This is a genomic window from Algibacter pacificus (assembly GCF_008033385.1).
GTDB lineage: Bacteria > Bacteroidota > Bacteroidia > Flavobacteriales > Flavobacteriaceae > Algibacter > Algibacter pacificus.
On record NZ_VOGY01000003.1, the window covers coordinates 403700 to 449197 of the forward strand.

Here is a 45498-nt window from a genome sequence, read left to right on the forward strand (position 1 = left end):
GAATTATAAAAGTTTGGATTGAAGATGAAAATAATCGTTTCATTCATGTTAACCCCGATCTTATTAAACTTTGTTATGAAATGGATTATTCAACACGTCCAATTAATTTTTTAATAAAAAATAAACCTGAATTATGGAAGGCCTTTGCTTGTGAATGGGAACCGCATTTTAAATCTAAAGAAGATTTTAAAAAGTTTTGTGATTACTTCAATGACGAAAGAGATATGCAAGGGTATAATAATAATACTAAAAATATTTATGATCATTTAGTAAATGCAGTTAGGCGAAATCTTTACGGCAAAAAATAATAACTATGCAATGAGTTTCACACCTCCTATGTTATAAGTTTCACACCTCCTATGCAGTAGGTTTCACCAATTATATATATAATAAATAAGAAATATTATAAGTGAGTGTATAAAAGGGGTAATCGTGCTTTTTTACAATGAATTAAAGGGGTATGGGGTAAAATCTATAAGTGTATTTGAGCCTTTACATCGTCTGATAGTCAGTATTTTACTGAATGGAAATATTAGGTAGGGGGGGGTAATTGAATATTAATAACAGTAGTAGATGTTTAATAAATCAAATAAATTTCATTTATCAAGGATTGAATAATGAACTACTCTTTAAGAGGGCTAGGATATAAAATGTAAAACTAAAGAGATTTCAGTTATGCAGGAAGGAACAATGTTAATTAGTTAATAACAATAATAGAATATGTAAATATGTGGGGAATATGTGGGGAAAATAAAAACCCCTTATTTGCTTAAACGTTGCAAATAGGGGGTTTATTTGAATTATTTGTACTCAAGGCGGGAATCGAACCCGCACTCCGAAGAATCGGATTTTGAATCCGACGTGTCTACCAATTCCACCACTTGAGCGTTTGGAGGTGCAAAAATATATATTTTTTCGATATATAACCCAAAAAAAAGGGAACAATATACATTTTAGGTGAAAAAAAACCATAAATTTGCAGCCTGTTTATAACAAGAGGTATTTTACCACTATCAAAAACAACACATTATCATGCCAATAGTAGTAACAGAAGCTAAAATTTTTGCGTGTACCCAAAGTAAAGCTTTAGGTGAAAAAATAGCGAAAGCATATGGAGCCGAGTTAGGTAAAGTCATTACCTCTACCTACAGTGATGGAGAGTTTCAACCTTCTTACGAGGAGTCTATACGCGGGGCGCGTATCTTTATTATTGGTTCAACAAATCCGGGTCCCCAAAATTTAATGGAAATGTTGTTAATGATTGATGCTGCAAAACGGGCGTCGGCACGACATATAACAGCGGTATTACCTTATTTTGGATGGGCCAGACAAGATAGAAAAGACAAGCCAAGAGTGCCAATTGCAGCAAAACTGGTAGCAAAAATGCTAGAGGCGGCAGGAGCAACACGTATTATTACTATGGATTTGCATGCCGATCAAATACAAGGTTTTTTCGAAAAACCAGTAGATCATTTGTTTGCATCAACCATATTTTTACCATACTTACGTAGTTTAAATTTACCAAATTTAACCATTGCTTCTCCAGATATGGGAGGTTCTAAACGTGCTTATGCTTATTCTAAAGCCTTAAAAAGCGATGTAGTTATTTGTTATAAACAACGAGCAAAAGCCAATGTTATATCGCACATGGAACTTATTGGGGATGTAACAGGTAAAAACGTGGTTTTGGTCGATGATATGGTCGATACCGCAGGAACATTAACTAAAGCTGCCGATTTAATGATGGAGCGTGGCGCATTAAGTGTTAGAGCTATTTGTACACATCCTATTTTATCTGGTGATGCTTATAAAAAATTAGAAAATTCGAAATTAGAAGAACTTATCGTAACCGATTCTATTCCTGTGAATACAGAAAGTAAAAAAATTCGTGTATTAAGTTGTGCAGATTTATTTGCTCAAGTAATGGATAAAGTGCATAATAATAGTTCTATAAGTTCAAATTTTGTAATGTAACTTTTCCCCAAAGGGAAATATAACCAAGAATATTAATTTAATATATAATCAAAAATGAAATCAATTACAATCAACGGATCTCAAAGAGAAAGCGTGGGCAAAAAAGCATCAAAAGCCTTACGTAATGCTGGTCAGGTTCCTTGCGTATTATACGGAGGAGACAAACCAGTACATTTTGCAGCAGCAGAATTAGCCTTCTCAAAATTAGTATACACACCTAATGCGCATACAGTTGTGATTAATTTAGAAGGTGGCGAAACTTTTAACGCAGTATTGCAAGATATTCAGTTTCACCCAGTAACAGACAGAATTTTACACGTAGATTTCTATCAATTATTTGATGATAAAGAAATCGCTTTAGATATTCCTGTGAACTTAGTAGGAAATTCAAGAGGTGTTAAAAATGGTGGTATTTTACGTAGAAATAATCGTAAATTACGTGTTAAAGCACTTCCTGCAAATCTTCCTGATTTTATCGAAATCGATATTACGCCATTAAAAATTGGTGATAAGGTTGCTGTTAGCGAATTAGCAAACGATAAATATACGTTCTTACATACTGATAATACAGTTGTATGTCAAATTAAAACATCTAGAACAGCGGTTGCTACAGATGATGACGACGAAGAAGAAGGTGCAGAAGCTCCAGCAGCAGAAGCTCAAGAATAAAACCTATTTTTTTCAAAATACTAAAAAGCATCCTGTTAATCTAGGATGCTTTTTTGGGTTTATAAAGTTTAGGACTCATAATCTATTTTTTTGAAAATATAAATATAAAGGGTGTGTTGGAATAGTTTTTGTTTAAATTTATAGAAAGTATAAATTATGAAAATAGCAAAAGTTATTGCGCTAGTGTTTTTATTTGCATCATGTGCGCCTATTTATGTTAATTACGATTACGAAAAAGGAACCGATTTCACTAAGTATAAAAGTTATAATTATTATGCCGATATGAAAACGGGGTTAAGTGAACTTGATACCAAACGTTTATTAAATATTCTAGATGTCCAACTTCAAGAAAAAGGATTTATACTATCGGAAACTCCCGATTTTTTTATTGATATAAAAAGCAGTGAATTTAAAGGCGCACAACGGCAAACTGTTGGAGTAGGTGTTGGAGGAACTGGAAGGCATGTTGGGGGCGGAATTTCTATAGGTTTACCTATTGGGCAGGCTCAAGTCACCCGAAAAATAACTTTCGATTTTGTAGACGAAAACATAAAACAACTCTTTTGGCAAGCTGTAAGCGAATCTAGTTTTAATCCAAATTCCACTCCCGAAAAACGTGAAAATGGTTTAAATACTATTGTTACTAAAGTTTTAAAACAATATCCGCCAAAAAAGTAATTTACCCTTTCACTTAGTTTTTACACGCAATAGGTGTCTAGTTGGCATAGCCATTTGAAAGTTTAAAATAAATAAATTTATGAAAACCTATATCGCGTTATTAAGAGGTATAAATGTTGGTGGAAAACATAAAGTTTTAATGGCCGAACTTCGCGATTTACTATCCGAAATGGGACTAAAAAATATAAAAACCTATATCCAAAGTGGGAATATAATTTTTAATGCTGAAGACGAAGAAGCTTTCAAATTAGAAGGAAAAATCAGGAGCGCTATTAGGTTACATTTTGGGTTCGATGTTCCAGTACTTGTAAAAACCCATCAAGAATTACAACAAATTTTTAATGCCTGTCCCTTTTCCGAAGAAAAAAAACAAAAGAGTTATTTTTCGTTATTATATGCCATCCCCAATGAAACTTTAATGGAGGATATTTCTAAAATAGATTATCAAAATGAAGTTGTAGCAATCACCCAAAATTGTGTTTATCTCTATTATGCTGTAGGCTACGGAAAAACCAAATTCAACAATAATTTTTTTGAGCGTAAATTAAAAGTAACCGCAACGGCAAGAAATTATAAAACCATGTTGAAGTTGTTAGAATTAGCTTCGGAATATAATTAAAAATGGGAATTTCAGAAATGATAGTCAATTCTATAATTCGATATAAATAGCATATATATTTCTTATTTTTGCCGAAACATGCTTTCTTTAAGCTGAAAATTAAATCATGACCGAAACCGATTTTATCCCAAAACCATATTCAAAACAAATTGAAAACGGAGCCTTTACTTGGAGTTCGCCAAGTAACATTGCCTTAGTGAAATATTGGGGGAAAAAAGAAGATCAAATACCCGAAAACCCATCTATTAGTTTTACACTCGATTATTGTAAAACCACTACAACACTAAGTTTTTCAAAAAAAGAAAATAATGACGGTTTTGCATTCGATGTGTTTTTAGACCATGAGAAAAAAGATGATTTTAAACCAAAAATAGAAACATTTTTTAAGCGTATCGAAAGTTATATGCCGTTTTTAAAAGATTTTTATTTTAAAATTGAAACATCAAATTCGTTTCCGCATAGTTCTGGTATTGCATCTTCGGCATCGGGAATGAGCGCATTGGCCCTGTGTTTAATGAGTGTTGAAAAGGAACTTGTTGAGACGATTTCCGAAGCATTTTTTATTCAAAAAGCATCATTTTTAGCACGTTTAGGTTCCGGAAGTGCTTGCAGAAGTTTGGAAGGTGATTTGGTTGTTTGGGGAAGTCATGATGACATTCCGGGTAGTTCCAATCTTTTCGGTGTTAAGTACCCATTTGAAGTGCATGAAAATTTTAAAAATTATCAGGATACTATTTTGTTGGTAGACAAGGGTGAAAAACAAGTGAGTAGTACGGTGGGGCATAATTTAATGCACGGTCATCCCTTTGCAAAACAACGTTTTGAACAAGCCAACAAAAACTTGTCCAATATGATAAGTATTTTAAAAACGGGAGATTTAAAGGCTTTTATTGGTTTAGTGGAAAGTGAAGCTCTAACGCTGCACGCCATGATGATGACGAGTATGCCGTATTTTATTTTAATGAAACCAAACACGTTAGAAATTATAAATAAAATTTGGTCTTTTAGAGCATCTACAGGATCTAAACTATGTTTTACTTTGGATGCGGGAGCCAATGTTCATGTTTTATATCCTGAAAATGAGGCTAATTCCGTGCTTGAATTTATTAAAAGTGAATTAGTTATTTATTGCCAAAAAGGAGAATATATTAACGATAAAATTGGCTTTGGTGCGCAATTAATTAAAGAATGCTAAATGGTTATTGGTAAATAAGTTGTATCTTATTGAAGGTTTTTATTCTAATAATTACTGCTAAAAATAAAAGTATTATTTTTGCCAGATAGTTTATGAATTATTTTACGACCAAACATCTATATTGTGTAGTCTAAAATAGCCCTAAATGTTGAAATTAGTAATACTTTCCTAGAATCGTAATTATTAATTTTTACTTTTAATTTTTAACTGAAGTATATGAAAGGACCATTATTTTATTCAAAAATATTACTTTTTGGCGAGTATGGAATTATTAAAGACTCCAAAGGATTATCTATACCTTATAGTTTTTATAATGGAGCGTTAAAAAGAGACGAAAATCCTTCGGAAACAGCTATAGATTCCAACGAAAGTTTAAAACGTTATGTGGGTTATTTGGAGGATATTAATCCGGAATTGGTTGTTTTTGATGTAGCTTCACTAAAAAAAGATGTTGAAGCTGGTATGTATTTCGATTCGTCTATTCCGCAAGGTTACGGCGTAGGAAGTAGCGGTGCTTTAGTGGCTGCTATTTATGACAAATATGCCCAAGATAAAATTACAGTTTTAGAAAATTTAACGCGTGAAAAGCTGTTAAAGTTGAAATCGATTTTTTCTGAAATGGAATCCTTTTTCCACGGAAAATCTTCGGGCTTAGATCCTTTAAATAGTTATTTAAGTATTCCAATCCTTATTAATTCTAAAGATAATATTGAAGCCACAGGTATTCCGGCACAGCAAAATGACGGTAAAGGCGCTGTGTTTTTAATTGATAGCGGTATTATTGGTGAAACCGCTCCAATGGTGACCTTATTTATGGAAAACATGAAGCAAGAAGGGTTTAGAAGTATGCTTAAAAATCAGTTTATAAAACATACCGATGCTTGTGTGGATGATTTTCTTAAAGGTGATATTAAATCCTTGTTCAAAAACACAAAGAGCTTGTCTAAAGTAGTTTTAAGTCATTTTAAACCTATGATTCCTCAACAGTTTCACGAGCTTTGGAAACGTGGGATTGATACAAATGATTACTATTTAAAGCTTTGTGGCTCTGGTGGTGGTGGTTATATTTTAGGGTTTACCGAAGATTTAAGTAAAGCCAAACAAGCCCTTTCAGACTATAAATTAGAGGTGGTTTATAATTTTTAACTTTCCAATTTTGTAATATCTTTTTCTGAACTTTTCCGAGATTTTTTAAAGCACAATTTTATGCTATCCAGAAAACAAAAGCACATTTTACTTAAGTTTTTTAGCATGTTTTCGGTGGTGCGTGGTTACAATATTCTTATTGTGGTTATGGCGCAATATTTAGCGGCCATTTTTATTTTGGCGCATGATAAGCCAGTAAAGGAAGTGGTTCTCGATTTAAATTTACTCATGCTTGTTTTAGCATCGGCAGCTACTATTGCTGGAGGCTATATTATCAATAACTTTTACGATTCGGAAAAAGATTTAATCAATAGACCCATAAAATCGAAACTGGATAAACTCATTAGTCAAAACACAAAGTTGTCCTTTTATTTTGTTCTTAATTTTATGGCAGCGGTTATGGCGAGTTATGTGTCGTTTAAAGCGGTGGTGTTCTTTTCTGTTTATATTTTCGGGATCTGGTTTTATTCACATAAGTTGAAAAAACTGCCGTTTATTGGTAATTTAACGTCGGCTGTTTTAACCATTACGCCATTTTTTGCCATTTTCATGTATTACAAAAATTTCGAACACGTGGTTTTTGTACATGCTATCTTCTTGTTTTTAATAGTGTCTATGCGTGAGCTCACAAAAGATTTAGAAAACATAAAAGGCGATTTAATTCAAAATTATAAAACTATTCCTATTGTTTATGGCGAAAAAGCATCAAAAGTTATGCTAACCATTTTAGCTATTTTAACGTGGTTGCCTATAAGTTTGTTGCTAGCACGTTACGATATTGGCTACATGTATTTGTATTTTTATTTATGTATTCCATTGTTATTGATGTTTTTGCTTATTTTATGGATGTCGAAAACCAAAACCCATTATTTAATTCTTCATAATATTCTTAAGTTTATTATTGTTGTAGGCGCATTCAGCATTGTACTCATTAAAGTGAGTGTGGTTTTAAATAGAATATAGGCCTATTGCTTTTGTGCATTTTTATTTGGATTGAAAAACGGAGTATAAATTTGAATATTTCGCAAAGTTTCATCAATAAAACATTGTTATTAAGTGTTTTCGGCAGGTCTTAGTAAAACAAATCGTAAAACTTAAATCGTCAATCATAATTTTAGATATATCTTTGCAGAAAATTATTAGTTATGAGTAGAAGTCAAGGAACAAGCGGAAAAGGGAAACCATCGGGAAGAGGTCAGCAAAGTAGCGCTAAAAAAGGTGTTGCTAGAGGTGGCGAAGGCGGGAAAAGCAAAAGTTTTTCCAGAGGAAATGCGCCTATTAAAAAAGCAAATCCTGCACCTAAAAAAGCGAGTAACCCTGATGAAATTAGATTGAATAAATACATTGCTAATTCAGGAATTTGTTCACGTCGTGAGGCCGATGAGCATATTGCTATTGGTTTGGTAACCGTTAACGGTAAAGTGATTACTGAAATGGGATATAAAGTGAAGATTTCAGATGAAGTGCGTTATGATGGTGCCCGTATAAACCCAGAGAAAAAGGCCTATGTTTTATTAAATAAACCAAAAGGATTTGCAACTACCACCAGCGAAGGTAAAGGGCGAACTGTAATGGATTTGGTTGCCAATGCCACAAGTTCTCGTATAAAGCCTATTGGTCGATTAGGAAGAAATTCTAAAGGGTTAATTTTGTTTACGAATGATGAAGCCGTAGCTGCAAAATTCACGAATTCTAAACATGGTGTACCACGTTTATTTCATATTGAATTAGATAAAAATCTTAAACTCGAAGATTTAAAAAAGATACAAGCTGGGTTTAAAATTGATGGAAAACTTATCGAAGTTGAAGAAATTAGTTATATCGATAATGCGTCTAAAAAAGAAATTGGACTTAAAATTAAAAATACAGGGAACACGATTATCCGTAGTATTTTTGATTATGTCAAATACGAGATTGTAAGTTTAGATTGTGTGGCCATTGGGCACTTAACCAAAAAAGATATTCCACGTGGAAGTTGGAAACACCTAACAGAGCAAGAATTGAATACACTAAAAATGCTTTAATTCAATCGGAAGTATTTTTAATATAAATGAGAATAATGCCTTTAAGTGATAAACTTAGAGGCATTATTTTTTGTAGTGGATTTCTTTATACATGACTCATATTTTTATTGAATATTATTTAAAAACCAAAAGTTAAAATTTTTCGCATATTGACTTTAGTTGAGTAGTTTTGTTTGATGGTCGATATGTGATAAAATGGGTTTTTCGACTTTATAAATTTTAAATAATATGAACAGAACTATTTTATTAGCCGCTGCTATTTTAGGAGGTACAAGTATCATTTTAGGCGCTTTTGGTGCTCATGGATTAAAAGCTTTAATTTCGGCAGAATCTGTGCAAACTTTTGAAACTGGTGTGCGTTATCAAATGTATCACGCCTTATTGCTTTTGTTTGTGGGAAGTACAAATTATATTTCCGATGCATCGAAAACTAAAATATTCTATTTGGTGGTTGTTGGAATCCTCTTTTTCTCGGGTTCAATTTATGGTCTAGCTACTAATGTTTTAACCAGTTTCGATTTTAAAACCATTGGGATCATTACACCAATAGGCGGACTGTTATTAATTATGGCTTGGGTGTTTATGTTTATTGATTTCTTAAAAAAACAGGGTTAATTGTCAATTTAATTTATGTAAAATTCGATTTATTTGTTTTAAATTTACCCGATAATTAATTTAACATCAAAATATGGGTAATTACACACAATTTACGAAAACGTTTGAGTTAGAAACTTATGGTATAAAAAATGCCAAAGTTCATTATCAATTATCACCAGAAGAATTGCATAATATTGCTATTGAAAAAGGGCAAGCTGTTGAGGCTTCTTCGGGAGCATTAGCTGTTAATACTGGAGAATTTACAGGACGATCACCAAAAGACCGATTTATTGTTAAAGATGACATTACAAAAGATAAAATTTGGTGGGGAACGGTAAATATTCCGTTTGATGCCGATAAATTTGATAAATTATATAATAAAGTTGTCGATTACCTTTCGGGGAAAGAAATTTTTGTTCGTGATAGTTATGCTTGCGCCGATGAAAATTATAAACTGAATATTAGAATTATAAACGAATTTCCATGGAGTAATCAGTTTGCTTATAATATGTTTTTACGCCCAACCGAAGTGGAGTTGGAGAATTTTACTCCAGAGTGGACTATTGTAAATGCTCCTAGTTTTATGGCTGTTCCGGATGAAGATGGAACACGACAACACAATTTCGCCATTTTAAACTTTACTAAGAAAATAGCTTTAATTGGAGGAACAGGATATACCGGAGAAATTAAAAAGGGTATTTTTTCTGCCTTAAACTTTATTTTACCCGTGTTTAAAAAGACATTGCCAATGCACTGTAGTGCTAATGTTGGTAAAGATGGTGATACGGCTATTTTCTTTGGGCTTTCGGGAACTGGGAAAACAACGCTTTCTACAGATCCGAACAGGAGTTTAATTGGTGATGATGAGCATGGCTGGACGGCAGAGAATTCGGTGTTTAACTTTGAAGGCGGTTGCTATGCTAAAGTCATTAATTTAGATAAAGAGCACGAGCCAGAAATATTCGCTGCGATTAAAAAAGGAGCCATTCTCGAAAATGTGATTTTGGATGAAAACGGCCAAGTTAATTTCGCCGACACATCCATCACTCAAAATACACGAGTAAGTTATCCAATCGATCATATTGAAAATATTAAAACTCCGTCAATAGGGAATAACCCTAAAAATATTTTCTTTTTAACCGCCGATGCTTTTGGGGTATTACCTCCAATTTCGAAGTTAACACCAAGCCAAGCAGCTTATCATTTTATTTCTGGATATACTGCAAAAGTAGCAGGAACTGAAGCTGGTATTGTGGAGCCTACGCCATCCTTTTCGGCTTGTTTTGGAGCGCCTTTTATGCCTTTGCATCCTTCAAAATATGCAGAAATGCTTAGCAAGAAAATGATTGATGCTGGTGTTAATGTTTGGTTAGTAAATACAGGCTGGACTGGTGGTCCTTACGGTGTTGGAACACGAATGAAATTAAAATATACACGCGCCATGATTAATGCGGTGCTAAATGGTGATTTAGGATTGTATACTTATGATACGTATCATATTCATTCCGTATTTGGAGTAGCACAACCGCGAGAATGTCCAGGAGTGCCAAGTGCTGTTTTAAGTCCTAGAACCACTTGGAATGACGATGAAGCCTACTACAAAACTGCTTTTAAACTTACAAATGCTTTCCGTGAAAACTTTAAACAATTTGAAGCGCATTGTAGCGAAGAAATTAGACGTGGTGGCCCTCAACGTTATAGTTTTTAGTGATAACTCCATATCAAAAATAATACTTTGATACTGGAAGTTACCGTGATAGTTAAAAAACTCTGATAAAGACATCTTTATCAGAGTTTTTCATTCTTATAAATTTTATATCTTTTTATCGTGTACTTTAACATGTTTACCGCCATTCCAAAGCGTTAAAATATCGGTAGCTACTTGTGCACCACTTCCTGAAGCTATGGCAAATTGGCTACGCCATCCGGCTAAAGTGCCTGCAACATAAAGATTTTCTTCAATTAAATGGTCGGTGTTTTTTAACCAAATGCGGTCTTTTTCTGTTGCTGCTCTTGGGTGAGCTTCCACAAAAGGCTCTAATCCTTTAATGTTTAATAAATTGGTGTAACCTACGGCAACGACTACAATTTTTGAAGTGTAAGTGGTTTTGTTTGTAATGATATTATAAAATCCGTTTTGTTTTTCAATCTCTAAAACCTTTTCGCAATCTATTTGCTCAACACTCGGGTATAGTGAGGATAGCTGGTTTTTGCCATCTTCTAAAATAGATTCGCCCGTAGTTCCGGGTGCCAAGCCTAAAACGTTATTAAACAAAGCCGTTTGCAAATGCGATGTTTTTTGGTGGATAATAATAGCAATGCGTTTATCTTGTGCAAATGTTTTGTTTTGGGCAGAACCTAAAACTAAGGCACAAGACAATCCTGTTGCGCCACCACCAATAATTAGAGCATCGTACATTTTATTTTTGGTTGTTTACTTTTTGTTCAATTTTTTTAGAAATTCTTAAAATTGACATCATTAAAATAACACAAAGTAATGATACAATAGTGATTATTGCAATCATACTTTGGCCTTCAAAAGGATGGTCAAAATTAATTTCAGTGACATTAAAAATAATAAGAGCTAAGGCAATGATGCTAAAAACAATGGTTAAAATTTTCATATTATAATATGTTATATTATTTCAAATAGCGCTTTAATATTATGCGCAAATAGTTTTACTGCAATGGCTAATAAAATAACACCAAATATTTTTCGTATAATATTGATGCCGTTTTGACCAATAATACTTTCAATTTTTGCAGATGTTTTTAAAACGATAAAAATAATAATAACATTCATTAAAACCGCAACAATAATGTTTTCTGTTCTAAATTCTGCTCGTAGTGATAATAAAGTGGTTAAACTACCTGGTCCGGCAATAAGTGGGAAGGCTAGTGGGAACACAGCGGTAGTCATCGATGCTTCTTCCTCTTGCTTGTAAAGGGTGATACCGAGTATCATTTCTAAAGCAATAAAAAACAGGATAAATGCACCTGCTACGGCAAAGGAATTAACATCGATACCAATAAGGGTTAAAATACTTTTTCCTAAAAACAGAAAAACAATTAATATTACGCCTGCATAGATGGAAGCTTTTTCACTTTGAATATGTCCTACCTTTTTGCGTAAATCAATAATAATCGGGATATTGCCAATAATATCGATTACGGCGAATAATACCATGAAGGCTGTAAAGATTTCTTTTAAATTAAATTGCATGCTTTTATTTTTTATAATTTAGTATATCGTATTATTTGTTGCGTTTTTCTTAATTAATTGTTTGCAAAACTAGTAAATCTTAAATTTCCGGCAAAAGTAGATTATTAAATTTATTAAATTCAATTTAAGATTAACTATTTTTGCATTTTTCTAACTTATAATATAATATGTTCCAATTAGGTAAAACCATTATTTCTGAAGATATAATAAAAAAAGATTTTTTGTGTAACCTTTCGGCGTGCAAAGGCGCTTGTTGTATCGATGGTGATGCTGGTGCTCCATTAGAGGAGGACGAAACTAAAATTATGGAGGCTATTTACCCGAAGGTAAAACCATTTTTACGTCAAGAAGGGATAGACGCTATTGAAGCCCAAGGTACATCTATTACTTCAGATTTAGGAGATTTAGAAACACCATTAATTAATGGTGCCGATTGTGCGTATGTTATTTTCGATGAAAAAAACGTAGCGCTTTGTGCTATTGAAGAAGCTTATAATCAGGGCGAAATCGATTGGAAAAAACCAGTATCTTGCCATTTGTATCCTATTCGAATTCAAGATTACTCGGAGTTTTCAGCTGTAAATTACGATAAATGGGACATTTGTGATGATGCTTGTACCCTTGGTGAAGAATTAGGAGTACCCGTTTATAAATTTGTAAAAGAAGCCCTTATTAGAAAATATGGGGAAGATTGGTATGCTGAATTAGAAAAAGTTGCCGAGACCATGGAAAAGTAATCGTTGTTTTTTTAAGATGAAAAAATAGCGCTGCCATAATCTATAAGAATTCCAATAAAAAGACCTAAATAAATAATAGCAACAACAAACTTTATAAATGTTGATGTTAAAAAACCAATAAACGAACCAAAGGCGGCTTTAGTGGCTGTTTTGGTATCGTTTTTATTGATAAGTTCTCCAATTAAGGCACCAACAAAAGGGCCTATAATAATACCACCAGGGATGGGAGCAAATAACCCAACAATAAGTCCCACGGTTGTGCCAATCACACCGTATTTTGTGCCTCCAAAACGTTTTGTGCCAATAGCCGGAATAATATAATCGAGTACCCAAATGGCAATGGCAATCACTAAAGTGATTATTAAAAAAGAGGTGTTCATAGGGACGGCTTCTGTAAAATAGGCAATTAAAAGTCCAAACCAACTGGTTATCGGCCCTGGTAAAACAGGTAAAAAACTACCAACAATACCCAAAAGCATAAATAGCGCTGCAATAATTATTAAAATAATATCCATAAAATGTGTGATGTTTTATAATTATAAGACGAAATATCATGCCAAATGTTACAAGTATTCTTGCCCGATGAATATTCAAAAGTATTCATTTCGTTTATTAAGTACCTTATTTTGAACAAAGACGGTTTAAAAACCAAAAAAATCGTATTTTTCAGTTTTAGTTTTAATATATGAAGCAAATTTGTTTTTTTTTATTCTTTTTGATGCTCTGCTCTTGCGAGTATTTTAATGTGAAAAAAACATCTTCCGAAGCCATTTTAAAAGAAGAACTACAAACTTTTAATTGGAATGATGTTGATGATTATCCTAGTTTTACGGCCTGCGATAGCATTGAAACAAAACAAAATAGAAAAGCCTGTTTTGAGCGTGTTTTAACCAGACATATTGGGGTGTTTTTAAAACGCGAAAAAATTATAGTTACTCAGGATATTAACGACACCATAATTTTAAAATTTCAGGTTTCGGAAACAGGTGATTTAAAACTACAAAATGTCGATATGGATTCTGTAACCCGTTATCAAATTCCAGAAATAGAAAACTTAATTTATAAAAGTTTAGATAGTTTACCCGAAATTTTTCCAGCAACAAAACGTGGTCAGCAGGTGAAAACGGAATTTGTGTTGCCTATTATTATTCAATAGGGCTTTTATTATAATATTTGGCTTCATTAAAAACAATTCTTAAATTGTATAATAATACATTAAATTACCTTAAATTAGGGGCTTTTTTCGCATTTTTGTATATTAAAATCAAAAAAACAAATGAATTCAATATCTACAGAATATATTAGTGGTCTATCTCAATTAGAGATGCTTGATACTGATGGTAATTCTGTTGGCTTAGTTCATATTTCAGAACTTAAAAAATCTAAAATTAATTATTACCAAAGATTATCTCTTGAAAAAGCGAAAAAGGTTGGTGCAGATGCTATATATTTTAGAAACTTTTCTGATTCAACAAGAACCTCAAAACCACAGCTATATATTTTTGATTTTACTTCAGAAACAAAAGATATTGTTGAAATTCATAAAAATGTATGGAGTAGTACTGAAGTTCGATTATATATTGTAATAACAAAATCTGAAATTAAGTTTTTCAATTCATCAAAACCTGTTAAACATAAAAAAACAGGTGAATTGATTATTTCACCTTTTGAGATATTAGAAATTGCAGGGGGAGCAATAAAAAAATATAAAGAATATTCTGCTAAAAAGTTTGACAATGGTAGTTTTTGGGAGGAAACAAAAATAGATTTTGGTTACAGTGAAACTGCTTACGAAAAACTAATATCAGAATTAAAGAATACACGTGAGCAATTTTTAAAAGATATTGGTTTATCAGATAAATCTGTTGCAAGTAAATTACTTGTGTTAGGTATATTAGTAAAATATTTGGAAGAAAGAGTTGATATTGATGAAAATGGAATTGAAACTCGGGTTTTTAGTTCAGATTTCTTTAATCAAGAAAAATTTGGTTATTCAAATAGTTTTACAGAAACTATAAGAAAAGGAAATACTTATGCTTTAAATCTATTTGAATATTTAAGTGGACATTTTAATGGTAAAATATTTTTCCTTTCAAATGATTACAAAGAAAAAATTAAGAAAATAGATTTATCTCCATTAGCTGACTTTTTATCAGGAATGCTAGATGGTAATCAGTTCGTGTTCTGGAAATTATATTCTTTTAATCATCTACCAATAGAATTGATTAGTAGCATTTACGAAATGTTCTTAGAAGCAGATGATAATAAAGGAGTAGCCTATACTCCATCATATTTAGTTAGCTTTATGGTTGATGAATGTATGCCTATTAACAAGCCTAAAAAGCATTTTAAAATATTGGATCCTGCTTGTGGTTCAGGCATCTTTTTAGTGTCAGCATATAAGCGTATTATTGACTGGTGGAGAGTTTTTAAATACGAAAAAACAGGAGAATGGATTACTCCAGGAAAAGAACATTTAGAAGAGTTAAAAAAGCTACTAAAGGACAGCATTTTTGGAGTTGATATAGAAAGTGAAGCCGTAGATTTAGCTATTTTTAGTCTAAGTTTAACTTTATGTGATATTTTATCTCCTAAAGTAATTTGGGAAAATCTACGTTTTGATGATTTAAGCTGTAATGTCGTCGGTTCAGATTTTTTTGATTGGTATTCTGATGATAAATTAAATCATTTTGATTTAGTTATTGGTAATCCTCCGTTTATAGAATATGGTGCGAGAGAAACTAAAATTAATCAATTATTAGCCAATATTAAATTAACAGAACCTATACCTAACAACCAAAGTGCATTACTATTTTCTACTTTAGGAATTAAACTTGTTAAAAAAGAAACAGGGCTTCTTTCATTTATTTTACCATCAGGACCTTTATTATATAACAATTCGCAGAAGCCAGTTAATTTTAGAAAATGGTTATTTAAAGAATATAACATTCCGCAAATAATTGATTTCACTTACTTGAGTAATGTGTTATTTAAGAACAAAGGGAATGAAAAGAATGTTGCTGTATCAGCCTTTTTTCTTGAGAATAAAGTCCCTGATAAAAAACCAATTTACCATATAACGGTCAAAAAATTAAAGAGTGCAAAAGAGCGTCAGTATTTTGAAATTGATCATTATGATTTTCATAAAGTAAGTAAAAATGATGCTATACATAATCCATTTGTGTGGAAGTCTAATTTATTGGGCGGAGGAAGGTTAATTGAATTAATTCGAAAAATCAGCTTATTTCCAGTACTAGAAGATTATTTACTTGAAAAAGAAAAAAATAATAATTGGCATTTTGGTGTAGGGTTTATAGTAGGTAATAAAAAAAGAAAAGATGAAGATAATATTGTTTTTATGCAAAATAATATTCCCACTTCAAAGTTTACTGAATCTGGATTTGGCAAAAATGATATTATCATACAAGACAAGGATGAATACATTGAAGCTCCCAGAAATAAAGAAATTTATAGCCCTCCATTACTATTGATAAAAAGAAGTATAGGAAAGAAGACAATACCTGTCTTTATCTCTGACTCCTATATTACTTATAGAGACGAAATAATTGGCATTCACTCTCCTGAAGAAGATAAAGAATTACTTTTTAAAATAAAGAATCGAATTTACAATAATCAATTATATCGATTTCACCTACTAGCTACTAGTTCTAGAGCAGGAATTACAAAGTCAACTTTCCCTGTATATAAAAAAGATATTATGAATCTTCCTTTTCCTGAGGAAGAGAAAGATATTGAATTAACAAAATATGAAGAAATACTTATTAACGATACATTAAATTACGGTTTAGAGTTTTTAGGAAAAGAAACAAATGTAAAAGCGTTAAAAACTACTACTAAAAAAGAGATTAATGGTTTTGGAAATATTTTCTGTGACATTTTAAACTCACTATTTAAAACTGACTCTAAAGAATATTATCAAGAAAACATTTATCAAACAGAATCATTTATTTGTGCCATTTTTAAGTATGGTAATAGTAAATCTATAGCGTCTGATAAATTAGTAAATGAAAAAATAGAAAATCATATTGCTGAGTTAGTTTATAATAAATTAGGTACAAGTTATAGAATAAATAGAGTTGTAAAAATTTATGATGGGGATAGTATCTACCTTTTAAAACCAAAGGAATTAAGATATTGGTTACAATCAATTGCATTAAGAGATGCCGATGAAACAATTGTTGATCTTTATAACGCAGGATTTTAGTTATGTTAAAAGATAATCATAACCCAATATCTAATATTCCAAATCCTTCGATTAAAAAAGGGACTATAACAAGAAAACTAATTGAGTTTATAGAAGAAGTTTTGATTAAATTTCAACATCAATTTAAAGGAAAAATAGACTTTTCAGAAGAAGAGTTGAACCAAAATCTTGTTAATACATTTACGTATTTTTCAAAAAACTCACCCTTTTTATTTCAGCAAGAAGTAATTCAAAAACAGAAAAAAGGTCAAAATAGAAAAGTAGATATTGGCGTTTTTTGTCATTATAAGGATACAAGCCCTTTTTTCACTATTGAAGCTAAAAGACTTACAACAACTTTACCTAATTCAAGAGAAAAAGAATATGTAATAGGAAATGACCCTTCAAAACTATCAGGTGGTGTCGAAAGATTTAAACACAATATTCATGGAGTAGATTTACTAAATAGTGCAATTGTAGGTTATGTGCAAAGGGAAAACTCAGTCTATTGGTTTGATAAAGTTAATAACTGGATTAATCAATTAATTACAGGAAATTTACAATCAGTTTTAAAATGGAACACGAATGATTTACTTGTTAATTATTGTAAATTTAAGGATCTTAGAGTAAGTAAATTTTCATCAAAAAACATTAAGTCAAATAGTACAACAATTACTCTTAATCATTATTTTATTGATTTGATAAATTAAAAAAAGGGAAGCCTAATAAAGATGCACAGAATATAGGGCGTTTATAACAAATTTAAAGGCCTGTGTATATTAATAAAAATTCTGTATTTAACGGAAAAAAGATAAAAGCAAAATATTTATATAAGTAATATGCCGAAATGAAAGGTGTATTAATTATTCAACCCGAAGTATATATACCAATCGTCTATTTCTTAAACGTTCTTCCTTTCCAAGTATAGGTCTTAAAAATCGATAAAAAAGCAATATAAACACTAAAAAAAGGATAGATAAAAAAAGCAGGAATAAAGCTTTTTAAAACAGGTCTTTGGTTGAAAAATACGGCCGTTTTGTGCAGCAAATAAAAGTCGATTGAAAACTTAATAACTAAAACATAGCTCATAGTTTTTAAAGAGAAATAGCCAAAAACCGAAAGTAAAAGTAGGGAAATTATTAACGCATTACTTAGTAAAACAACAAGTCCGGTTAGTTTGCCAAAGTTATTATTGTAAGCACTGGTTTTAGAAGCCCAGCGTAAGCGTTGTTCTATTAAACTACGCCAATTGGGTTGTGCATTTGTTTTTACTATAGCATGTTCACATTTTAAATAATGGAGTTGTTTGCCATACATTTTTGCTGCTTTTTCAAGTAGAAAAATATCGTCGCCACTGGCAATATTGCTGTTACCCTCAAAACCGTTAACCGTTTTAAAAAGTGTTTTTGTGTATGCCAAGTTGGCGCCGTTGCATAAAAAGGGTTTTTTAATACCAAAACCACCAATAGTGGCGCCTTGTAAACTTAAAATATCCAAGGTTTGAAAGTGGTTTAAAAAGCTTTTTTGGTTGTGGTAGCTTACAGGAGCTGCAATGCAATTAGCATTTGTTTTTTGTATAAATTCATTAAAACTATCGAGCCAATATTTGGGTAATGTGCAATCGGCATCGGTGGTTATAATCCAGTCGTATTTTGCTTGTTTTATGGCTGTAGTAATGGCATCTTTTTTAGGTGAATTAGTTTGTCGATGATTAGTAATTACGCTAGCGTTTATCGACTTTTCGCTAAAGAATTCTGTTATAATTTTTGAAGATGTATCGCTTGAATCATCATCAATAAAAATAATTTCAAAAAGGCTGTTGGGGTAGTTTAGCTGGTCAATAGATTTTAATAGGTCTAGTAGGTTTTCGGCTTCATTCCTAAAAGGAATTAATATTGAAAATCTAGTTTTATCTGGTAAATTGGTGAGTTTATAGGTTGGCACTTTATCGAAACCAAAAGCAAAATACCATATTAAAGCGGTGTATAAAATACTGATAATGATAATGGTTAAAATCATGAAATTATCTCGGGTTTAGGGGGTTTAAAACGCAATACAAAATAGCTGCCCATTAAACTTGGTAGCACAAAATTGAGTAGCCACATTAGCGTAATTATACTTAGAATAATAAGTTGATTAATATCTAAAAACGAAAACAAATATACCGCCACGCTTCCTTTAATTACCACATCGAATATAAAAATAGTTGGAATAATGGAGGCTAATAAATACATAGACGTTATAGTCATCATACTATTAAAATAATCGATTTCAATTTGAAAACATTGCAATAAAAAGTAAAATTGAAATGAAAAAATAAGATAGCGTAAAACCGATAGTAAAAACCCAAAAAACAAAACGCTTTTCTGAAAGTTTAAAATGAATGTTTTTAGTTTTTTAAATTGAAACCAATTAGTGAATCCTTTGCTTTTTCGAACACCAATCACGAGTAATGCTGCGAGTAAAAATCCGATAAAAATAAATTTCAGTAGTTTTAAATAATTAATGTTTAAACTGAATTTGGAAACAAAGAGAGATAAACCTATAATTCCAAAAACAACCGTAACTGTCATTTGCAATAGGTTGCCAATGAAGTTAACAAGCATGATGCGTTTTCGGATACTTTTCGCGAAATACAGGGCTTTTGCTCCGTATTCGCCAATGCGATTTGGGGTAATTAAAGAGGCTGTTAAAGCCCCTAAAGTTTGATTTGTGGCTTGCTTAAAACTAATTTTTTCTTGTGTTGATACTAAGGTTTTCCATTTTAAAATTTCGAAAAACCAATTGAAACCACTTAAAAGGATTAAAAAACTAATGGTTTTAAAAGAAAAAAGCTCAGTTTTAGTAATAATAGCAATAAAAGTTGAAAATTGTAGTTCGCTATTATTGGTTAGTTTTTGGTATATAAAATAAAATGCGCCAACAACTAGGCTCAATTTAATGAGTACAAAAAAGAATTGTTTAGTTTTGTGTGTTCGCATGGTAATGAAAAAAACTTGTTCATAAACGCTTCGAAACCCTTGATGGTTTTTGGAAGGTTTTTAAAAGTAACCAAGTGCAAAATAAATCAATATTATTACATGACTTGTATTTTTAAATTTTATAAACACAAACTATGTGCAATAGTTTTTATATGTTTTACAACGTTTAGCTTTTCTCAAAGCCGGACAAGCGATTTTACAGCGCAGTTTGCTTTAGGTGTTAACAGCCCGTCTAGCGATGGTTTTGTAACGGGTTTCGAAGCGAATTCCGTTAATTTTCCCACGATTAATTTAGGGCTGCAATATATGTTTAAACCGCTGTTTGGTGCAAAACTAGATTTAGGTTATAACAAATTTTCAAATTCGGAAAACTCATTAGAATTTAAAACAAATTATACCCGTATTAATGCGCAATTGGTTTATAATGCTTCAGATGTACTGGGTTTCTCGTCAGATTGGAAGATGTTTTTACATGCGGGGCCTGGGATTTCCTGGATAAAACCTATGGGGAATTATGCGCAAAATAAAACAGATTTTTTAAATGGCGTAACTGGGCTAGAATTTCATTATGCAAGGTCGTATAAAGTTTCGTGGTATTTAGATGCGTCGTATGTTTTTGGATTTGGAAAAAATTTCGGACCTATTTATGATAGCTATGGATCTTTTGATGGTAATTTATTAACGATAACAATTGGCGCTTCGGTTTCGCTAAGTGGTTGCAGATATTGTAATTAATGAAACAAGAAAAAATTATTTTAGGGATAGATCCTGGCACGACTATTATGGGTTTCGGACTTATAAAAGTGGTGGGTAAAAACATGCAGTTTCTTCAAATGAACGAGTTGGATTTAAAAAAATACAGCGATCATTATTTAAAATTAAAACTCATTTTTGAAAGAACGATCGAACTTATCGATACCCATAATCCCGATGAAATAGCCATTGAAGCACCGTTTTTTGGTAAAAATGTGCAAAGTATGTTGAAATTAGGGCGTGCTCAAGGTGTGGCTATGGCTGCGGGTTTAAGTCGCGAAATTCCTATTACAGAATATTTGCCAAAAAAAATAAAAATGGCCATTACCGGAAATGGAAATGCGAGTAAAGAGCAGGTGGCTAAAATGCTTCAAAGTTTATTGGGTTTAAAAACACTTCCTAAAAATTTAGATTCTACCGATGGATTGGCGGCGGCTGTGTGTCATTTTTATAATTCTGGGCGGGTAGAAATTGGTAAAAGTTACACAGGTTGGGATGCTTTTGTTAAGCAGAATGAAAAGCGTGTGGCTAAAAGAACTTTAAAAAAATAAAGTGTTAGATAAAAAGAAACCTCAAAGCAGTGAACCTTCCGAGACATCGAAAAAAATGGGAGCTGCCATTTATATTCATATTCCGTTTTGTAAACAAGCTTGTTTTTATTGCGACTTTCATTTTTCAACCTCGTTAAAAAAGAAAGTCGATTTAATTCAATGCTTGGTAAAAGAGTTGGAATTAAGAAAAAATACGCTAAAAAATTTAACTATTGAAACCATTTATTTTGGTGGCGGAACACCAAGTTTGTTAACGGTTGAAGACATTCAGCTTTTAATTGATACGGTTTATAAAAACTATCATGTTGTAGAAAATCCGGAAATCACGCTGGAAGCTAACCCGGACGATTTATCCGATGCCGTTATTCTTCAGCTTGCTAAAAGTCCCATAAACCGTTTGAGTATTGGGATTCAATCTTTTTTTGAAGACGATTTGAAAAGTATGAATCGGGCACATAATGCCGAAGAAGCCAAACATTGTTTGGAGGAAGCTACCAAGTATTTTGATAATATTACCATCGATTTAATTTACGGCATTCCAAATATGAGTTTAGAAAAATGGAATGATAATTTAGACATCGCTTTTGGTTTTGGCATTAATCATATTTCCAGTTATGCCTTAACGGTAGAGCCTAAAACGGCTTTGGATACTTTTATAAATAAAGGAATCTATCCGCCAATAGACGAAAGTTTGGCTTTGCAACATTTTAATCATTTGGTTGAAAAAACCGAAGAAAACGGTTTTGTGCATTACGAAATTTCAAATTTTGGAAAACCTAATTATTTCTCGAAACACAATACCAGTTATTGGCAAGGAAAACCGTATTTAGGTATTGGGCCGTCGGCGCATTCATTTTATAATAGCACACGGAGTTGGCATGTTTCAAACAACAGCAAATATATTCAAGCGATTCAAAACAATGAATTGCCGAACACGGTTGAAATTTTATCAAAAAACGATCGGTTTAACGAGTATGTTATGACGGGTTTACGAACCATTTGGGGTGTGTCATTAAATAGAATTGAAAATGAATTTGGCACCGAGTTTCTTCAGCATTTAAAAAAATATTCGAATAAATTTTTAAAAGAGGAATTATTGATTATTTTAAATGAAAAAGAGCAAATAACTCATAATAAAAAGGATAGCATTTTCGAGGTTTCCGTAAAGGGAGATATTTTGAAAACGACACAAAAAGGAAAATTTCTTGTTGATGGAATTGCTTCCGAGTTGTTTATGATTTAACTATATTTGATGATATGCAAACAACAATTCAATACAATTCTAGAAAACTTCAAATAGATTTAAAAAAACCAATTGATATTTCGATAGCAATTGATGCCTCTAAACAAAATGTAAATGCGTGGTATATTGGCGAGCCAACTATTGCGCCCGTTCAAGAAGGCGAGCGCATTGCAAGTGTAAAAGCGGGTTCGGCTATTAATTTTAATAATATCTCTTTTAATCCGCACGCGCACGGTACACATACCGAATGTGTGGGGCATATTACAGAAACTGTACATTCTGTAAACCAGAGTTTAAAACAATTTTTCTTTTTGGCCGAGGTGATTACTGTGGCGCCAGAACGTATAAATGACGATTTTGTGATTTCTAAAAAGCAACTGAAATATGCCTTAGGAAATAAAAAACGTGATGCGGTAGTAATCCGTACTTTACCAAATACTAAAGAAAAATTATCTAGGCAATATTCTAACACAAACCCAACGTATTTGTTGGAAGAAGCGGCTATTTATTTAAAGGAAAAAGGCGTAAAACATGTATTGGTCGATTTGCCAAGTATTGATAAAGAGCAAGATGGTGGCGAACTTTTAGCTCATAATGCCTTTTGGAATACTTCTGGGAAATTGAGGTTTGATGCCACCATAACAGAGTTTATTTTTGTTCCTAATACTATTGAAGATGGGGAATATTTTTTAAATCTTCAAATAGCATCTTTTGAAAATGATGCCGCGCCAAGTAAGCCTGTTTTGTATAAAGTTGAGTCGGTTTAATCTATTAAAAATGAATTAATGGAAGCGTTTTTAGGAATTATAATAGGGGTTTTATTTAGTTTGGCAGGGGTAACCTATTTTAAATCTCGAAATAATAAAAATGTAGTCAATGCGCAGTCGGTTTTGTTACTCGACAAAATTAAAAAAGTATGTAAATTTATTACTGTTGAAGGTGATTTTGCTGAAATTTACCATTATGAAGATGTGAAAGCGCGATTTTTAAAATTGGTAAGTAGTCGAAAAAAAGCATTGGTTATTATTAATGCCAAAGCGCATATAGGTTACGATTTGGCTAAAATTGAATTAGAAGCCGATACCCAAAACAAGAAAATTATTTTAGGGCATTTTCCACAGCCAGAAATTTTGTCGATAGAAACCAATTTGAATTATTATGATAAATCTGACGGAATTTTTAATAGGTTTGAAGCTTCCGATTTAACAGGGTTACATAAAGAAGCCAAACGTCATATTGAAGATAAAGTGCCCGAAAGCGGACTGATTCAAGTGGCGCAAAAAGAAGCTTTAGAAACCATTTTACTTATGGAAACTATTGTAGAAACCATTGGTTGGAAATTAGATTATTCGGCATTGGAACTTCAGGAGAAAAGTAAAAAGTTGATTAAATAGTTTTTTTTCTTCTTCAAATAATTTAAAACGTCAATACTAACCGCTTAAAATGAATATCGAACAACTCCGCGATTACTGTCTTAAAAAGAAAGGCACTACTGAAGATTTTCCTTTTAATGAAGATGCGTTAGTCTTTAAAGTTTTAGGAAAAATGTTTGTTTTAACGAGCTTGTCGAAGTGGGAATACGGCGAAGCATCTATAAACTTAAAAGCCGATCCGGATTATGCACAAGAACTTCGTGCCGAATATGCAAGCATTCGCCCGGGATTTCACATGAGTAAAAAGCATTGGAATACTATAGATATTTATAAAAGTGAATTACAGGCGGCATTTATTTTTCAACTTATAGATCATTCTTATGATATGGTTTTAAAAGGAATGAGCAAAAAAATGCGGGATTCTTTAATAGACTAATTTTAATTGAAGATTCCTTAGTGTTTTGCGGTTTTTTTTAAGTAATAAAAATAATACGGAATTCTAAATTTGTTCATTCTCGAATTTTACTGTACTATTGCAAAATCAAAAAAATATACTTATGAGCGTTTTACAAACATTACAAGAGCGAAGCAATTCTAGTTGCGAATTATGTACATCTAAAGAAGATTTAAAACAATACACGATTCCACCATCGTTAAATGAAAACGTAGCAAACGATGTTTTAGTTTGTAAAACCTGTTTAGATCAAATTAATGGAGAGGTCGATATGGATCCAAACCATTGGCGTTGTTTAAATGATAGTATGTGGAGCGAGCACGTTGCCGTACAAATTATGGCATGGCGCATGTTGCAAAGGTTAAGGGATGAAGGTTGGCCAAAAGATTTGTTAGATATGATGTATCTAGATGACGATGCCATGGCTTTGGCTAGAGCAACTGGAGAACATGAAGAAGCGGCTAATAAAATTATTCATCGTGATGCAAACGGCGTTATTCTAGAAGCTGGTGATAATGTGGTTTTAATTAAAGATTTAAAAGTAAAAGGATCTAGCATGGTTGCTAAACAGGGTACTCCCGTTAGAAATATTAGATTAGATCGTGAAAATGCCGAATATATCGAAGGTAAAGTTGGTGCGCAGCAAATTGTTATTATTACTAAATTTGTGAAGAAAACTTAATTTGGAATTTAATTCTAATTAAGGTTTTCAAAAAAAGCATACTTAAAGGTCCGGTAATAATTAAAATAAAAGAAATTATGAACAAGCACTATCTGCAATCAAAAATAAAATCTACAGGTGTAGCCTATTTACTTTATTTTTTATTATTCGGAACGCACTATGCTTATTTAGGGAAGTGGGGTTTACAAATATTATTTTGGATTACTTTAGGTGGTTTAGGAATTTGGGCTTTAATCGATTTGTTTACCATACCAGGAAAAGTAGCGCGCTACAATGCGAATATATTTAAACAAATTGAAGCCATAGAGAAAAAAGAACGTGATAAAGAACAAGCCAGACAAATGGCTATGTTTAATGCAGCCAAAGGGAATTAGTAATTTCTGTTGTTTATAAAATTAAAGAAGCATTCAAGCTTTTTAACTATTAATTTAACGGTTAAAAAATTTGAATGCTTTTTTGTGTCTAATTTTAAGTGAAATTACAGTTTTGGTAAATTTTTAAGAATTTTATTATCATTAATACTTTATCGAGTTAAAATTTATAAAAACCTTAAGTTAATTTGCTTTAAAATTTTGATACATTAGAAGTCGGAAATAAATTATATTTATTAAAGATAAATAAAGGGCTTTATTGAGTTGTCTCCAATAACGTCTAAACGCATTTGATTTCAAACAAAACTAAACACCATTAAATAATAAGCCATGAGTAATTATCACATTAAACATTTAGAAGAATATTATCAAGTTTACAGAAAATCTGTTCGCGAACCCGAAAATTTTTGGGAAGAAATTGCGGAAGAACATTTTATGTGGCAGAAAAAGTGGGATAAAGTGCTTAGTTGGGATTTTTCAAAACCCGAAGTAAAATGGTTTGAAGGGGCGCAATTAAATATTACCGAAAACTGTATCGACAGACATTTACCAACACGAGGCGATAAAACGGCAATTTTATTTGAGCCCAATAATCCGAACGATCCCGCCGAGCATATTACATACAATCAGTTGCACGCACGTGTCAATCAATTTGCTAATGTTTTAAAAAGTCAAGACGTAAAAAAAGGCGATCGTGTTTGTATTTATTTACCTATGATTCCCGAATTGGCCATTGCTACTTTGGCTTGTGCCAGAATTGGAGCTATTCACTCGGTAGTATTTGCTGGGTTTTCATCAACCGCTTTATCAACTAGAATAAACGATTCCGATTGTAAAATCGTGATTACCAGTGATGGGTCATACCGTGGTTCTAAATCCATCGATTTAAAAGGTATTGTAGATGAAGCTTTGGAAGATTGTCCGGGGGTAAAAAATGTGTTAGTTGCAAAACGTATTCATACGGATATCCATATGGAAGCTGGACGCGATAAATGGTTGCAACCACTTTTAGATCAAGCATCGCCAGTTTGTAAAGCAGAACTTATGAAGGCTGAAGATCCGTTATTTATTTTATACACATCGGGTTCTACGGGCAGACCAAAAGGGATGGTGCATACCACTGCAGGTTATATGGTTTACACGGCATATACGTTTAAAAATATATTTCAATATAAAGAAAATGATGTGTATTGGTGTACTGCCGATATTGGTTGGATTACAGGACATAGTTATATTGTTTATGGACCATTAGCCAACGGAGCAACCACTGTAATGTTTGAAGGCGTACCAAGTTATCCCGATTTTGGACGTTTCTGGGAAATTGTTGAAAAACATAAAGTCAATCAGTTTTATACGGCACCAACTGCAATTCGTGCTTTGGCAAAACAAGGCCCGGAGTTGGTTGAAAAATACGATTTATCTTCATTAAAAGTTCTCGGTTCTGTTGGTGAACCGATAAACGAAGAGGCTTGGCACTGGTATAACGATAACGTGGGGAAAAGAAAAAGCCCCATTGTTGATACTTGGTGGCAAACAGAAACTGGCGGTATTATGATTAGTCCAATACCATTTGTAACACCAACAAAACCTACTTATGCCACTTTACCGTTTATAGGTATTCAGCCCGCTTTAGTGGATGAGGAAGGTTGCGAGTTAAAAGGGAACCAAGTAGAAGGACGTTTATGTGTTAAATATCCATGGCCAAGTATGGCACGAACTATTTGGGGAAATCATCAACGTTATAAAGATACCTATTTTTCAGCTTTTGAAAACAAGTATTTTACCGGAGATGGTGCTTTACGTGATGAGGTTGGCTATTACAGAATTACCGGTAGAGTCGATGATGTTATTATTGTTTCTGGACATAATTTAGGAACCGCTCCAATTGAAGATGCTGTTAATGAACATCCAGCGGTTGCAGAATCGGCTATTGTTGGATTCCCACACGATATTAAAGGAAATGCCCTTTACGGATATGTTATTCTGAAGGATTTTGGTGAAACCAGGGATCAGAATAACTTAAGAAAAGAGATTAACCAAATGATTACTGAATCTATTGGGCCAATAGCCAAACTCGATAAAATACAGTTTACCGTGGGGTTACCAAAAACACGATCTGGTAAAATTATGCGTCGTATTTTACGTAAAATAGCTAGTAATGATACTAGTAATTTAGGCGATACAAGTACGTTATTAAACCCGGAGGTTGTTCAAGAAATTATGGATAATGTGTTGTAGGTTTAAATGAAAGGCGTAAGCCGTCAATAGTTTCTTTTTTTTACAAGATGCTATAACATGTACAAGTTAAAATTTCAGGGTTAAGTTGTGTAGCTTAACCCTGTTTTTTTCAAAAAGTGATTTTATGTATTGTCTATACTTTTTTCAAAAAGCAAACCTCCTTTAAACATGCCTTTTAATACTGGGTGAATTTCCTGTCCTAATGTTGATAAACTGTATTCAACCCTGGGAGGTACTTCGGGAAATACGGTTCTGTTAATTAATCCATCAACTTCTAATTCTTTTAGTTGTTTGGTCATCATACGTTCACTAATATCAGGCATTAGTCTTACTAATTCGCTATACCGTTTGTTTCCTTGAAAAAGGTGCAAAATAATAGTGCCCTTTCTTTTTCCTTTAATGGTATTTATAAAAGTATCTATGGGACAATAACTTTTTTTCATTTTTTTTATTGCTTTTACGTGTTATAAACAGTTAAAACGGTACAAAATGTTCGTATAGGTATAAAATGTAAGCGCTTGTTTGGTGACATTTTTTAAACGAAATTTGATATAAAAATAAGGAAAACATATAAAAAATAACAATTATGAATATGCAATCAACATATAAAGCTTTTAGAGTGGAAGAACGTGGCGATAATTATATATCTACTATAAAAGATATGCCTTTTACCAATTTGGTTGAGGATGAGTTGCTAATAAAGGTAAGTTACAGCTCCTTAAATTATAAAGATGCTCTGTCGGCTTCAGGAAACAAAGGGGTTACTAAAAACTATCCACATACGCCAGGTATTGATGCCGTTGGAATAATTGTTGCTTCTAAATCGGCTAAATTTAAAGTTTCGGATACCGTGATTGTAACAAGTTATGATTTAGGTATGAATACAGATGGAGGTTTTGCACAGTATGTTAAAGTTCCAGCAAATTGGGCTGTTAAACTACCCGAAAACCTTTCCATGAAAGACGCTATGGTTATTGGTACAGCTGGATTAACAGCCGGGATGTCTGTATTAAGATTAATTGAAATTGTGAAACCAGAAGACGGATCTATTATTGTTTCGGGGGCAACAGGTGGTGTGGGCTCTATGAGTTTAAGAATCTTAAAAAAAATAGGCTATACCACGGTGGCAATTACGGGTAAAGACACCGAAATTGAATTTTTGAAAACCTTAGGAGTAGACGAAGTTATTAGTAGAGAAGATTTTGAGAACATGGCAAATAAGCCGCTTTTAAAACCCATCTATGCTGGGGGTATTGATACCGTAGGCGGCGTAATTCTTGAAAATATTATTAAATCAACTCATTCAATGGGGGTGGTTACTTGCTGCGGAAATGTGGCTTCTCCTAAACTGGATTTAACAGTGTTTCCTTTTATTTTAAGAGGGGTTACTTTAATTGGTATAGATTCGCAAAATTACCCTATGCAGTATAGAGAAATTGTTTGGAGTAAATTATCGAATGAATGGAAGCCTAATAAATTAACCGAAATATCAACAGAAATAGTTTTAGGGGAATTAAAAGAAAAAATAGATTTAATGCTTAAAGGAAAATTAAAAGGCAGAACGGTAGTTAAACTAGATGTATAAAGTAAAAAATGTTTTTTATGTAACACCATTTCATAGATTAAAAGGTATTAAAAGGGGCGTTTATCCATGCAATAAATAGCCCCACTTTAGGTGTTTTTGTTTATCCAAACGGGCTAATATTTTTAGAAATATCATAGCGGTAATTAACGCATCTCCGCTTGCGGTGTGTCTGTCAACTTTAAGAACATTGAGTTCTTTACATAAGTCGTCTAGCGAATAATGTTTTTGCAATGTATCTTCATAAATTTTATGTTTCGATTTTTTAAATAAAACACCAGTATCTATAAACTTGTTTTTTAGTTTGCCCAATCCGTTACGACGTAGCATTTCGTTTATCATATTTTTATCAAAACCAGCATGGTGAGCAATAAGTACACTGTTTTTTATGTAATCTAAAAAAGCTTGAATAGCTTCCATTTCGGTTACTTTTTTATATCCACTATTTTTTCTAATGCCGTGGATTTTTACAGTTTCAGATTTAAAAATATCTTGATGAATATAAAGTTCAAAACTATTACTTACTGGTATAGATTTACCAACAAAAGAAACAGCTCCAATGGATAGCACGCGGTCTTCTTTTCTATCAAACCCCGTAGTTTCAGTATCAAAAGCAACAAAACGTGTTTCTTCTATATTAGATTTTGGTTTCTTTTTAAAACCTTCTAAATACGCTAAATAAAAATCTGGGTAATCTGTTTTTTCTTTACGGAACCAATTAAAATTCATTTATATAAAGTTTTTTAAATCGAAACGTAATTTTAAAGTCTCTTGTATGTCGTGAATGGGTTTAAAGCAGCGTTTAAGTTTTAGTTTTTCTTCTTTACTTAAGGTTTCTAATTTTATAAATTTTCCCGAGTTATGATGAAGCAAGCCTTGTTTGGTTTTAAATTTGGATAGAGCTTTAAAGGCATAGGAACAGGATTCATAAAGTTCTTTGTTGTTTGCGTCTATTTCTGCCATTTTTTCAAAACGTTCGTATGTATTGTTTACGTTTTTTATTTGGTTACTTAACACTAATAAGCGTGCGGCATCAATTAAAGGCATTAGTCCGCGACTTTTTATGTTAAATAAATCTTTTTGTTCGCCATTTTGTTCTACTACAAATTGTTTAAAAATGCCTAATGGCGAAGGACTTTTTATAGCTTCACTTCCTAAAAACTTATAAAATAGCGCCGAGTTTTCTAAAGCTTCAAAAATAGTTTCGGATAAAGAATCTACTAAACTTTCATCACCATAAATATTAGAATAATCTAAAAATATAGACGACAGTAAAATGGCTTTATTATCGGGACTTAAAATCCAACTCTGAAATTGCGTTTTCCATTCAGAAATCGATTTACACCATTCTGGATTGTTAGCCATCATATCGGCTTCGCAATATTCAAATCCTATTTTATTAAGCGATTTGGTAACGTATTTAGCCAATTGCAAAAAATAGGCTTGCGTAGCTTCATATTGATCTTCGGGAACATCGTCAAATATTAACGCATTATCTTGGTCTGTAAAAAGCAACTGCTCTCTCCGGCCTTGACTTCCTAAAGCTAACCACGAAAAAGCAACTGGCGGTGGTGTTGGCATTTTCTTTAAAGCAATTTCAATAGCCTGGATAGTTACGGCATCGTTAATTTCAGAAATTACATTAATAATATGTGTTAAAGGGATGTTTTGTTCCAAATAACTTTTAAGCAGCGTATTGGCTTTTAATCGGGCTATGCGTAATTTTTTTGTACGCTTAGCTCGTTTTATTTCTTTTAAAATAACCGATGGGGTATTGCCTAAAGTCACCAAAACATCGTGGTGCGTAAGCACGCCAACAAGTCGAGAATTTATAGTACCGTCTTTAGTAATACATAAATGGCCTATACTATTTTTAATCATTTTTAGTTGGCCATCGGCAACCGTTAAATCTTTTTTTGCCGTAATTACTGGCGAGTTCATAATATTTGTAACCAACGTTGTAATCGGGAATTTCCCTGTGGCAATTTTATTTTTTATATCACTGTTGGTAATTATTCCAACGGGTTTTTTAGTATCATCTACTACAATAATACAGCCTATTTTATGTTGGCACATTAAACTTGCCGCTTCTTGTAAAGTGGATTGCACAGGGCAAGTTACAGGTGTTTTTGTATAGTTGGCCGTTTGAAAATTAACAACATCTAGATGTGTGCTTGGCAGGTAATCTTTAAAAATCTCATTATTTTCTTCTGTAGTATAAGAGTCGTAGGCATTGGTGGCAAAAGCCGTAATTAGGTATTTGTAAACCTTGTCGTTGGTTTTGGTAGCCGACTGGAAGTTTTTTATAGGTAAGGCATAAATTATGGTTTCCTCGTTTGCCGTTGCTGTTAGTTTATAGTTTTCTCGAGCAATTAGTGGGCGTAGGCCAAAAATATCTCCGGTATCATTAATGGTAACCAGTTCTTTGGTGTTATTTTCAGTATGAAATAAACTAATAGCGCCAGCCCTCACCATATAGAAATACTCGTTTGCTGGTTGGTCGGCCTTAAATAAAGTGTCCCCTTTTTCTAGGTAAACAATTACCGTTTGTTCCGCAATTTCTAATAATTTCTCAAAGGTTATTAAATCGAATGGCGGATAGGTTTTTAAGAAATCGCAAACACGTTCAGCAATCGAGTTTTTCATATTATGTTTACAGTATAAAAAATTAAATCAATTTAAAATCTAAAAGTAATTCCCCTTCAATAGAAGCTTGTATGTGGTCACCTTTAATATTTAAACCAGCACCAGTTGCAGGTGTTCCTGTAAAAATAATATCACCAGCTTTAAGTGTCATAAAAGAAGATACAAAACTAATAATCTCAGCAAAGTTATATATCATAAAATCGCTATTCCCCACTTGTTTTTGTTCCCCATTTATCAGTAAATCGAAATTAATATTATTCAAATCAGGAAAATTAGAAACCGGTTTAAAATCCGAAATAGGCGAAGCGCCATCAAACCCCTTTGCCAAAGCCCACGGTCCTTTATTTTCACGGCTTGCGGCAAGCACATCTTTAGCCGTATAATCAATGCCAACGGCAATTTCCGAAATGTATCCATTAGCATCTTCCAGAGCAATATCCTTCCCGTCTTTTCCAATTTTCACCACCAATTCCACCTCGTAAGCCAGTTGGTTTGTAATACTCGGGAACACAACATCCGCATTTCCCGTAACCACGCTGCTATCTGGTTTTGTGAAAATCACTTGAGCACCCGTTTTTATCGCGCTAATTTCCTGTTTATCGTTCACGTAATTCTTTCCAATTCCTATAACTTTCATCTGTTTATTTTTAAGGTTTTTAATTCAGTTTAATAGATAATAAAAGTACTAAATAAGTGATTTATATTGTCCTTTTTTCTATAAATAATTTGGGCGCAACCCAAGGGTCGGGCTTTCGCTACTCGCTTTTTTGTGTGGCATAGGTGCCACCCCACAAAAAGAGCTCAAACAAACCGCTCAATCCCTTGCGCGGGCATATTTGCTAAGGTTAAGTTTATTAGTTAATAAGGTAATGTTTTTGGAAAGTTCGTAGCATAGAAACCTCAAATACAATTCAGCAGCTCCATGTCATGCAGAGCTGGTCGAAGCAACACAAAGTAAATAAATCATAAATATAATTATAGGCAGATGAAAAATATGTCATAAACCCGACTTATGGTATCTTTGTTCACTTGTATTTTCAATATCTAAAAATTAATTATGCAACACCTTAAAGAACCAACCGCAACCAAAGATAAAAGTAAATCAAAAGTAACCATGGCACAAGCCTTTAAAACCATTATTTGGCCACGCCGAAAATTAGTTTTTATAGGTTTAATTTTAATTGTCGTGCGCAGTTTGGCAGGGTTAGTATTACCGTGGCAAAGTAAAGTGCTGCTAGATGAGGTGGTTCCAAGTAAAGATCCATCCATGTTATATAGCCTTATCGGGATTGTAATAGCTGCAATTACCGTTCAAGCGGGAACTTCGTTTTTATTAACCCGTATTTTAAGTGTGCAAGCCCAATATTTAATAAGTGAATTGCGAGCGCAAGTACAGAAAAAAGTGCTATCCTTACCGTTAAGTTTTTTCGATAACACAAAATCTGGAGCATTAGTATCTCGTATTATGAGCGATGTAGAAGGGGTTCGTAATTTAATAGGAACGGGATTAATACAATTGGTTGGCGGAACTTTTACAGCCATTGTGTCTTTGGTAATTTTAATAAAATTAAATCCTTGGATGACGCTTTTTGTGTTTATTCCAATCTCTATTTTTGGGTATATCGCCCTTAGAGCGTTTAAATATATTCGTCCTATTTTTAGAAAACGTGGCAAAATAAATGCCGAAGTAAAAGGCCGACTTACAGAAACCCTCGCAGGTGTTCGCGTTATAAAAGCATTTAATGCCGAGGAGCAAGAAAATCTTGTTTTCGAGGATGGTGTCGATAGATTGTTTCAAAATGTAAAAAAGAGTTTAACCGCAACAGCTTTAATGACGAGTTCTTCCACTTTTTTAATTGGTGTTGCAACCACTGGAATTATGGGAATTGGTGGTTATTACATGATGTTGGGTGAAATGACCACGGGCGATTTTCTTTTCTTCACCTTAGTTCTCGGTTTTATGATTGCGCCCATTGTGCAAATGAGTAATATTGGGAGTCAGCTTACCGAAGCTTTAGCCGGTTTAGACCGTACCGAAGAATTGATGAACATGACCGCCGAAGAAGATAATGATGCCAGAACCATCGAATTAAACACTTTAAAAGGGGATATTGCTTTCAATAATGTTTCTTTTTCTTATGAAGAAGGGAAGCAGGTATTGCATAACATAGATTTTAAAGCGCCAGCAGGATCGGTAACGGCATTGGTGGGAAGTTCGGGGTCTGGAAAATCGACAATTGCAGGACTTTCGGCAACGTTTTTAACGCCTAAATCGGGGCAAGTTACTATTGATAATCAAGATTTATCTCAAGTTAAATTAAGTAGTTACCGGCAACATTTAGGCGTGGTTTTACAAGATGAGTTTTTGTTTGAAGGCACTGTAAAACAAAACATTATGTTTCCAAGACCAAATGCCACGGAAGCTGAGTTGCAAAACGCTGTAAAAGCAGCTTATGTAAACGAGTTTACCGATAGGTTTGATGATGGTTTAGATACGTTAATTGGCGAGCGTGGTGTAAAACTTTCTGGAGGACAGCGCCAGCGTTTAGCCATTGCACGTGCTATTTTGGCAAATCCCAAAGTGATTATTTTAGACGAAGCCACATCGAGTTTAGATACCGAAAGTGAAGCCTTAATTCAGAAAAGTTTATCCGAATTAATAAAAGATAGAACCACTATTGTTATTGCTCACCGTTTAAGTACCATTCGTAAAGCAGATCAGATTTTAGTGATTGAAGCGGGACATATTGTAGAGCGGGGTACACACGACGAGCTAATTGCTTTGGGCGGACGTTATTTTGATTTATATACTTATCAAGCTAAAATTTAATATTATGAAAGTTATCGATTTAAAGCCAGACGAATTCCATCCATATTACGCCAGTTATATTGGTAAAGTGCCGCAAACCTGGGAACTTAAATCTGGTTTTGAAACTGGGGCGCAAGCTATGGTTGAATTTTTTAAATCTATTCCTTCTGAGAAGTTAGAATATCGTTACGCTGAAGATAAATGGACTATAAAAGAATTACTTCAGCATATTATAGATACGGAACGCGTTATGATGCATCGTTGTTTTAGAATCGCTAGGCGAGATATAACTCCGTTGCCAGGTTTTGAGCAAAATGATTATATCATGCCATCGAAGGCGAACTCGAAATCTATAGATACTTTAATTGAAGAATATCAAATAGTGCGTAAAAATTCCATGGTTTTGTTAAGCAGTTTGTCTTCCGAAGATTTAAAATGTATTGGTACGGCTAGTGGAGGAAATATGTCGGCAAGGGCAACTGCATTTATTACACTTGGTCATGAAATTTGGCATGCCGATATTATAAAACTGAAATATTTGTAGAATTCATGGTTTTTACAAAATATCAGTTTAAAAGTATTTTAATACGATTAAATATGTAGTTTTTTTCTTCTTTTTTTTGTTTTTTAATGATGTTTTATGCTTTTTATGGTGAATTACTTATAAATTATACTTATTTTTGAGTAGGTGTCCATAAGGAAATTGATGTTTTTTTTTCGATTTTTAAAAATTGAAATTGTAAAACGGAACTTAAAAAGTGTCTCAATTACTAACTAATTAAATATTGGATTTATAGAAAAATATGGGGCTATTTGTTGTTCTAGATATTATAAATTTAATATGGTTTAGTTAGCGGTTATGCAATAAAATATCCTTATCACCTTTATTTACTAGCTAACATTTAAACGCTTATTTTAATGTAAGAAGCGCTTAAGTCATTCTAACTTAATTTAACATTAAAAACATGAAAAAAATTACATTAAAATTAAAGGGCTTAATACTTATCTTTTTTTTGTTTAGTATGGTTTCCTTTTCTCAGGAATTAGAGAAATGTGTTACCGATAAAATGATGGGATTTGAGCGTTTAAAAAATCCTACTTTGTTTGATCAAAACAGAGAGAAAGTAGAAGCTTTTACAAGGCGTTACGCAAAAAAAATGAAAAAATCTACATCTGCAAAAGCAAGTATTACTACCATACCAACAGTTGTACACGTCATTCATAATGGACAAGCGGTAGGTACTTACCCAAATATAAGCGATGTGCAAATAATGAGTGCAATTGCCAATTTAAATGATGCTTTTAAAAATCAAGGTAGTGTATATGCAGGGTCTACCTTTTTAGGGGCTCCAAGTTATAATAGTCCAATGGATATCGAGTTTGTTTTAGCTCAGGTTAAAGAAGATGGGTCTCCAACCACAGGAATAGCACGACATGACGTTACCGGTAAATCTTATGCTACAGAATATAATAATAATGGTATAAGTTCCGATGGGCCAGGGGTTGATAGCTCGGTTTTGTTTGCTGATTTTTATTGGAATTCGCAAGATTATATGAATATATGGATTGTAAATAAAATTGACGGTGTAGATATTGGTACCAATGGAAACGGAACGCTAGGTTATGCTACATTACCTAATACTTTCCCTGGGAGTTCAGATGGTTTAGTTTGTCAGGCAAGAGCTTTTGGTTACTACCCAGATTATGTTGTTCCTGTTACGCAACCAACCGGGTATGTAGATTATGATTTTGGTTATGGTTCTAGCTCTGCTAATGCCTCAGGAAATGGTACTGCAGATCATGAAGTGGGGCATTATTTAAATTTATTACATACCTTTCAGGGGGATGATGATGGAACTGTATGTCCGGGAGATGCCGTAGTGGGTGTTGATAGTGATGGCTGTGATGACATTCCGGCTCACACAAGAACAAATTCTATTTGTCCTACAGATAGCGCTATAGGAAATACCTGTATTTCCGAGGGCGGTTCAAATGAATATGTTCATAATTTTATGAATTATTCTTCCGATCCTTGTTTTACTGGGTTTTCTAACGATCAAAGAACACGAGTACATGCAGCTATAGATGGCCCAAGAGCTGCTTTTAAAACCGCCGTTGGTCATGTTCCTCCTTCAGGGAATTATCCGGCAGCTTTAGCTCAAACACCTCAATTAATCCAAGGAAACGCAGGGTTAGGTATTTATGAAGTTAGCTTAGCTGGAAATGTGTATAAATCATTATCATCTTATTATGATGGATTTTATTTAAATAGAGTAGCATCCCAACCAGCAACAACTTTGGAGGCAAATACCGAGTACACGATGAGTATTAAGGTTGGAGTAGGAAATACCAATTATAATGAATTGGTGGATGTTTATATAGATTATAATAATGATGGTGTTTTTAATACAACTAATGAGCGTATACACCAAACATTAGGAGGTGATGGAAAATTGAATGGAGAAGAGATATCTTTTACTTTTACAACACCAAGTACAGGTTTTGACGATAATCAAAAACTTAGAATGCGTGTTATTTCAGATTTTGATAATAATGTTAATACAATTAGTAGTACCTATCAAACTGGTTATGGTAATATCGAAGATTATTCAGTGGTATTCAATCCCGTATTATCATCGTCTAATAATAAAATAAATGCTGGTAATGTTAGTATTTATCCAAATCCAACACATGATATTTTAAATATTGAAAATACATCTCACAAAGTATTAACGAATATATTTATATATGATGCTTTAGGCAGACAAGTGTTAAATAATCGAAACACTAATCAAGTTTCTGTGAGGCATTTAACAAGTGGTGTTTATTTTTTAAAATTACAATTTGGAGATTTTGATTTAGTTACCAAGCGCTTTATAAAAAAATAAATTAAAGTAAAACAATATAGTAGGTTATTTACAAAGGTTAGTTTTAAAATTGTAAGTAGTATGTAGAAACTATTCAACTTAGAGGAGCGTCTTTTTTTCAATCGGTTTAAATAAATTATTAAAAATTAACCTGTTTTTATATCGCCATTTTTTTGCAATTTACTTTAAAATAGATTGAAATAAGCAGAAACTGTATTGTTATTAAGGAAAAACTAGAGTATAAAAAAGCCATTTTAGAGGTTTTCTAGAATTTTTAATTATTTTATAATATAAATTTTTATAAAATTTGATTTAAGCTGTTTTTTAGGCGTTTTAAGCGGTTTTGTTGATGATTTATAAATGTTGATAATTTTTCGCTACCTTCAATAAACTATCGTTAAAAAGCCAATTTAATTTGTATATTTGTTTGTATTCAAAAGGATGCTCTATAGCATCTTTTTTTTGCCAATACAATACTGAACTTATTTGATGGTAGTTAAATAAATTCGGTTGGTAAAATTAATCCCATGCAATTAAGGGATGTAGTTATTAATAATAAAATTGAATTATAAATTTATGAGCGAAGAAAAAGAAGAATTTAATAAGCACAATTATTCTGCCGACAGCATTCAAGCCTTAGAAGGCATGGAGCACGTGCGTATGCGTCCATCAATGTATATAGGCGATGTTGGGGTACGTGGTTTACACCATTTAGTTTACGAAGTTGTTGATAATTCGATTGATGAAGCTTTAGCAGGACATTGTAATAATATTACAGTTATTATTAACGAGGATAATTCTATTACCACTGAAGACGACGGTCGTGGTATTCCTGTAGATTTACACAAAAAAGAAGGTGTTTCGGCATTAGAAGTCGTGATGACTAAAATTGGTGCTGGTGGTAAATTCGATAAAGATTCCTATAAAGTTTCTGGAGGATTGCACGGAGTTGGTGTAAGTTGCGTTAATGCATTATCAGAACATTTAAAAGCTACAGTTTACAGAAACGGAAATATTTACGAACAAGAATACGAGCGCGGAAAAGCAATGTTTCCTGTTAAGCAAGTAGGAGAAACAGAAAAAAGAGGAACCATTGTAACCTTTAAACCAGATTCAACTATTTTTACTCAAACTATCGAGTATAGTTATGATACTTTGGCAAGTAGATTACGTGAGTTGGCATACCTTAACAAAGGGATTACTATCCATTTAGTTGATAAAAGAGCTAAAAAAGAAGATGGTGAGTTTGAAGGGGAAACATTCCATTCCGATGAAGGTTTAAAAGAATTTATTAAGTATTTAGATGCTACCCGCGAACCTTTAATGAAAGATGTAATTGCTTTTGAAGGTGAAAAAAATGGTGTGCCTGTTGAAGTAGCCATGATTTATAATACGTCCTATGCTGAAAATTTGCATTCCTACGTAAATAATATTAATACACATGAAGGAGGAACACACCTCTCTGGTTTTCGTCGTGGTTTAACACATACCCTTAAAAAATATGCTGATGAATCCGGATTACTAAAAAACTTAAAATTTGATATTGCTGGTGATGATTTCCGTGAAGGATTAACAGCTATAGTCTCCGTAAAAGTACAAGAACCACAATTTGAAGGGCAAACCAAAACTAAATTAGGAAACCGCGAAGTCTCTGCATCGGTAAGTCAAGCCGTCTCAGAAATGCTTACAGATTATTTAGAGGAACATCCAGATGATGCAAAAACAATTGTTCAAAAAGTAATTTTAGCTGCGCAAGCACGTCATGCCGCTCAAAAAGCTCGTGATATGGTGCAGCGTAAAACGGCAATGAGTATTGGTGGTTTACCAGGTAAATTGTCCGATTGTTCAGAGCAAGATCCAGAAAAATGTGAGGTATTCCTTGTCGAGGGAGATTCGGCGGGTGGAACGGCTAAACAAGGTCGTGATCGTGAATTTCAAGCTATTTTACCCTTAAGAGGTAAGATTTTGAACGTTGAAAAAGCCATGACACACAAGGTTTTTGAAAATGAAGAAATAAAAAATATTTTTACCGCCTTAGGCGTAACTATTGGAACGGAGGAAGATAGTAAAGCCTTAAATCTTTCAAAATTGCGTTACCATAAAGTCGTTATTATGTGTGATGCCGATATTGATGGTAGTCACATTGCAACCTTAATTTTAACCTTCTTCTTTAGATATATGAAGGAATTAATTGAAAATGGGCACATTTATATTGCAACACCACCGCTATATTTAGTAAAACGTGGGGCTAAAAAACAATATGCATGGTCTGATGAAGAACGAGATGCTATTGTTTCACAATTTGGAGATGGCTCTAAAATTCAACGCTATAAAGGTCTTGGAGAAATGAATGCAGAACAACTTTGGGATACTACAATGAATCCTGAATTTAGAACACTTCGTTTAGTTCAAATAGATAATGGTACCGAAGCCGATAGAGTGTTCTCTATGTTAATGGGAGATGAAGTGCCGCCCCGTAGAGATTTTATTGAGAAAAATGCGATTTATGCAAATATTGATGCGTAACGCCGTTCAGTTTTAAATAAAAACAAATTACGTTAAACCTCTATTTCTGTAAATTAAAGAAATAGAGGTTTTTTGTTTTTTATATTTATAGATTAACTTTTCTTTAAAAGTACAAGATTTATCTTGTGCTTTTTTCGTTTACAGTATTTTAATTTGTAATTTAGCAGGAGTTAATTTTTAAACATTTTTTTGTTGAAGATTAACTCAATTCATGATTAAAATCATAGAAGTTATGAGGTTAAATGATGAGTTTTGCAATAGAAGTTAATTAAATTAATCTATAATAAAAAAATATTATGAAAGTTACTGTAGTAGGAGCAGGAGCAGTAGGTGCAAGTTGTGCTGAATATATTGCTATCAAAAATTTCGCGTCAGAAGTTGTATTGTTAGACATTAAAGAAGGCTATGCCGAAGGGAAAGCCATGGATTTAATGCAATGTGCATCTTTAAATGGTTTTGATACTAAAATCACAGGTGTAACAAACGATTATAGTAAAACAGCAAATAGTGATATCTGTGTAATTACTTCTGGTATTCCACGTAAACCAGGAATGACACGAGAAGAATTAATAGGTATTAATGCGGGTATTGTAAAAACAGTTTCAACTAGTTTATTAGAGCATTCACCAAACATGATCCTTATTGTGGTAAGTAACCCAATGGATACAATGACTTATTTAGCACATAAAGCGCTTGGTATACCAAAAAATAGAATTATTGGTATGGGTGGTGCTTTAGATTCTGCACGTTTCAAATACAGATTAGCAGAAGCTTTAGGGGCTCCTATTAGTGATGTAGACGGTATGGTAATTGGTGGACATAGTGATACTGGTATGGTACCATTAACATCTCACGCTACAAGAAATTCTATTAAAGTTTCAGAGTTTTTAAGCGAAGAGCGTTTAGAGCAAGTGGCTGCAGATACTAAAGTTGGTGGAGCAACATTAACTAAATTATTAGGAACTTCTGCTTGGTATGCACCAGGTGCTGCGGTAAGTGGTTTAGTTCAAGCTATTGCTTGCGACCAAAAGAAAATATTCCCATGTTCAACTTATTTAGAAGGGGAATACGGATTAAATGATATTTGTATCGGTGTACCTGTAGTGTTAGGTAAAAACGGTATTGAAAGTATTGTTGATATTCCTTTAAGTGATGCTGAAAAAGCACACATGAAAGCTAGTGCTGAAGGTGTTTCAAAAACAAATGGTTTATTAGAAGTATAGTCTAAATACCAGTTTAAATATTGAATGTCGTTTTAATAAATTGAATTATTTTTTGATTAATTGAAATTAAAAATTTTTAGCATAGCCTGAGTTACGGTACTAATTTTTTAAGAAAAGTAAGCGAAAAAGAAACGATTTAGATACGTCATTTCATGTTTAACTTGGTATAGAATCATTAAATAACATAAATATATAGAGGCTGTAGCAATACAGCCTTTATTTTTTTATATTTGCCACATGCAATTAAAAAGGTACATAAGTGCTATAATTTTTATTTTGAGTTTCTTAGCTGTTATTTCTCAGCAGGAATTCAATGTGCCTAATCAGGAAATTGTACTAGAATTTAATCATGCTGAGGTTACATCAAACGAGGCGGAATCTGCCGTAGCACACGTAAAGCAACAATTGCAGGTGCTTGGTGCAAGCCAAATTAAAGTACAACAAACGGTTAGTGGAAAATTAAAAATTACCTACTACAGTGATGCCGATGTTGCCAGTATAAAGAAAACCTTTGCTAAAGATTTAGAGCGCAACTTAGATTCTAATATTTTTAGTAAAACCAATAAGCAAGCAGAATCACCTTCCAAAGTACCAACTATTGCCTATAATCTTGATGTTTTTGAAATCCATAATGGAAATAACTCGGGTTGGGATTTAGATGGTAAATGTGTATTAACTACCGATACTAAAAGCGATCGTTTTTCAGATCCTAATGTATTCTTCTTTATTGAAGTTGTAAACGTTTCATTAGAAAACAATACAATTAAAACAGCTTATAAAGTAAACAGAAATGTTTCCATTTCTATAGATAATAATCTTCATAAAATACCAGAAGGTAGGGCAGGACCAACTTGCTAAAATAATATGACTCGGCGCTGCTAAATTTTTTCTCACAAATTTAATTAGCCCATCATACTTTACTAAATAATTTTAAATACAATCAATTTCAACTTAAAAATTGTCAAATATTGACCGTAAATAATATATTTGCGCGTCAAAAAAAATTTGGCACACATTAAAATTACAACAATGCAAAACAAAGGATTAGTAAAATTATTCGCAATTTTGTTTGGTTTGGTAAGTATTTACCAATTATCATTCACTTTTAAAGCGAATCAAATTGAAGCCGCGGCCGAAGAAGCTGCTATCAGTAAAATTCCCGATACCGAAGAAGGATACCGTGCAAAACGTAGCGCCGAAGAGACGTCTTATTTAGAAGCTATTGCTACAGATACCGTTTTTAATATGGGTATCGCAAAATTCACTTATAATGAAGTGAAACAAAAAGCCATGAATTTAGGTTTAGACTTAAAAGGCGGTATTAGTGCGACACTTCAAATATCTATTAGAGATATCTTAAAAGGTTTAGCAAATCATACCAAAGATCCTATTTTTAATAAAGCTTTAGATGATGCTGCTGAAATTCAAAAAAACAGTCAAAACACCTATTTAGAAGATTTCTTTATTGCTTTCGATAAAATTAAAGGCGATACTAAATTAGCGTCACCAGATATTTTTTATACAAAAGCATTAGATGGTGAGATTAGTGGTGATATGACTGATGATGAAGTTAAAACGATTATTTCAACTAAAATTGATGAATCTGTAGTTTCAGCATTCGAAGTATTACGCAAACGTATCGATGAGTTTGGTGTAACACAACCTACTATCCAACGTATTGGAACTTCTGGTCGTATTTTAGTAGAGTTACCAGGTGTAAAAGATAAAGAGCGTGCTATTAAATTATTACAAAGTACAGCGCAATTAGAATTTTGGGATGCTTATAAAGGAGAGCAATTTTTCTCGTTTTTAGCACAAGCTAATGAAGTATTAAAAGATATTGTAGCTCCAAAAACAGAAACAGCAGAGGTAGAGCCTCAAGATGAAGAAAGTGCTAAAGATTCTGCTATCGATGATCTATTAGGTGAAGCAGAGACCGATTCTACTTCGGTTTCAACAGTAAACCCAATTTTCGACCTAATTAGAGGGCAAGGATATCAAGGCGGGCCAATTATTGCTCAGTTTGAAGCGAAAGATAAAGAAACTATAGAAAACTACTTAAGCATGCCTCAAGTACGCGCTTTACTCCCCGTAGAGCAACGTTATGCAAAATTTGTTTTCGGGAAGCCTAAAAAAGGAAGTGAGTTAGTAGATTTGTATGCTTTAAAAGGAAATAGAGAGAATGAACCAGAATTAAGTGGTGCTGTAGTTACAGATGCTAGAAATCAATTTGGACCAACAGGTAAATCTGAGGTGTCTATGCAAATGAATGCTAAAGGTGCTAAAATCTGGGAAGAAATGACAGGTAATGCCTATACTCAAGGGAGTCAAATCGCTATTGTTTTAGATAACGTGGTGTATTCGGCACCAGGTGTAACAACCGGGCCAATTGCTGGTGGTAGCTCTTCTATCTCTGGAGATTTTAGCTTAAACGAAGCTATCGATTTAGCCAACGTTTTACGTGCTGGTAAATTACCTGCTTCTGCAGATATTATTCAAAGTGAAGTTGTTGGACCATCTTTAGGTCAAGAAGCTATTGATAGTGGTAAAATGTCGTTCATAATTGCATTAGCATTAGTGTTAGTTTGGATGATTGTTTATTATGGTAAAGCTGGTGGTTTTGCCGATATTGCAATGGCATTAAATATTCTTTTAATCTTCGGTATCCTTTCAGGATTAGGAGCCGTATTAACCTTACCAGGTATTGCTGGTATCGTATTAACTATTGGTATGTCGGTCGATGCAAACGTACTGGTCTTTGAGCGTATTCGAGAAGAATTGGCTAAAGGTAAAGGTCAAAAAGAAGCCATTCAAGATGGATTTAGCAATGCCTTATCTTCAATCTTAGATGCCAATATTACAACTGGTTTAACAGCATTAATCTTATTCATATTTGGTACAGGACCAATTAAAGGTTTCGCAACCACTTTAATTATTGGTATTGGTACATCTTTATTTACAGCAATTTTCATTACACGTTTACTAATAGACTGGTATGCTAACCGTGGAGGAAACTTAGCCTTCTCAACAGGAATGACTAAAAACTTATTCCGTGATATTCGTGTAGATTTCTTATCGAAACGTAAAATTGCTTATATCATTTCAGGAGCGTTCATCCTAGTGAGTTTAGGGTCTTTATTTACAAATAGTTTAGATCAAGGTGTAGATTTCGTTGGAGGTAGAACATACCAAGTACGTTTTAATCATGATGTTAGTGCATCCGAAATTACAGGCGTACTCTCAAGTCCAGAAGTTTTTGGTAGTGCAAATGCCAAAATTTTTGGAGATGCTAACCAAGTAAAAATTACAACAAAATATAAAGTTGAAGAAACAGGTTCCGATGTCGATGAAGAATTGCGTAGCACACTTTATAAAGCGTTACAGCCATATTTCGAAGGTCTTTCTTACGACGAATTCATTAGCGATGCCGATACCAAAACAGTGGGGTTATTAAAAACCGATAAAGTAAGTCCAACCATTGCCGATGATATCAAACAAGAATCATTCTGGGCCGTTTTGGGGTCATTAATCGTAGTATTCCTTTATATCTTAATTAGATTTAAAAAATGGCAATACTCACTAGGAGCCGTAACAGCGGTATTCCACGATGTATTAATCGTTTTAGGTGTATTCTCTTTAACATACAAATTCATGCCATTCTCAATGGAAATTGATCAAGCCTTTATCGCAGCAATATTAACCGTAATTGGTTACTCATTGAATGATACCGTGGTTGTATTCGATAGAGTTCGTGAGTTTTTCAATATACATACAAACTGGAAATTCGAACGTGTAGTAAACGCATCATTAAGCAGTACATTAAGTCGTACATTAAATACATCATTAACAACGTTAGTGGTGTTATTAGCCATCTTCATTTTTGGTGGAGATTCCATTAGAGGATTTATGTTTGCCTTAATCGTTGGTGTATTAGTAGGTACATACTCATCGTTATTTATAGCGACACCAGTAATGTATGATACTATAAACAGATTAGAAGGAAAAAAGAAAGAAGAAGAATAAGTCAAATCTTTTTTTAATTATAAAAAGCCCGTCAGCGCAAGTTGTCGGGTTTTTATATTTTAAAAATTTTAGCGTCCCCCATTAAAGCGCTTTTATGGCGCATTAATGGG

42 protein-coding genes and 1 tRNA gene (1 of these 43 running past the window's edge) are annotated in these 45498 nt (G+C 33.0%); 32 read left to right on the forward strand and 11 right to left on the reverse strand.

The features are described from left to right. On the forward strand, positions 1-308 hold the final stretch of the coding sequence (locus FQU21_RS07005) for a hypothetical protein (protein ID WP_147677276.1). 319 nt of this gene lie to the left of the window's left edge; 308 of the gene's 627 nt are visible here — the last part of the coding sequence; the start codon falls outside the window, past its left edge; it ends in the stop codon at positions 306-308. A gap of 499 nt (positions 309-807) precedes the next feature. Here the strand turns inward: FQU21_RS07005 and FQU21_RS07010 are convergent. Further along, positions 808-887: transfer RNA gene (locus FQU21_RS07010), tRNA-Leu, on the reverse strand. A 145-nt stretch (positions 888-1032) separates the two neighbouring features. On the opposite strand from FQU21_RS07010, the gene FQU21_RS07015 reads away from it, so the two are divergent. The 10 genes from FQU21_RS07015 to pckA all read left to right on the forward strand — a co-directional run bounded on the left by FQU21_RS07015 (position 1033) and on the right by pckA (position 10610). Beyond that, on the forward strand, positions 1033-1974 hold the full coding sequence (locus FQU21_RS07015) for a ribose-phosphate pyrophosphokinase (protein WP_147677277.1): 942 nt from the start codon (positions 1033-1035) through the stop codon (positions 1972-1974). A gap of 54 nt (positions 1975-2028) precedes the next feature. Beyond that, complete coding sequence (locus FQU21_RS07020) at positions 2029-2643, forward strand: 50S ribosomal protein L25/general stress protein Ctc (RefSeq protein ID WP_147677278.1); 615 nt, start codon at positions 2029-2031, stop codon at positions 2641-2643. A gap of 156 nt (positions 2644-2799) precedes the next feature. After that, positions 2800-3321 carry a DUF4136 domain-containing protein gene (locus FQU21_RS07025; protein ID WP_147677279.1) on the forward strand — a complete coding sequence of 174 codons (522 nt, stop codon included), beginning with the start codon at positions 2800-2802 and terminating at the stop codon, positions 3319-3321. A gap of 79 nt (positions 3322-3400) precedes the next feature. After that, entirely contained in the window at positions 3401-3940 is a 540-nt protein-coding gene (locus tag FQU21_RS07030; RefSeq protein WP_147677280.1) for a DUF1697 domain-containing protein, read from the forward strand. A 106-nt stretch (positions 3941-4046) separates the two neighbouring features. Then, the gene (locus tag FQU21_RS07035) at positions 4047-5135 is read left to right on the forward strand and encodes a diphosphomevalonate decarboxylase (protein ID WP_147677281.1); all 1089 of its coding nucleotides are present in this window, start codon (positions 4047-4049) and stop codon (positions 5133-5135) included. Positions 5136-5351: 216 nt separating this feature from the next. After that, positions 5352-6281, forward strand: coding sequence for a mevalonate kinase family protein (locus FQU21_RS07040; RefSeq protein WP_147677282.1), 930 nt, complete (start codon positions 5352-5354; stop codon positions 6279-6281). Between the two features lie 60 nt (positions 6282-6341). Further along, positions 6342-7244: a geranylgeranylglycerol-phosphate geranylgeranyltransferase gene (locus FQU21_RS07045; RefSeq protein WP_147677283.1), complete on the forward strand. Its 903-nt coding sequence runs from the start codon at positions 6342-6344 to the stop codon at positions 7242-7244. A gap of 182 nt (positions 7245-7426) precedes the next feature. After that, entirely contained in the window at positions 7427-8305 is an 879-nt protein-coding gene (locus FQU21_RS07050) for a pseudouridine synthase (protein ID WP_147677284.1), read from the forward strand. 228 nt (positions 8306-8533) lie between these two features. Further along, a complete protein-coding gene (locus tag FQU21_RS07055) occupies positions 8534-8920 on the forward strand; it encodes a DUF423 domain-containing protein (RefSeq protein ID WP_147677285.1) in 387 nt (128 codons plus the stop codon). A gap of 73 nt (positions 8921-8993) precedes the next feature. Then, positions 8994-10610 (forward strand): phosphoenolpyruvate carboxykinase (ATP), encoded by a 1617-nt coding sequence (gene pckA / locus FQU21_RS07060; RefSeq protein WP_147677286.1) that lies wholly within the window; start codon positions 8994-8996, stop codon positions 10608-10610. Positions 10611-10715: 105 nt separating this feature from the next. On the opposite strand, the gene FQU21_RS07065 is transcribed toward pckA, so the two are convergent. The 3 genes from FQU21_RS07065 to FQU21_RS07075 are packed head-to-tail and all read right to left on the reverse strand — an operon-like array spanning position 10716 to position 12125. Further along, complete coding sequence (locus FQU21_RS07065) at positions 10716-11321, reverse strand: FAD-dependent oxidoreductase (RefSeq protein ID WP_147677287.1); 606 nt, start codon at positions 11319-11321, stop codon at positions 10716-10718. Between the two features lies 1 nt (position 11322). Next, positions 11323-11526: a hypothetical protein gene (locus tag FQU21_RS07070; protein WP_147677288.1), complete on the reverse strand. Its 204-nt coding sequence runs from the start codon at positions 11524-11526 to the stop codon at positions 11323-11325. An 11-nt stretch (positions 11527-11537) separates the two neighbouring features. After that, positions 11538-12125 carry a MarC family protein gene (locus FQU21_RS07075; protein WP_147677289.1) on the reverse strand — a complete coding sequence of 196 codons (588 nt, stop codon included), beginning with the start codon at positions 12123-12125 and terminating at the stop codon, positions 11538-11540. A gap of 167 nt (positions 12126-12292) precedes the next feature. Here FQU21_RS07075 and FQU21_RS07080 point away from each other — a divergent pair, with 167 nt between their 5' ends. Beyond that, on the forward strand, positions 12293-12862 hold the full coding sequence (locus tag FQU21_RS07080) for a DUF3109 family protein (protein ID WP_147677290.1): 570 nt from the start codon (positions 12293-12295) through the stop codon (positions 12860-12862). Positions 12863-12873: 11 nt separating this feature from the next. Here the strand turns inward: FQU21_RS07080 and FQU21_RS07085 are convergent, their stop codons facing one another. Continuing rightward, the gene (locus tag FQU21_RS07085) at positions 12874-13377 is read right to left on the reverse strand and encodes a DUF456 domain-containing protein (protein ID WP_147677291.1); all 504 of its coding nucleotides are present in this window, start codon (positions 13375-13377) and stop codon (positions 12874-12876) included. Positions 13378-13607: 230 nt separating this feature from the next. On the opposite strand from FQU21_RS07085, the gene FQU21_RS07090 reads away from it, so the two are divergent. The 3 genes from FQU21_RS07090 to FQU21_RS07100 all read left to right on the forward strand — a co-directional run bounded on the left by FQU21_RS07090 (position 13608) and on the right by FQU21_RS07100 (position 17776). After that, a complete protein-coding gene (locus FQU21_RS07090; protein WP_246124783.1) occupies positions 13608-14018 on the forward strand; it encodes a hypothetical protein in 411 nt (136 codons plus the stop codon). Between the two features lie 120 nt (positions 14019-14138). Beyond that, positions 14139-17087: an HsdM family class I SAM-dependent methyltransferase gene (locus FQU21_RS07095; RefSeq protein ID WP_147677293.1), complete on the forward strand. Its 2949-nt coding sequence runs from the start codon at positions 14139-14141 to the stop codon at positions 17085-17087. Between the two features lie 2 nt (positions 17088-17089). After that, the gene (locus FQU21_RS07100; protein WP_147677294.1) at positions 17090-17776 is read left to right on the forward strand and encodes a hypothetical protein; all 687 of its coding nucleotides are present in this window, start codon (positions 17090-17092) and stop codon (positions 17774-17776) included. Positions 17777-17960: 184 nt separating this feature from the next. On the opposite strand, the gene FQU21_RS07105 is transcribed toward FQU21_RS07100, so the two are convergent. Next, complete coding sequence (locus tag FQU21_RS07105; protein WP_147677295.1) at positions 17961-19085, reverse strand: glycosyltransferase; 1125 nt, start codon at positions 19083-19085, stop codon at positions 17961-17963. Further along, positions 19082-20047, reverse strand: coding sequence for a lysylphosphatidylglycerol synthase transmembrane domain-containing protein (locus tag FQU21_RS07110; RefSeq protein WP_147677296.1), 966 nt, complete (start codon positions 20045-20047; stop codon positions 19082-19084). Before FQU21_RS07110 ends, FQU21_RS07105 begins: the two co-directional genes overlap by 4 nt. Before the next feature lie 99 nt (positions 20048-20146). Between FQU21_RS07110 and FQU21_RS07115 the strand changes: the two genes are divergently transcribed. The 9 genes from FQU21_RS07115 to acs all read left to right on the forward strand — a co-directional run bounded on the left by FQU21_RS07115 (position 20147) and on the right by acs (position 27712). Further along, positions 20147-20782 (forward strand): cell envelope biogenesis protein OmpA, encoded by a 636-nt coding sequence (locus tag FQU21_RS07115; protein ID WP_147677297.1) that lies wholly within the window; start codon positions 20147-20149, stop codon positions 20780-20782. Further along, a complete protein-coding gene (ruvC, locus tag FQU21_RS07120; protein WP_147677298.1) occupies positions 20782-21351 on the forward strand; it encodes a crossover junction endodeoxyribonuclease RuvC in 570 nt (189 codons plus the stop codon). Before FQU21_RS07115 ends, ruvC begins: the two co-directional genes overlap by 1 nt. Before the next feature lie 55 nt (positions 21352-21406). After that, a complete protein-coding gene (hemW, locus tag FQU21_RS07125; RefSeq protein WP_147677332.1) occupies positions 21407-22594 on the forward strand; it encodes a radical SAM family heme chaperone HemW in 1188 nt (395 codons plus the stop codon). Between the two features lie 14 nt (positions 22595-22608). Continuing rightward, positions 22609-23361 (forward strand): cyclase family protein, encoded by a 753-nt coding sequence (locus FQU21_RS07130; protein ID WP_147677299.1) that lies wholly within the window; start codon positions 22609-22611, stop codon positions 23359-23361. A gap of 18 nt (positions 23362-23379) precedes the next feature. Then, positions 23380-23988, forward strand: coding sequence for a DUF4230 domain-containing protein (locus FQU21_RS07135; RefSeq protein ID WP_147677300.1), 609 nt, complete (start codon positions 23380-23382; stop codon positions 23986-23988). Between the two features lie 49 nt (positions 23989-24037). Continuing rightward, on the forward strand, positions 24038-24403 hold the full coding sequence (locus FQU21_RS07140; protein WP_147677301.1) for an MmcQ/YjbR family DNA-binding protein: 366 nt from the start codon (positions 24038-24040) through the stop codon (positions 24401-24403). 121 nt (positions 24404-24524) lie between these two features. After that, entirely contained in the window at positions 24525-25103 is a 579-nt protein-coding gene (locus FQU21_RS07145) for a PhnA domain-containing protein (RefSeq protein WP_147677302.1), read from the forward strand. Between the two features lie 77 nt (positions 25104-25180). Next, complete coding sequence (locus FQU21_RS07150; protein ID WP_147677303.1) at positions 25181-25477, forward strand: TM2 domain-containing protein; 297 nt, start codon at positions 25181-25183, stop codon at positions 25475-25477. 327 nt (positions 25478-25804) lie between these two features. Next, on the forward strand, positions 25805-27712 hold the full coding sequence (gene acs / locus FQU21_RS07155; protein WP_147677304.1) for an acetate--CoA ligase: 1908 nt from the start codon (positions 25805-25807) through the stop codon (positions 27710-27712). 122 nt (positions 27713-27834) lie between these two features. On the opposite strand, the gene FQU21_RS07160 is transcribed toward acs, so the two are convergent. Further along, positions 27835-28155 carry a winged helix-turn-helix transcriptional regulator gene (locus tag FQU21_RS07160; protein ID WP_147677305.1) on the reverse strand — a complete coding sequence of 107 codons (321 nt, stop codon included), beginning with the start codon at positions 28153-28155 and terminating at the stop codon, positions 27835-27837. 143 nt (positions 28156-28298) lie between these two features. Here FQU21_RS07160 and FQU21_RS07165 point away from each other — a divergent pair, with 143 nt between their 5' ends. After that, entirely contained in the window at positions 28299-29297 is a 999-nt protein-coding gene (locus FQU21_RS07165) for a YhdH/YhfP family quinone oxidoreductase (RefSeq protein ID WP_147677306.1), read from the forward strand. A 60-nt stretch (positions 29298-29357) separates the two neighbouring features. Here FQU21_RS07165 and FQU21_RS07170 read toward each other — a convergent pair whose 3' ends face one another. From FQU21_RS07170 to FQU21_RS07180, 3 genes are read right to left on the reverse strand one after another with little or no spacing between them, the layout of a single operon-like run. Next, the gene (locus FQU21_RS07170) at positions 29358-30023 is read right to left on the reverse strand and encodes a 3'-5' exonuclease (RefSeq protein WP_147677307.1); all 666 of its coding nucleotides are present in this window, start codon (positions 30021-30023) and stop codon (positions 29358-29360) included. Then, positions 30024-31940 carry a DUF294 nucleotidyltransferase-like domain-containing protein gene (locus FQU21_RS07175; protein ID WP_147677308.1) on the reverse strand — a complete coding sequence of 639 codons (1917 nt, stop codon included), beginning with the start codon at positions 31938-31940 and terminating at the stop codon, positions 30024-30026. 22 nt (positions 31941-31962) lie between these two features. After that, positions 31963-32577, reverse strand: coding sequence for a fumarylacetoacetate hydrolase family protein (locus FQU21_RS07180; protein WP_147677309.1), 615 nt, complete (start codon positions 32575-32577; stop codon positions 31963-31965). A 420-nt stretch (positions 32578-32997) separates the two neighbouring features. Here FQU21_RS07180 and FQU21_RS07185 point away from each other — a divergent pair, with 420 nt between their 5' ends. From FQU21_RS07185 to secDF, 7 genes are all read left to right on the forward strand, one after another. After that, on the forward strand, positions 32998-34770 hold the full coding sequence (locus FQU21_RS07185; protein WP_147677310.1) for an ABC transporter ATP-binding protein: 1773 nt from the start codon (positions 32998-33000) through the stop codon (positions 34768-34770). A 4-nt stretch (positions 34771-34774) separates the two neighbouring features. Further along, positions 34775-35293 (forward strand): DinB family protein, encoded by a 519-nt coding sequence (locus tag FQU21_RS07190; RefSeq protein WP_147677311.1) that lies wholly within the window; start codon positions 34775-34777, stop codon positions 35291-35293. A gap of 421 nt (positions 35294-35714) precedes the next feature. Further along, positions 35715-37637 (forward strand): zinc-dependent metalloprotease, encoded by a 1923-nt coding sequence (locus FQU21_RS07195; RefSeq protein ID WP_147677312.1) that lies wholly within the window; start codon positions 35715-35717, stop codon positions 37635-37637. 555 nt (positions 37638-38192) lie between these two features. Next, positions 38193-40142, forward strand: coding sequence for a DNA topoisomerase (ATP-hydrolyzing) subunit B (gene gyrB, locus FQU21_RS07200; protein ID WP_147677313.1), 1950 nt, complete (start codon positions 38193-38195; stop codon positions 40140-40142). Between the two features lie 296 nt (positions 40143-40438). Then, positions 40439-41365 carry a malate dehydrogenase gene (gene mdh, locus FQU21_RS07205; RefSeq protein ID WP_147677314.1) on the forward strand — a complete coding sequence of 309 codons (927 nt, stop codon included), beginning with the start codon at positions 40439-40441 and terminating at the stop codon, positions 41363-41365. Between the two features lie 276 nt (positions 41366-41641). Continuing rightward, complete coding sequence (locus FQU21_RS07210; RefSeq protein ID WP_147677315.1) at positions 41642-42223, forward strand: hypothetical protein; 582 nt, start codon at positions 41642-41644, stop codon at positions 42221-42223. A gap of 171 nt (positions 42224-42394) precedes the next feature. Then, positions 42395-45388, forward strand: coding sequence for a protein translocase subunit SecDF (secDF, locus tag FQU21_RS07215; protein WP_147677316.1), 2994 nt, complete (start codon positions 42395-42397; stop codon positions 45386-45388). The last annotated feature ends 110 nt before the right edge of the window (positions 45389-45498 follow it).

What these genes read in the sequence shown, in the direction of transcription:
- FQU21_RS07015 (WP_147677277.1), top strand. Translation starts at nt 1,033, where the DNA reads ATGCCAATAGTAGTAACAGAAGCTAAAATTTTTGCGTGTACCCAAAGT.
- FQU21_RS07020 (WP_147677278.1), top strand. Translation starts at nt 2,029, where the DNA reads ATGAAATCAATTACAATCAACGGATCTCAAAGAGAAAGCGTGGGCAAA.
- FQU21_RS07025 (WP_147677279.1), top strand. Translation starts at nt 2,800, where the DNA reads ATGAAAATAGCAAAAGTTATTGCGCTAGTGTTTTTATTTGCATCATGT.
- FQU21_RS07030 (WP_147677280.1), top strand. Translation starts at nt 3,401, where the DNA reads ATGAAAACCTATATCGCGTTATTAAGAGGTATAAATGTTGGTGGAAAA.
- FQU21_RS07035 (WP_147677281.1), top strand. Translation starts at nt 4,047, where the DNA reads ATGACCGAAACCGATTTTATCCCAAAACCATATTCAAAACAAATTGAA.
- FQU21_RS07040 (WP_147677282.1), top strand. Translation starts at nt 5,352, where the DNA reads ATGAAAGGACCATTATTTTATTCAAAAATATTACTTTTTGGCGAGTAT.
- FQU21_RS07045 (WP_147677283.1), top strand. Translation starts at nt 6,342, where the DNA reads ATGCTATCCAGAAAACAAAAGCACATTTTACTTAAGTTTTTTAGCATG.
- FQU21_RS07050 (WP_147677284.1), top strand. Translation starts at nt 7,427, where the DNA reads ATGAGTAGAAGTCAAGGAACAAGCGGAAAAGGGAAACCATCGGGAAGA.
- FQU21_RS07055 (WP_147677285.1), top strand. Translation starts at nt 8,534, where the DNA reads ATGAACAGAACTATTTTATTAGCCGCTGCTATTTTAGGAGGTACAAGT.
- pckA (WP_147677286.1), top strand. Translation starts at nt 8,994, where the DNA reads ATGGGTAATTACACACAATTTACGAAAACGTTTGAGTTAGAAACTTAT.
- FQU21_RS07065 (WP_147677287.1), bottom strand. Translation starts at nt 11,321, where the DNA reads ATGTACGATGCTCTAATTATTGGTGGTGGCGCAACAGGATTGTCTTGT.
- FQU21_RS07070 (WP_147677288.1), bottom strand. Translation starts at nt 11,526, where the DNA reads ATGAAAATTTTAACCATTGTTTTTAGCATCATTGCCTTAGCTCTTATT.
- FQU21_RS07075 (WP_147677289.1), bottom strand. Translation starts at nt 12,125, where the DNA reads ATGCAATTTAATTTAAAAGAAATCTTTACAGCCTTCATGGTATTATTC.
- FQU21_RS07080 (WP_147677290.1), top strand. Translation starts at nt 12,293, where the DNA reads ATGTTCCAATTAGGTAAAACCATTATTTCTGAAGATATAATAAAAAAA.
- FQU21_RS07085 (WP_147677291.1), bottom strand. Translation starts at nt 13,377, where the DNA reads ATGGATATTATTTTAATAATTATTGCAGCGCTATTTATGCTTTTGGGT.
- FQU21_RS07095 (WP_147677293.1), top strand. Translation starts at nt 14,139, where the DNA reads ATGAATTCAATATCTACAGAATATATTAGTGGTCTATCTCAATTAGAG.
- FQU21_RS07100 (WP_147677294.1), top strand. Translation starts at nt 17,090, where the DNA reads ATGTTAAAAGATAATCATAACCCAATATCTAATATTCCAAATCCTTCG.
- FQU21_RS07105 (WP_147677295.1), bottom strand. Translation starts at nt 19,085, where the DNA reads ATGATTTTAACCATTATCATTATCAGTATTTTATACACCGCTTTAATA.
- FQU21_RS07110 (WP_147677296.1), bottom strand. Translation starts at nt 20,047, where the DNA reads ATGCGAACACACAAAACTAAACAATTCTTTTTTGTACTCATTAAATTG.
- FQU21_RS07115 (WP_147677297.1), top strand. Translation starts at nt 20,147, where the DNA reads ATGACTTGTATTTTTAAATTTTATAAACACAAACTATGTGCAATAGTT.
- ruvC (WP_147677298.1), top strand. Translation starts at nt 20,782, where the DNA reads ATGAAACAAGAAAAAATTATTTTAGGGATAGATCCTGGCACGACTATT.
- hemW (WP_147677332.1), top strand. Translation starts at nt 21,407, where the DNA reads ATGGGAGCTGCCATTTATATTCATATTCCGTTTTGTAAACAAGCTTGT.
- FQU21_RS07130 (WP_147677299.1), top strand. Translation starts at nt 22,609, where the DNA reads ATGCAAACAACAATTCAATACAATTCTAGAAAACTTCAAATAGATTTA.
- FQU21_RS07135 (WP_147677300.1), top strand. Translation starts at nt 23,380, where the DNA reads ATGGAAGCGTTTTTAGGAATTATAATAGGGGTTTTATTTAGTTTGGCA.
- FQU21_RS07140 (WP_147677301.1), top strand. Translation starts at nt 24,038, where the DNA reads ATGAATATCGAACAACTCCGCGATTACTGTCTTAAAAAGAAAGGCACT.
- FQU21_RS07145 (WP_147677302.1), top strand. Translation starts at nt 24,525, where the DNA reads ATGAGCGTTTTACAAACATTACAAGAGCGAAGCAATTCTAGTTGCGAA.
- FQU21_RS07150 (WP_147677303.1), top strand. Translation starts at nt 25,181, where the DNA reads ATGAACAAGCACTATCTGCAATCAAAAATAAAATCTACAGGTGTAGCC.
- acs (WP_147677304.1), top strand. Translation starts at nt 25,805, where the DNA reads ATGAGTAATTATCACATTAAACATTTAGAAGAATATTATCAAGTTTAC.
- FQU21_RS07160 (WP_147677305.1), bottom strand. Translation starts at nt 28,155, where the DNA reads ATGAAAAAAAGTTATTGTCCCATAGATACTTTTATAAATACCATTAAA.
- FQU21_RS07165 (WP_147677306.1), top strand. Translation starts at nt 28,299, where the DNA reads ATGAATATGCAATCAACATATAAAGCTTTTAGAGTGGAAGAACGTGGC.
- FQU21_RS07170 (WP_147677307.1), bottom strand. Translation starts at nt 30,023, where the DNA reads ATGAATTTTAATTGGTTCCGTAAAGAAAAAACAGATTACCCAGATTTT.
- FQU21_RS07175 (WP_147677308.1), bottom strand. Translation starts at nt 31,940, where the DNA reads ATGAAAAACTCGATTGCTGAACGTGTTTGCGATTTCTTAAAAACCTAT.
- FQU21_RS07180 (WP_147677309.1), bottom strand. Translation starts at nt 32,577, where the DNA reads ATGAAAGTTATAGGAATTGGAAAGAATTACGTGAACGATAAACAGGAA.
- FQU21_RS07185 (WP_147677310.1), top strand. Translation starts at nt 32,998, where the DNA reads ATGCAACACCTTAAAGAACCAACCGCAACCAAAGATAAAAGTAAATCA.
- FQU21_RS07190 (WP_147677311.1), top strand. Translation starts at nt 34,775, where the DNA reads ATGAAAGTTATCGATTTAAAGCCAGACGAATTCCATCCATATTACGCC.
- FQU21_RS07195 (WP_147677312.1), top strand. Translation starts at nt 35,715, where the DNA reads ATGAAAAAAATTACATTAAAATTAAAGGGCTTAATACTTATCTTTTTT.
- gyrB (WP_147677313.1), top strand. Translation starts at nt 38,193, where the DNA reads ATGAGCGAAGAAAAAGAAGAATTTAATAAGCACAATTATTCTGCCGAC.
- mdh (WP_147677314.1), top strand. Translation starts at nt 40,439, where the DNA reads ATGAAAGTTACTGTAGTAGGAGCAGGAGCAGTAGGTGCAAGTTGTGCT.
- secDF (WP_147677316.1), top strand. Translation starts at nt 42,395, where the DNA reads ATGCAAAACAAAGGATTAGTAAAATTATTCGCAATTTTGTTTGGTTTG.